Origin of the sequence: Pedococcus sp. NPDC057267, from assembly GCF_042668795.1 — a bacterium.
Classification (GTDB): domain Bacteria; phylum Actinomycetota; class Actinomycetes; order Actinomycetales; family Dermatophilaceae; genus Pedococcus.
Map to the genome: position 1 here is coordinate 1 of NZ_JBHUYG010000018.1, position 47,842 is coordinate 47,842.

General features: G+C 72.4%; 42 protein-coding genes. 20 read left to right on the top strand and 22 right to left on the bottom strand.

Going from position 1 to position 47,842, the window contains the following annotated elements:
• Positions 1-12 precede the first annotated feature (12 nt).
• The 9 genes from ACFUC1_RS06130 to ACFUC1_RS06170 form a co-directional block, all read right to left on the bottom strand.
• Positions 13-390 carry a DUF559 domain-containing protein gene (locus ACFUC1_RS06130; protein ID WP_379117696.1) on the bottom strand — a complete coding sequence of 126 codons (378 nt, stop codon included), beginning with the start codon at positions 388-390 and terminating at the stop codon, positions 13-15.
• A gap of 745 nt (positions 391-1,135) precedes the next feature.
• Complete coding sequence (locus tag ACFUC1_RS06135) at positions 1,136-1,549, bottom strand: cytidine deaminase (RefSeq protein WP_379117782.1); 414 nt, start codon at positions 1,547-1,549, stop codon at positions 1,136-1,138.
• Positions 1,550-1,674: 125 nt separating this feature from the next.
• Positions 1,675-2,943, bottom strand: a complete 1,269-nt coding sequence (locus ACFUC1_RS06140) for an ABC transporter permease (RefSeq protein WP_379117698.1) — start codon at positions 2,941-2,943, stop codon at positions 1,675-1,677.
• Positions 2,940-4,055, bottom strand: a complete 1,116-nt coding sequence (locus tag ACFUC1_RS06145) for an ABC transporter permease (RefSeq protein WP_379117700.1) — start codon at positions 4,053-4,055, stop codon at positions 2,940-2,942. The genes ACFUC1_RS06140 and ACFUC1_RS06145 overlap by 4 nt, the downstream gene beginning before the upstream one ends.
• Positions 4,052-5,563, bottom strand: coding sequence for an ABC transporter ATP-binding protein (locus ACFUC1_RS06150; protein WP_379117702.1), 1,512 nt, complete (start codon positions 5,561-5,563; stop codon positions 4,052-4,054). The genes ACFUC1_RS06145 and ACFUC1_RS06150 overlap by 4 nt, the downstream gene beginning before the upstream one ends.
• A gap of 214 nt (positions 5,564-5,777) precedes the next feature.
• Positions 5,778-6,842, bottom strand: coding sequence for a BMP family protein (locus ACFUC1_RS06155; RefSeq protein ID WP_379117704.1), 1,065 nt, complete (start codon positions 6,840-6,842; stop codon positions 5,778-5,780).
• Between the two features lie 135 nt (positions 6,843-6,977).
• Positions 6,978-8,195: an amidohydrolase gene (locus ACFUC1_RS06160; RefSeq protein ID WP_379117706.1), complete on the bottom strand. Its 1,218-nt coding sequence runs from the start codon at positions 8,193-8,195 to the stop codon at positions 6,978-6,980.
• A gap of 54 nt (positions 8,196-8,249) precedes the next feature.
• Positions 8,250-9,845: a methylmalonyl-CoA mutase gene (locus ACFUC1_RS06165; RefSeq protein ID WP_379117707.1), complete on the bottom strand. Its 1,596-nt coding sequence runs from the start codon at positions 9,843-9,845 to the stop codon at positions 8,250-8,252.
• A 112-nt stretch (positions 9,846-9,957) separates the two neighbouring features.
• Positions 9,958-10,443 (bottom strand): GbsR/MarR family transcriptional regulator, encoded by a 486-nt coding sequence (locus ACFUC1_RS06170; RefSeq protein ID WP_379117710.1) that lies wholly within the window; start codon positions 10,441-10,443, stop codon positions 9,958-9,960.
• Between the two features lie 54 nt (positions 10,444-10,497).
• Here ACFUC1_RS06170 and ACFUC1_RS06175 point away from each other — a divergent pair, with 54 nt between their 5' ends.
• Positions 10,498-11,424, top strand: a complete 927-nt coding sequence (locus tag ACFUC1_RS06175) for an ATP-binding cassette domain-containing protein (RefSeq protein ID WP_379117712.1) — start codon at positions 10,498-10,500, stop codon at positions 11,422-11,424.
• Positions 11,421-13,007: an ABC transporter permease gene (locus ACFUC1_RS06180; RefSeq protein ID WP_379117714.1), complete on the top strand. Its 1,587-nt coding sequence runs from the start codon at positions 11,421-11,423 to the stop codon at positions 13,005-13,007. The genes ACFUC1_RS06175 and ACFUC1_RS06180 overlap by 4 nt, the downstream gene beginning before the upstream one ends.
• Positions 13,008-13,100: 93 nt before the next feature.
• On the opposite strand, the gene ACFUC1_RS06185 is transcribed toward ACFUC1_RS06180, so the two are convergent.
• Positions 13,101-14,180, bottom strand: a complete 1,080-nt coding sequence (locus tag ACFUC1_RS06185) for a mannose-1-phosphate guanylyltransferase (protein WP_379117716.1) — start codon at positions 14,178-14,180, stop codon at positions 13,101-13,103.
• A 102-nt stretch (positions 14,181-14,282) separates the two neighbouring features.
• Between ACFUC1_RS06185 and ACFUC1_RS06190 the strand changes: the two genes are divergently transcribed.
• From ACFUC1_RS06190 to ACFUC1_RS06215, 6 genes are all read left to right on the top strand, one after another.
• The gene (locus ACFUC1_RS06190; RefSeq protein WP_379117718.1) at positions 14,283-15,434 is read left to right on the top strand and encodes a glycosyltransferase family 4 protein; all 1,152 of its coding nucleotides are present in this window, start codon (positions 14,283-14,285) and stop codon (positions 15,432-15,434) included.
• Positions 15,435-15,765: 331 nt separating this feature from the next.
• Positions 15,766-16,143, top strand: a complete 378-nt coding sequence (sdhC, locus tag ACFUC1_RS06195) for a succinate dehydrogenase, cytochrome b556 subunit (protein ID WP_379117720.1) — start codon at positions 15,766-15,768, stop codon at positions 16,141-16,143.
• Between the two features lie 11 nt (positions 16,144-16,154).
• Positions 16,155-16,616 (top strand): succinate dehydrogenase hydrophobic membrane anchor subunit, encoded by a 462-nt coding sequence (locus tag ACFUC1_RS06200; protein ID WP_379117722.1) that lies wholly within the window; start codon positions 16,155-16,157, stop codon positions 16,614-16,616.
• A 34-nt stretch (positions 16,617-16,650) separates the two neighbouring features.
• On the top strand, positions 16,651-18,429 hold the full coding sequence (sdhA, locus tag ACFUC1_RS06205) for a succinate dehydrogenase flavoprotein subunit (protein WP_379117724.1): 1,779 nt from the start codon (positions 16,651-16,653) through the stop codon (positions 18,427-18,429).
• The gene (locus ACFUC1_RS06210) at positions 18,429-19,193 is read left to right on the top strand and encodes a succinate dehydrogenase iron-sulfur subunit (RefSeq protein ID WP_379117726.1); all 765 of its coding nucleotides are present in this window, start codon (positions 18,429-18,431) and stop codon (positions 19,191-19,193) included. The genes sdhA and ACFUC1_RS06210 overlap by 1 nt, the downstream gene beginning before the upstream one ends.
• A gap of 33 nt (positions 19,194-19,226) precedes the next feature.
• On the top strand, positions 19,227-20,480 hold the full coding sequence (locus ACFUC1_RS06215; RefSeq protein ID WP_379117728.1) for a D-alanyl-D-alanine carboxypeptidase family protein: 1,254 nt from the start codon (positions 19,227-19,229) through the stop codon (positions 20,478-20,480).
• A gap of 102 nt (positions 20,481-20,582) precedes the next feature.
• Here the strand turns inward: ACFUC1_RS06215 and ACFUC1_RS06220 are convergent, their stop codons facing one another.
• The 7 genes from ACFUC1_RS06220 to ACFUC1_RS06250 form a co-directional block, all read right to left on the bottom strand.
• On the bottom strand, positions 20,583-21,668 hold the full coding sequence (locus ACFUC1_RS06220) for a YihY/virulence factor BrkB family protein (RefSeq protein WP_379117730.1): 1,086 nt from the start codon (positions 21,666-21,668) through the stop codon (positions 20,583-20,585).
• 3 nt (positions 21,669-21,671) lie between these two features.
• Positions 21,672-22,214 carry a 2'-5' RNA ligase family protein gene (locus tag ACFUC1_RS06225; protein WP_379117733.1) on the bottom strand — a complete coding sequence of 181 codons (543 nt, stop codon included), beginning with the start codon at positions 22,212-22,214 and terminating at the stop codon, positions 21,672-21,674.
• A gap of 10 nt (positions 22,215-22,224) precedes the next feature.
• On the bottom strand, positions 22,225-23,256 hold the full coding sequence (gene trpS, locus ACFUC1_RS06230; protein WP_379117735.1) for a tryptophan--tRNA ligase: 1,032 nt from the start codon (positions 23,254-23,256) through the stop codon (positions 22,225-22,227).
• A gap of 4 nt (positions 23,257-23,260) precedes the next feature.
• Positions 23,261-25,417: an alpha-galactosidase gene (locus ACFUC1_RS06235; RefSeq protein ID WP_379117738.1), complete on the bottom strand. Its 2,157-nt coding sequence runs from the start codon at positions 25,415-25,417 to the stop codon at positions 23,261-23,263.
• On the bottom strand, positions 25,414-26,328 hold the full coding sequence (locus ACFUC1_RS06240; protein ID WP_379117741.1) for a carbohydrate ABC transporter permease: 915 nt from the start codon (positions 26,326-26,328) through the stop codon (positions 25,414-25,416). The genes ACFUC1_RS06235 and ACFUC1_RS06240 overlap by 4 nt, the downstream gene beginning before the upstream one ends.
• An 8-nt stretch (positions 26,329-26,336) precedes the next feature.
• Positions 26,337-27,230 carry a carbohydrate ABC transporter permease gene (locus ACFUC1_RS06245; protein WP_379117744.1) on the bottom strand — a complete coding sequence of 298 codons (894 nt, stop codon included), beginning with the start codon at positions 27,228-27,230 and terminating at the stop codon, positions 26,337-26,339.
• Positions 27,231-27,298: 68 nt separating this feature from the next.
• On the bottom strand, positions 27,299-28,645 hold the full coding sequence (locus ACFUC1_RS06250) for an ABC transporter substrate-binding protein (RefSeq protein WP_379117746.1): 1,347 nt from the start codon (positions 28,643-28,645) through the stop codon (positions 27,299-27,301).
• A gap of 279 nt (positions 28,646-28,924) precedes the next feature.
• On the opposite strand from ACFUC1_RS06250, the gene ACFUC1_RS06255 reads away from it, so the two are divergent.
• The 4 genes from ACFUC1_RS06255 to galK are packed head-to-tail and all read left to right on the top strand — an operon-like array spanning position 28,925 to position 34,006.
• Positions 28,925-30,910 carry a beta-galactosidase gene (locus ACFUC1_RS06255; RefSeq protein ID WP_379117747.1) on the top strand — a complete coding sequence of 662 codons (1,986 nt, stop codon included), beginning with the start codon at positions 28,925-28,927 and terminating at the stop codon, positions 30,908-30,910.
• A gap of 2 nt (positions 30,911-30,912) precedes the next feature.
• The gene (locus ACFUC1_RS06260; RefSeq protein WP_379117749.1) at positions 30,913-31,719 is read left to right on the top strand and encodes a DeoR/GlpR family DNA-binding transcription regulator; all 807 of its coding nucleotides are present in this window, start codon (positions 30,913-30,915) and stop codon (positions 31,717-31,719) included.
• The gene (gene galT / locus ACFUC1_RS06265; RefSeq protein WP_379117751.1) at positions 31,716-32,846 is read left to right on the top strand and encodes a galactose-1-phosphate uridylyltransferase; all 1,131 of its coding nucleotides are present in this window, start codon (positions 31,716-31,718) and stop codon (positions 32,844-32,846) included. Before ACFUC1_RS06260 ends, galT begins: the two co-directional genes overlap by 4 nt.
• Positions 32,843-34,006, top strand: a complete 1,164-nt coding sequence (galK, locus tag ACFUC1_RS06270) for a galactokinase (RefSeq protein ID WP_379117753.1) — start codon at positions 32,843-32,845, stop codon at positions 34,004-34,006. Before galT ends, galK begins: the two co-directional genes overlap by 4 nt.
• Before the next feature lie 71 nt (positions 34,007-34,077).
• Here the strand turns inward: galK and ACFUC1_RS06275 are convergent, their stop codons facing one another.
• Positions 34,078-34,881, bottom strand: a complete 804-nt coding sequence (locus tag ACFUC1_RS06275; protein ID WP_379117755.1) for an exodeoxyribonuclease III — start codon at positions 34,879-34,881, stop codon at positions 34,078-34,080.
• 49 nt (positions 34,882-34,930) lie between these two features.
• On the opposite strand from ACFUC1_RS06275, the gene ACFUC1_RS06280 reads away from it, so the two are divergent.
• Positions 34,931-36,493, top strand: coding sequence for a S10 family peptidase (locus ACFUC1_RS06280; RefSeq protein WP_379117757.1), 1,563 nt, complete (start codon positions 34,931-34,933; stop codon positions 36,491-36,493).
• A gap of 37 nt (positions 36,494-36,530) precedes the next feature.
• On the opposite strand, the gene ACFUC1_RS06285 is transcribed toward ACFUC1_RS06280, so the two are convergent.
• A complete protein-coding gene (locus ACFUC1_RS06285; protein ID WP_379117759.1) occupies positions 36,531-38,012 on the bottom strand; it encodes a polysaccharide biosynthesis tyrosine autokinase in 1,482 nt (493 codons plus the stop codon).
• Between the two features lie 44 nt (positions 38,013-38,056).
• Between ACFUC1_RS06285 and ACFUC1_RS06290 the strand changes: the two genes are divergently transcribed.
• The 3 genes from ACFUC1_RS06290 to ACFUC1_RS06300 are packed head-to-tail and all read left to right on the top strand — an operon-like array spanning position 38,057 to position 39,466.
• A complete protein-coding gene (locus tag ACFUC1_RS06290) occupies positions 38,057-38,899 on the top strand; it encodes a hypothetical protein (RefSeq protein WP_379117761.1) in 843 nt (280 codons plus the stop codon).
• Positions 38,896-39,156, top strand: a complete 261-nt coding sequence (locus ACFUC1_RS06295; RefSeq protein WP_379117763.1) for a hypothetical protein — start codon at positions 38,896-38,898, stop codon at positions 39,154-39,156. Before ACFUC1_RS06290 ends, ACFUC1_RS06295 begins: the two co-directional genes overlap by 4 nt.
• The gene (locus tag ACFUC1_RS06300) at positions 39,149-39,466 is read left to right on the top strand and encodes a PqqD family protein (protein WP_379117765.1); all 318 of its coding nucleotides are present in this window, start codon (positions 39,149-39,151) and stop codon (positions 39,464-39,466) included. The genes ACFUC1_RS06295 and ACFUC1_RS06300 overlap by 8 nt, the downstream gene beginning before the upstream one ends.
• On the opposite strand, the gene ACFUC1_RS06305 is transcribed toward ACFUC1_RS06300, so the two are convergent.
• A complete protein-coding gene (locus ACFUC1_RS06305; protein ID WP_379117767.1) occupies positions 39,463-39,909 on the bottom strand; it encodes a hypothetical protein in 447 nt (148 codons plus the stop codon). The two genes, ACFUC1_RS06300 and ACFUC1_RS06305, sit on opposite strands and share 4 nt — an antisense overlap.
• Positions 39,910-40,176: 267 nt before the next feature.
• On the opposite strand from ACFUC1_RS06305, the gene aqpZ reads away from it, so the two are divergent.
• Positions 40,177-40,968 (top strand): aquaporin Z, encoded by a 792-nt coding sequence (aqpZ, locus tag ACFUC1_RS06310; RefSeq protein ID WP_379117769.1) that lies wholly within the window; start codon positions 40,177-40,179, stop codon positions 40,966-40,968.
• A gap of 122 nt (positions 40,969-41,090) precedes the next feature.
• Positions 41,091-43,301 carry an NADP-dependent isocitrate dehydrogenase gene (locus ACFUC1_RS06315; RefSeq protein ID WP_379117772.1) on the top strand — a complete coding sequence of 737 codons (2,211 nt, stop codon included), beginning with the start codon at positions 41,091-41,093 and terminating at the stop codon, positions 43,299-43,301.
• A 114-nt stretch (positions 43,302-43,415) separates the two neighbouring features.
• On the opposite strand, the gene ACFUC1_RS06320 is transcribed toward ACFUC1_RS06315, so the two are convergent.
• Positions 43,416-44,900, bottom strand: coding sequence for a cryptochrome/photolyase family protein (locus ACFUC1_RS06320; protein ID WP_379117774.1), 1,485 nt, complete (start codon positions 44,898-44,900; stop codon positions 43,416-43,418).
• A gap of 165 nt (positions 44,901-45,065) precedes the next feature.
• Between ACFUC1_RS06320 and ACFUC1_RS06325 the strand changes: the two genes are divergently transcribed.
• The gene (locus ACFUC1_RS06325) at positions 45,066-45,563 is read left to right on the top strand and encodes a DUF2867 domain-containing protein (protein ID WP_379117776.1); all 498 of its coding nucleotides are present in this window, start codon (positions 45,066-45,068) and stop codon (positions 45,561-45,563) included.
• A gap of 43 nt (positions 45,564-45,606) precedes the next feature.
• Here ACFUC1_RS06325 and ACFUC1_RS06330 read toward each other — a convergent pair whose 3' ends face one another.
• Entirely contained in the window at positions 45,607-46,680 is a 1,074-nt protein-coding gene (locus tag ACFUC1_RS06330; RefSeq protein ID WP_379117778.1) for a GNAT family N-acetyltransferase, read from the bottom strand.
• A gap of 147 nt (positions 46,681-46,827) precedes the next feature.
• Here ACFUC1_RS06330 and ACFUC1_RS06335 point away from each other — a divergent pair, with 147 nt between their 5' ends.
• Complete coding sequence (locus ACFUC1_RS06335; protein WP_379117780.1) at positions 46,828-47,817, top strand: malate dehydrogenase; 990 nt, start codon at positions 46,828-46,830, stop codon at positions 47,815-47,817.
• Positions 47,818-47,842: the final 25 nt, after the last annotated feature.

Consider the following 47,842-nt stretch of genomic DNA (forward strand, 5'->3'; position numbering starts at 1 on the left):
GCGCGGCACACCTCAGCTGCCGGGGGTGCTCCGCACAGGGAAGTGCAGGCGCCACTCGTCGGAGGTGACCCGGGCCGGGCGCCCCTGGGCGACCAGTGCCGCCACCACCCGGTCAAGGGTGCGCTCGGGCTCGCGGTGGACGCCCTTGGCCAGGACCACGACGACCCGCCAGCCCTCGACGTCCAGGTCCTCGCGGCGCTCGACGTCACGCTCCCACTGGCGCTGCGACTCCGCGTGCTGGCGGCCGTCGTACTCGACCGCCAGCTTCAGCTCCGGGTACGAGAGGTCGTACCGGCGCACCCACCGGCCCCAGTCGTCGTACTCGATGTGGTTGACCACCGGCTCCGGCAGACCGGCCAGCACGAGCAGCATCCGCAGGCGTGACTCCATCGGCGAGTCCACACCGGCACGGATGAGGCCGGCTGCGCGACGAGCCAGCGCCGCGTGCCGCCCACGCAGCCGGCCCGCCGCCGCCACGAGCGCGTCGGGAGTGGTGCGACGCCGCGCGACGAGCGAGTCCCGAGCACGACGAGGTCCACCAGCCCCAGCTCACCGGCCAGGTCGACGAACGTGTCCTCCGCGGTGGTGACCGGCACCCCGCCGATCCGGGCGAGCCGCCGCCTGCCGGAGCGCACCTGGGCCACGACTCCCGGGACCCGCAGCCGACCGCTGGGTACGCGCAGGTGGATGCGGGTCTCATGGGGGACGATCCCGCCCATCAGCTCTGCCGCGGTCAGGCACGCGGCGACGGAGCCCTCGGGTGCCAGCCGGAGGGCGGCCAGGGTGCGGACGCGGACGTCGAGCGCCACGCCCCTGTGCACGTACACGCTGCGGAAGACTCGCTGGACCTGAGGTCCGCGCAGCACCTTGTCACTCATCCCCGCCCGCAGCGCCTCGGCTCGCGTGAAGACCCGCGGAAGACCGTCCTCCATCGGACCAGCGTCGCGGAGCCGGACGGGTCCACCGCGGTTGTCCACAGGGCCCATCCGTGCCCGGTACGGCAGGAATCGCCCCAGGTCAGCGGCGGGACAGGCGACTGGCGCCGGTTACGGCACGAATCGCCCTCGGCGCCGCGCAGGTCAGGCGGGGCGGGTCAGACGGGGCGGGTCAGACGGGGCGCGTCGGGCGGGGTGGGTCAGGCGGGGCGGGTCTCCCGGGCGGCGGCCGCGGCGGTCAGGTTGTCGGGGCCGAACGCCTGGGGCAGCACCTCGCGCATCGGCAGCACGCCCTCGGGGGTGAGCAGCAGGCACTCGGGCCCGCCGTTCTCCCACAGCAGCTGGCGGCACCGGCCGCACGGCATGAGCGGCTGCCCGTCGCCCCCGACGCACGACACCGCGACAAGCCGGCCGCCGCCGCTGGCGTGCAGCGAGGAGACCATGCCGCACTCGGCGCAGAGCCCGACGCCGTATGCCGCGTTCTCGACGTTGCAGCCCACGACGACGCGGCCGTCGTCGACGATGCCCGCGACACCGACCGGGAAGCCGGAGTAGGGCGCGTAGGCCTTGCGCATGATCGCGACGGCCTGCTCGCGCAGGACCTCCCAGTCGATGTGCTCGGCGCCGTGGGGGCTGCCGTGGACGGGGGCCGGTGCGTGCTCGCCGTTCGCCGCCGCACCTGACCCGGGCGCACCGGAGCCGGGCACACCGGCATACCCCTGCTGCTCGGGCGCGGGCACTAGGCCCCCTCGCCCTTGCGGTAGATCTGGCCGTCGGCGGCCGGCATCCGCAGTCGCTGCGAGGCGAACGCGAGGACCAGCAGCGTCGTGACGTACGGCGTCGTGCCCGTCAGCTCGGCCGGGACCGCGTCGGCGGCGAAGTACCACCACGCGACGAGCACGCCGACGACGAGCGCCAGGATGCCCTGCACGAGCCGGCGGTTGCGCACGACCTGCCACACGCCGACGGCCACGAGGATGACGGCGAACAGCAGCAGGAACGCGTGCACGGTCGCGCCACCGCGCAGCTGGACCGCGTCGGTGTAGCCGAACAGGGCCGCGCCGCTGAGCAGGCCGCCGGGGCGCCAGTTGCCGAAGATCATCGCCGCGAGGCCGATGTAGCCGCGGCCACCGGTCTGGCCGTCACGGTAGATGTTCGCGGCGACGAGGGCGAGGAACCCGCCACCCAGCCCGGCGAGGCCACCGGAGACGAGGACGGCGAGGAACTTGTACCGGAGCACGTGCACGCCGAGGGACTCCGCGGCCACGGGCGACTCGCCGACGGACCGCAGCCGCAGCCCGAACGGCGTGCGCCACAGCACCCACCACGTCCCCACGAACAGCAGCACCGCGATGATCGTCAGGACCGACAGGTTGGTGCACAGCGCCCGCAGCACGGCGGCGAGGTCGCTGACGAAGAACCAGTTCTTGCGCTCGACCGTCCCGAGCCCGTCCGAGACCCCCGGCAGCGTGAACGCCGGCAGGTCCTTGATCGGCGGGGACTGGGTCGGGCCGCCGCCGGGCAGGCCGGTGAAGAACCGGGCCGCGAGGTACTTGGCGACGCCGAGTCCGACGATGTTGATCGCGACACCGGACACGATGTGGTCGACACCGAAGGTGACGGTGGCGACTGCGTGGATCAGGCCGCCGAGCACGCCCATGAGGATCGCGCCGACGACACCCATCCACGGACCCATGTGGTAGCCGAAGAACCCGGCACCCCACGTGCCCAGGATCATCATGCCCTCGAGCCCGATGTTGACGACGCCCGCGCGCTCGGACCACAGGCCGCCCAGGCCCGCGAGCCCGATCGGCACCGCGAGACCGATGGCGGCGGCCAGCGCACCCGACGACGCGATGTCGTCGGCTCCCGTCACCACCCGCAGGACGGCGATGACGGCGAGGACGCCCACCGCGATGACGGCATACTCGCGCAGGCCGTGACGACGCCGCTTGGGCGCGCCGCCGGTCACCGGCTTGGTGCCCACCTCGAGTCCTGCGGCGCTCATGCCGGGGCTCCTTCCGTCGCGGGGACCGTGCCCTGCGCGCCCAGCTCCCGGGCGACGCGCTGCTGCTCGAGGCGCTTGTCGGTGCGGCGGATCAGCTCGTAGGCGATGACGACCGCGAAGAGGATGACGCCCTGGATGATGAAGACGATCTCCTGGGCCACGCCCGCGGTGATCTGCAGCGCGTTGGACTGGATGTCGAGGAACGCCCACAGCACCGAAGCGAAGGCGATGCCCACGGCGTTGTTGCGGCCCAGCAGGGCGATCGCGATGCCGGCGAAGCCGAGGCCGGACTGGAACGTCGTGCCGTAGTTGTGGTCCTGCCCGAACAGCAGCGGCATGCCGATGAGCCCGGCGAGCGCGCCCGAGGCGATCATCGCCGTCATCACCATCCGCGGGACCTTGACGCCGCTCGCGACCGCGGCGGTCTCGGACCGGCCGGTGGCGCGCAGGTCGAAGCCGAACCGCGTCTTGCCGAGCACGAACCAGTACGCCAGCCCGACGAGGATCGCGAGCACGATCAGCGTGTACACGCGATTGGTCGCGCCGGGGATGAGCTTGAGGCCGAGCAGCTGCGAGGACTCGGGGATGTCCTTGGTGTTGACCGCGTTGCTGCCCGCGTGCCGGTCGGCGACCTTGAGGAGGAGCCAGCTCACGACGCCCGTGGCGATGGCGTTGAGCATGATCGTGGAGATCACCTCGGAGACGCCGCGCTTGACCTTGAGGTATGCCGCGATGCTGGCCCAGAGCCCGCCGGCCACCATCGCGACGACGATCGACACGATGACGTTCAGCCAGCCGGGCAGCCAGGCCTGGCCCGCGAAGACGGCGGCTGCGAAGACCGCGACGCGGTACTGGCCGTCGACGCCGATGTTGAACAGGTTCATCCGGAAGCCGACGGCGACGGCGATGGCCGAGAGGTAGTAGACGGTGGCGGCGTTGACGATCTGCACCGTCTGCCGCGGCTTCGGCACGTGCAGGATCGTCTTCCAGACGTCGCCGACCGGGTCGCGGAACAGCGCCAGGATGAGCGAGGTGATGACGAAGGCCACGACGAGCGCCAGCACCGGTGCCGCGAGGCCCAGCAGGATCCGGCGGGGGTTGAGCCGCTTCATGCGGTCTGCTCCTTCTCGCCGGCGCCGGTCATCGCGGCGCCGAGGTCCTCTGCGGTCACGTGGTCGGGGTCGAAGTCGCCGGACAGCCGGCCGCGCAGGATGACGCGGATCGTGTCGGAGAGCCCGATGAGCTCCTCGAGGTCGGCGGAGATGAGCAGCACCGCGAGACCCTCGCGTCGCGCCGCGCGGATGTGGTCCCAGATGCTCGCCTGGGCCCCGACGTCGACGCCCCGGGTCGGGTGGGCGGCGACGAGCACCCTCGGGTGGTGGCTCATCTCGCGGCCGATGATCAGCTTCTGCTGGTTGCCTCCCGACAGCGAGCCGGCGGTCACGAAGATCGACGGGGTGCGCACGTCGTACTCCTTGACGATGCGCTCGGTGTCGGCCTTGGCGGAGGCCGCGTCGATGAGGGCGCCCTTGACGTTGGGCTCCTCGGTCTGGTGGCCGAGGACGCGGTTCTCCCACAGCGGCGCCTCGAGCAGCAGGCCGTGGCGGTGGCGGTCCTCGGGGATGTAGCCGACGCCGGCCTCGCGGATCTCGCGCACGCCCCAGTCGGAGATGTCCGTGTCGCCGAGGAAGACCTTGCCGGAGGTGGGCTCGCGCATGCCCATGATGACCTCGACCAGCTCTGCCTGGCCGTTGCCCTCGACGCCGGCGATGCCGAGGACCTCGCCCGCGTGGATGGTCAGGGAGATGTCGTCCAGGACCGGGCGGCCGGTGCCGTCGCCGAGAACGAGGTCCTCGACCCGGAGCAGGACCCGGTCCGTGACCGTCGACTCCTCGGTCGTCGGTGACGGCAGCTCGGAGCCGACCATGAGCTCGGCGAGCTGGCGGGCGTTGACCGAGGACGGGTCGACGGTGTCGATGGTGGTGCCACGACGGATGACCGTGATCGAGTCGGCGACCCTCAGCACCTCGTCGAGCTTGTGCGAGATGAACAGGACGGTGAGGCCCTCGTCCTTGAGCTCGGCGAGCTGGTCGAACAGCTCGTCGACCTCCTGCGGGACGAGGACGGCCGTGGGCTCGTCGAGGATGAGGGTCTTGGCGCCGCGGTACAGGACCTTGATGATCTCGATGCGCTGGCGCGAGCCGACACCGAGGTCGGCCACGAGGGCGTCCGGGTCGACGTCGAGCTTGTAGGCCCGGGAGATCCGCTCGATCTCCTTGCGGGCGCCGTCGCCGATGCCGTGCAGCTTCTCGGCGCCGAGGACGACGTTCTCCAGGACGGTGAGGTTGTCGGCCAGCATGAAGTGCTGGAACACCATGCCGATGCCGGCGGCGATCGCGTCGGACGGCGAGTGCAGGTCGACGACCGTGCCGTCGACCTTGATAGTGCCCTCGTCGGGGCGCTGGACGCCGTAGAGGATCTTCATCAGCGTCGACTTGCCGGCACCGTTCTCGCCGACGATCGCGTGGACCGTGCCGCGCCGGACCGCGAAGGTGATGTCCTTGTTGGCGACGACGCCGGGGAACCGCTTCGTGATGCCCTCGAGCTCGACGGCGGGCACGCCCGCGGGAGACGTCTGTGCTGCGGTCCGCTGCAGGGGTGGGGAGGCGGTGATGGGTCACGCTCCTGGTCCGGGCCCGCGTCGTCGCGAGCAGGTGTGGCGCTGGGCGCCCGCCGGTTCGCGGCGGGCGGAGGGGCTGGGTTCGGGGAAGCACACGGCCCGGGTCAGACGCTACCGCGCCGCCCGGGCCGTGTAACCAACCCTCAGCCGGTGATCAGGGGGTCGTGGGGACCTTGATCTTGCCGGAGATGATGTCCTGCTTGTAGGCGTCGAGCTTGGCCTTGATGTCGGACAGGTGGTCGCCGGTCGTGGAGTAGTCCACGCCGCCGGCCTTGAGGTCGTAGACGTTGTTGCCCGTGAGCTCCTTGCCCTCCGAGGCCGACTTGATGAAGTCGTAGACGGCCACGTCGACCTTCTTGATCATCGAGGTCAGGATGATGTCGCGGACCGCGGCCGGCGCGGTGAGCGCCTGGTCGGAGTCGACACCGATCGCCCAGTGGTTCGGGCCGGCGGCCTTGGCCGCGGTGAAGACACCGCCGCCGGAGCCACCCGCGGCGTGGTACACGATGTCCGCGCCCTTCTGGAACATGCCCTCGGCCGCGGTCTTGCCCTTGGCCGGGTCACCGAAGCCGCTGAAGTCCGGCGGCTGCGAGAGGTACTGGGAGTCGATGACGATCTTCGGGTTGACCGCCTTGGCACCGGCGATGTAGCCCGCCTCGAACTTCTTGATCAGCGGGACGTTGACGCCGCCGACGAAGCCGATGTGGCCCGTCTTGGACTTCAGCGCGGCCGCCGCACCGACGAGGAACGAGCCCTCGTTCTCGGCGAAGGTGATCTGGTCGACGTTCGGGCCCTTGGAGTCGGCCGAGGCGTCGTCGACGATGGCGAAGTGGACGTCGGGGTTGTCCTTGGCGGCCTTGCCGACCGACGCGGCGTACGCGAAGCCGACGGCGACCACGTGCGTGTAGCCGGCGTCGACGAGCTGCTGCAGGCGCTCCTCGCGGGCGGCCTCGTTCTCGCCGTTGACGGCCGCGGCCTCCTTGGTGTCGACACCGAGCTCCGACTTGGCCTTGTCCAGGCCGGCGGCTGCGGCGTCGTTGAACGACTGGTCACCGCGACCACCCACGTCGTAGGCCATGCCGACCTTGAGCTTCTTGCCGCTCGAGCTCGAGCTGCTGGCACCCCCGCTGCTCGAGCTGGTACCGCCCGAGCCGTTGCCCGAGTCACCGCACGCGGCCAGCGCCAGTGCTGCCACTGACACGACCGCTGCAACCTTCATCGTGTGACGCAAGGCTGTCTCCTGTTCTTTGGTCTGCACGAGGCGCCATGGTGCGCCACTAGGGCGGCAGGATAGCCGCAAGAACTCCGTGCTCCGACCGCCTTTGGGCGTACAACTTGCAATTCGCGGAAACCGTTACCGATCCGCGACGGTGCGCTCGGCCGAGCTCTTCACGACCCCGGCCACCACCGCGCCGGCCAGCAGCCGGGCGCCGTGGGCCACGGACGTCTCGTCCACGACGAGGTCCCCCTGGTGCAGGTCGTAGGTGCGGCCGCCGGGCGTGCGGGTGCCCAGCCGGGCCATCGCACCGGGCACCCGGCGCAGGTACCAGGCGAAGTCCTCCCCGCCCAGCGACTGCGGGGTGCCGACCGCGCTCATGCCGCTTCCCTCGGTGGCCTGGCGCAGGACGTCGATCGCCGCGACGTCGTTGACGACGGGTGGCACGCCCTGGACGTGCTCGAGCACGGCCATCACGGCATACGGGGCGACCACGTGCTGGACCGCCTCGGACAGCAACGGGCCGATCGTGGTCCAGGCGGTGGCGTCGAGCATCCGCAGGGTGCCGGCGGCGGTGCCGCTCGGCGGGATGACGTTGGCCGCCTGACCTGCATGGACCTCGCCCCAGACGAGCGCGAAGGCGGTGCGCGGGTCGAGGCGCCGCGACAGCACGGCGGGCAGCTCGGTGACGACCTTCGCGAGCGCGAAGGTGAGGTCCTCGGTGAGGTGCGGCCTGGAGGTGTGGCCGCCCCGGCCGTTGAGGTGGACGGTCACGCGGTCGGCCGCGGCCGTGATCGGGCCCTCGCGCAGGCCGACGCTGCCGGCGTCGATCGTCGGGTCGCAGTGCACCGCGAACACGGCGTCGACCCCGTCGAGGGCGCCGGCCGCGATGAGGTCGACCGCGCCGCCCGGGATGACCTCCTCGGCCGGCTGGAACAGCAGCCGGACCCCGATCCCCCGCTCGCGCAGTCCGTCCTCGTGCTCCTTGAGGGCCAGGCCGGCGCCGAGCACGGCCGCGACGTGGACGTCGTGGCCGCAGGCGTGGCAGATGCCCTCGGTGGTGGAGGACCAGGTGAGCCCGGTGCGCTCGCTGACCGGCAGGGCGTCGAGGTCGGCCCGCAGCGCGACCCGGTACGCCGGCTGCTCGGCACCGAGGTCGGCGACCAGGCCGGAGACCGGCAGGGTCGTGACGGCGATGCCCGCCTCGCGCAGCCGCCGCTCGACGAGGGCGGTGGTGCGCAGCTCGCCCCGGGACAGCTCGGGGTGCGCGTGGATGTCGCGCTGGACCTCGAGCAGGTGGGGGGCGAGGGTCTCGACGCTGGCGCAGACCGCGTCCAGCAGGGCGTTCGTGGTCATCAGGGCGCACTGTACCCGCGCCCCGGAGGACGGGGACCGCAGGTCAGCAGTCGGTCAGAAGGTCTCGCGCGGGACGTACACGCCCCAGACGTCGCGCAGCGCGTGGCTGATCTCGCCCCCGGTGGCGCGCAGCCGCAGCGCCTCCTTCATCGGGTAGAGCACGTTGTCGGTGCCGCGCGCCGCCTCCCGCACGGCCTCGAGCGCGGCCTCGACGGCGGCGTTGTCACGGTCGGCGCGCAGGGCCGCGAGCCGCTCGCGCTGGTCGACCTCGATCTGCGGGTCGACCCGCAGCGGCTCGTACGGCTCCTCCTCCTCGAGGGTGAAGCGGTTGACGCCGACGACCGTGCGCTCGCGGTTGTCGATCTCGAGCGCGATCCGGTAGGCGGACCGCTCGATCTCGGACTTCTGGAAGCCCTGCTCGATCGCGGCCACCGCACCACCCCGGTCCTCGACGGCTTGCATGAGCTCCAGCGCCGCGGCCTCGACGTCGTCGGTCATCGACTCCACGACGTAGGAGCCCGCGAACGGGTCCACCGTCTTGGTCACGTCGGTCTCGTAGGCGATGACCTGCTGGGTGCGCAGCGCGAGCCGGGCGGCCTTCTGCGTCGGGAGCGCGATCGCCTCGTCGAAGGAGTTCGTGTGCAGCGACTGCGTGCCGCCGAGGACGGCGCCGAGGCCCTGGAGCGCGACGCGGACGAGGTTGACCTCCGGCTGCTGGGCGGTGAGCTGCACGCCGGCGGTCTGCGTGTGGAAGCGCAGCATCTGGCTCTTGGGGTTCTTCGCCCCGAACTCGTCGCGCATGACCCGGGCCCAGATCCGGCGGGCAGCGCGGAACTTGGCGACCTCCTCGAGCAGGGTCGTGCGGGCCACGAAGAAGAAGGACAGGCGCGGCGCGAAGTCGTCGACGTCGAGCCCGGCGGCGATCGCGGCCCGGACGTACTCCTTGGCGTTGGCGAGCGTGAACGCGATCTCCTGCGCGGGCGTCGCCCCCGCCTCGGCCATGTGGTAGCCGCTGATGGAGATCGTGTTCCAGCGCGGCAGCTCCTTGGCGCAGTAGGCGAAGATGTCGCTGATCAGCCGCAGCGACTCCTTCGGCGGGTAGATGTAGGTGCCGCGCGCGATGTACTCCTTGAGCACGTCGTTCTGGATCGTGCCGGCCAGCCGCGTCGGGTCGGCGCCCATCTCCTCCGCCACCAGCTGGTACATCAGCAGCAGGGTCGAGGCCGGCGCGTTGATCGTCATCGAGGTCGAGAGCTCGCCCAGCGGCAGCCCCCCGAAGAGGGTGCGCATGTCCTCGACCGAGTCGATCGCGACGCCCACCTTGCCGACCTCGCCGTGGGCGATGGCCTCGTCGGAGTCGTAGCCCATCTGGGTCGGCAGGTCGAAGGCGACGGACAGGCCGCCGGTGCCGTTGGCGACGAGCTCGTGGTACCGCTCGTTGGACTCCTTGGCGGTGCCGAACCCGGCATACTGCCGCATCGTCCACGGCCGCCCCGTGTACATGTTCGGGTAGACGCCACGGGTGTACGGGAACGCGCCCGGCTCACCCAGCTGGGCCGCCGCGTCGAAGCCGGACAGGTCCTGCGGGCCGTACACGGCCTTGATCGGCAGGTCGGACTCGGAACGTGCGTCGGGGACGTCGGCGGCCATGCCGCACACGATAGTGAGCCGGTATGCCGGGGGCGCGGCCTGCGTGGCCGACCTCACCGTGGCCTCGGTCACGCCGTTGCGACCAGTGGCCGGCCACCTCCCGGGGGCTGCGTCAGTAGCCGAGCTCGGCCCGGCGCTGGTCCCAGCGGGCGGAGAGCTGCTGCATCTCCTCGGTGACGAACTCGAGGAAGTGGACGCTCAGCGCCAGCCGGTCCCCCGCACCGGACCCACGGCCGCCGACCTCCTCCACGCCCTCGCGCAGCGCGGCGGTGAGCGGTTCGTAGATGCGGGGGGTGTTGAGCATGACGTCGTGCCAGGCGTCGTCGGCCACGACGTAGACGTCGCGCCGGGTGCCCGGCTCGCGCTCGCGGTGGATCATCCGCATCTGCTGCAGGTGCCGCACCGCCCCGGACACCGAGGCCGCGCTGACCGACAGGGCCTCGCCGATCTCGGCTGCGGTCATCCGCCCGTCCTCGTCGGCGAGCAGCGCGGCGAAGACGCGCGACGGCAGCCGCTGCATCCCGGCCTCGGTGAGGGCCGACCCGAACCGCTCGACGAACCGGGCGGCGTCGGGCTGTCGGGCTGCGCGGGTGCTCATGGAGTCAACTTTAGTTCATTCAGTATCTTCTGAAAACTGTGTACACTCGGCCGCATGGATGCAGTGCTCGAGGCCACCGGCCTGCGCAAGACGTTCGGCTCCACGGTCGCCCTCGACGGGCTCGACCTCACGGTGCGCCGCGGCGAGGTCCACGGGTTCCTCGGGCCCAACGGCGCGGGGAAGTCCACGACGATCCGGATCCTGCTCGGGCTGCTGCGCGCCGACGGCGGCTCCGTCACCCTCCTCGGGCGTGACCCGTGGCGGGACGCCACCGAGCTGCACCGCCAGCTGGCCTACGTCCCCGGCGACGTCGTGCTGTGGCCCAACCTCACCGGCGGCGAGGTCATCGACCTGCTCGGCCGGCTGCGCGGCGGCGTCGACCGTGCGCGCCGCGACGAGCTGCTGCAGCTCTTCGAGCTCGACCCGACGAAGAAGGGCCGCTCGTACTCCAAGGGCAACCGGCAGAAGGTCGCCCTCGTTGCCGCGCTGGCCAGCGACGTCCCCCTGCTCGTCCTCGACGAGCCGACCTCCGGTCTCGACCCCCTCATGGAGAAGGTGTTCGAGGCCCAGGTCGCCCGGGCCCGGACCGAGGGCCGGACCGTCCTGCTCTCGAGCCACATCCTGTCCGAGGTCGAGGCCACCGCCGACCGGGTGAGCATCGTGCGGGCGGGCCGCATCGTCGACTCCGGCACGCTCGCCGACCTGCGGCACCTGACCCGCACCAGCGTCACCGCGACCCTGGGCACCGTCCCCGACCTGGCGCAGGTCCGGGCGTGGCCGGGCGTGGACGGCGTGCGCCTCGACCGCGACCGGCTCGTGATGTCGGTCGAGTCCAGTGCGGTGGGCGACGTGGTCGGCCGCCTCGGCGGCTACCGCATCGAGGCCCTCACCTGCCAGCCGCCGACCCTCGAGGAGCTGTTCCTCTCGCAGTACCGCGACGACCTGTCCGCCGCCGCCCGGGGCGAGGAGGTCAGGGCGTGAACACCTTCGCCGGGACCTGGCCGCTGCTGCGCCTGGCGTGGCGGCGAGACCGCTGGGTGGTCACCGCCAGCGTGCTCGCGCTCGTGGTCACCGCCTACTCCTCGATGGCTGCCACGCTCGACCTCTACCCCACCGACGCCGAGGCGGCCGCCGGCGCCAAGGTCATGGCGGACAACCCGTCGATCACGGCGCTCTACGGCCCGCTGCCGTCGCTCACCGCGCCGGGGGTGGGCGTGCTCAAGACGATCATGCTCGGCAGCGTCTTCACGGCCTTCCTCGCGTTCGCGCTCGTGCGCCGGCACACCCGCACCGAGGAGGAGGAGGGGCGCTTCGAGCTGGTGGCCGGCGGCGTGGTCGGGCGTCGCGCGCCGCTGGCCGCGGCTGTCCTGCTGGCCACGGCGACCGTCGTCGCGACCGGCGGCCTGTCCGCCGTCAGCCTCGTGGCGACCGGTGTCGACCCGACCGGGTCGCTGGCCCTCGGCGTGGTCGAGGTGGTCGCCGGGCTCGTCATGGTCGGCATCACCGCGGTCGCCTGCCAGCTCACGACCACCGCGCGGGGTGCAGGCGGGCTGGCCCTGACGATTTTGCTGGCGGCCTTCGTGGTCCGGGCCGTGGCCGACACGTCCACCGACGGCCAGGGCCTGGCCTACGCCTCCTTCCTCGGCTGGGCCGAGCGGGTCAGCCCCTTCGGCGACAACCGCCTCTGGCTGGTGCTGCCGGCGCTGGCCGCGCTGGCCGCGCTGCTCGTCGTCGCCGACGTCCTGCTGCAGCGCCGCGACCTCGGGTCCGGGCTGTGGGCCGCCCGCCCGGGACCCGCGCGCGCCTCCACCTCCCTCGGCTCCCCCCTCGGCCTGGCCTGGCGGCTGCAGCGCGGTGCCCTGCTCGGCTGGACGATCGGGTACGTCGTCCTCGGCCTGGTCGTCGGCAGCATCGCCCGGTCCGTGGACCAGATCGCCAGCAGTCCCGGCATCGAGGAGATGCTCCGGAAGATGAGCGGCGGCCAGGGAACCCTGCTCGAGGTCTTCTTCGGCACGGAGCTCAGGTTCCTCGCCGTCGGGGCCGCGGCATACGGCATCACCACCGCCCTGCGCCTGCGCTCGGAGGAGAGCGGCGGCCGGGCCGAGGTCACGCTCGCCACCCACGTGGGCCGGTGGCGGTGGCTGTCCAGCCACGTCCTCGTCGCCGTGCTGGGGTCGCTGTGGCTGCTCCTCGTCATGGGGCTGTCCGCCGGCCTCTCCGGTGGCGCGGTCAGCGAGGTCGGCGTCGTCGAGGTGCTGCCGGCGGCGCTGGCGACCGCCCCGGCCGTGCTCGTGTGCGTGGCCCTGACGGTGCTGCTGTTCGGGACGGTGCCGCGGTGGACGGCGGCCGCGTGGGGGCTGCTCGCGGCGTTCGTCCTCATCGGCGAGCTCGGGCCGCTGGTGGACCTGCCCGGGTGGGCGATGGGCCTCTCGCCGTTCGACCACCTCGGCAGCCTGCCGGGTGGGGACGCGAACCCCGTGGGCCTCACCGGGCTCCTGCTCGTGGCGCTCGCCGCTGGGACCCTCGGGTATGCCGGGTTCCGCCGCCGCGACCTCGTCACCTGACCCGGCCGGCGGCCTCGCCCCCCCTTCCGGGTCTTGAAGCGATCGCAACGGTCCTGACCGCCGCGATCGCTCCGAGACCCGGGCAGTGGCGGGTCAGAGCAGGTCGGTGCGGCCCTGCGCCCGCAGCGCGTCGACCACGGCCTTGACCTCCTGCGCCCGGTCCCTGGCCACCACGAGGACGGCGTCCGGGGTGTCGACCACGACGACGTCGTCGAGGCCGACGAGCGCCACCACGCGGCCGGTCCCCGGGACGACCACACCGGTGGCGTCGGCCACCTGCACCGTGTCGGCCGGGCCGAGGACCTGCACCCCCGGCATACCGGCGGCGTCGGGGAGCAACCCGCCCAAGGAGGCGAAGTCGCCCACGTCGTCCCAGCCGAACCCCCCGGGCACCACGGCGACGCGGCCGGCGGCAGCAGCGGGCTCGGCGACCGCGTGGTCGATGGCGATCTTCTCCAGCCCGGGCCACGCGTCGTCGAGGCGCGACGGGTCGGCCGCGAGCGCCCGCAGCCCCGCGGCCAGCTCGGGGTGCCACTGCGCCAGCAGGTCGAGCAGGACGCGGGCCTTCACGACGAACATGCCGGCGTTCCAGCGGAAGCGGCCGGTGGCGAGGTACTCCTGCGCGCGCTCGCGGTCCGGCTTCTCCACGAACTGCACGACCGCGTGCACGGGGCCGTCCCCCAGCCGCTCCCCCAGCTCGATGTAACCGAAGCCGGTCGCCGGGTGCGTCGGCTCGATGCCGATCGTCACGACGAGGTCGTCGGCCGCCGCCTCGACGGCGGCCGTCACACACGCCCGGAACGCGTCCTCGTCGCGGATCACGTGGTCGGCCGCGAACGAGCCCAGCACCGCGTCGGGGTCACGGGCCTCGAGCAGCGCGGCCGCCCACCCGATCGCGGCCATCGAGTCGCGCGAGGCCGGCTCGGCGAGCAGCTGGTCGGCGGGCAGGTCGGGCAGCTGGTCGCGGACGGCGTCGACGTGCGCCCGGCCCGTCACCACCAGCACCCGCTCGCCGGTGAGCGGCGCGAGCCGGTCCCAGGTCGCCTGGAGCAGCGTGCGACCGCTGCCGGTGAGGTCGTGCAGGAACTTCGGGGCGGCGGCGCGCGACAGCGGCCACAGGCGGGTGCCCGCTCCCCCGGCCGGGATCACGGCCCAGAAGTGCTCGGTCGACATGGCCGGAACGCTAGCCGACCGCACCCTCCCGTCACCTGCCGCTCACCCGACACCCCCCTCGGTGTCGCCGTCAGCACACCCCGGCGGCGGACCGTGGGGGACGTGCGGGTCGCCATCGTCACCGAGTCCTTCCTCCCGACGTTCAACGGGGTCACGACCAGCGTCTGCCGGGTCACCGAGTGCCTCGTCGCCGCCGGTCACGACGTCCTCCTCGTGGCGCCACGACCCGCCCCCGAGTCGTATGCCGGGTGCCCGGTGCACGGCGTCGCCTCGGTTCCCGTGCGGGGCTTCCCGCTCGGCATGCCGTCGCGCGAGGTCGAGGACGTGCTGCGCGGGTTCGGCCCCGACGTCGTCCACGTCGCCTCGCCGTTCGTGCTCGGCGCGAGCGCGCTCGCGACCACGTCGCGCCTCGGGCTGCCGAGCGTGGCGGTCTACCAGACCGACCTGCCGTCCTACCTCGAGCGCCACGCCCCCGCTGCGGTGGGCGCGGGCGCGTCGCGGGCGGCCTGGCGCTGGCTGCGGCGCCTGCACGCCCAGGCCGACCTCACGCTCGCCCCCTCGAGCGCCGCGCTGGCGGACCTGGACAGCCACGGGGTCGGGCGGACGGCGCTGTGGGGCCGCGGGGTCGACACCCGCCAGTTCTCCCCGCACTGGCGCCTCGACGCCGGCACCCGCGCGCTGCGCGGCCGGCTGTCGCCGGACGGCGAGGTCGTCGTCGGGTACGTCGGCCGGCTCGCCCCCGAGAAGGAGCTGGACCGGCTGCTGCCGGTGGCGATGCTGCCCGGCGTCCGGCTCGTGCTCGTCGGGGACGGCCCCGACCGGCAGCGCATCGCCGCCGCCCTCACCCGCGCCGCCGGGTCGGCGGGCGTGGCGGAACCGGTGCTCCTCGGCCGGCGCGACGGGGACGACCTCGCCCGGGCGTATGCCGCGCTCGACGTCTTCGTCCACACCGGCACCCGGGAGACCTTCGGGCAGACCCTGCAGGAGGCAGCGGCGACGGGCCTGCCCGTCCTCGCGCCGGCCCGCGGCGGGCCGCTCGACCTCGTCGACCACAGCCGCACCGGGCTGCTCTACGACCCGGACGACCCCACAGCCCTCGTCGACGCGGTCCGGCACCTGGTCGGCGACCGCGCCAAGCGCGAGGCCCTGGGGCGGGCCGGGCTCGAGCGCGTGGCCGACCGCAGCTGGGACTCCGTCACCGCAGCCCTGGTCGGCCACTACGAGCACGTCACCGCGGGCCACCGGGTCGCCTGACCCCACGAGCCCGGGTCGCCCCTTTCCGCGATCCGCATTCCCGCCGGACACGGACGTCTGCGCACAGACCAGCGTGTGCCTGCGCAGAGAGCGGGTGCGAGCGCAGTGGGACGGAGGTCTGTGCACAGACGAGCGGAAGCCCTCCCTCCGGCCGCGCACGGTTGTGGGCTGGCGCGGCATACCCGCTGGTAACCACTCCTGTCTGGTTTCTCACAGGCGGGCGGCGCGCGGGCCCGCGGAGCGGCCAGATAACCTGACGGACGAACTACGGCAACCGCCGCCCTCGTCGGACGAGCGACGCCGTCTCCACTCTTCTCGAAAGGGACGCGCAGTGGCGCAGGCAACCACGGGGACTCTCTACCGCGGCCGCGAGGGCATGTGGTCGTGGGTGGCCCACCGCATCAGCGGCGTACTCCTCTTCCTCTTCCTCTTCGCACACGTGCTCGACACGGCGCTCGTCCGGGTCTCGCCGAGCGCCTACAACGAGGTGATGTCGGCCTACAAGAACCCCGTCGTCGGGCTGGGAGAGGCCGGCCTCGTGGCCGCGGTCATCTTCCACGCGCTCAACGGCCTGCGGATCATCGCCGTCGACTTCTGGGGCAAGGGCCCGAAGTACCAGCGGCAGATGTTCTGGGGCGTCGTCGTCGGCTTCGTCGTGCTGTTCGCGCCGTTCGCGGTCCGGCACCTCACCAACGTCTTCTCGCACTGAAGGGGCAGAGAATGAGCGCCACCAGCCAGACCACCCCTGTGCCGACCCAGCCGGTCCGCCAGTCCCCCTACCGCCGGGTGAGCCGCGGCCGCGGCAACTTCGAGCTGTGGTCGTGGGTCTTCATGCGCGGCAGCGGCATCCTGCTGCTCGTGCTCGTCTTCGGGCACCTCTTCGTCAACCTCATGCTGGGCGAGGGCATCCACGCGATCGACTTCGCGTTCGTCGCCGGCAAGTGGGCCAGCCCGTTCTGGCAGGTCTGGGACATGCTCATGCTGTGGCTGGCGATGCTGCACGGCTTCAACGGCGTCCGCACGATCATCAACGACTACACCGAGCGCGACAACACGCGCTGGGTCCTCAAGGGCCTGCTGGTGCTGGCGACCTTCTTCACGGTCGTCCTGGGCACGCTGGTGATCTTCACCTTCGACCCGTGCATCGACCCGCACTCCACCCTCTCCGTGTGCGCGCGCTGACCCCGCACCTCGCGCAGTAAGGACACAGACACCCATGCAGACGCACAAGTACGACGTCGTGATCGTCGGCGCCGGCGGAGCCGGTATGCGCGCCGCCCTCGAGTCGAGCAAGCGCACCCGCACCGCGGTCCTCACCAAGCTCTACCCCACCCGTTCCCACACCGGCGCGGCGCAGGGCGGCATGTGCGCCGCCCTCGCCAACGTCGAGGAGGACAACTGGGAGTGGCACACCTTCGACACCGTCAAGGGTGGCGACTACCTCGTCGACCAGGACGCCGCCGAGGTCATGTGCCGTGAGGCCATCGACGCGGTCATCGACCTCGAGAAGATGGGCCTGCCGTTCAACCGCACGCCCGAGGGCAAGATCGACCAGCGCCGCTTCGGCGGGCACACGCGCAACCACGGCGAGGCCGCCGTCCGCCGGTCCTGCTTCGCCGCCGACCGCACCGGCCACATGATCCTGCAGACGCTCTACCAGAACTGCGTCAAGCAGGGCGTGGAGTTCTACAACGAGTTCTACGTCCTCGACCTGCTGCTCAACACCGGCAGCGACGGCGTCGAGCGCGCCGCGGGCGTCGTCGCGTACGAGCTGGCCACCGGCGAGCTGCACATCTTCCAGGCCAAGTCGGTCGTCTTCGCCACCGGCGGCACCGGCAAGGTCTTCAAGACGACCTCCAACGCCCACACCCTCACCGGCGACGGCATGGGCGTGGCCTTCCGCCGCGGCATACCGCTGGAGGACATGGAGTTCTTCCAGTTCCACCCGACAGGCCTCGCCGGCCTGGGCATCCTGCTGTCGGAGGCGGCCCGTGGTGAGGGCGGCATCCTGCGCAACGCCGACGGCGAGCGCTTCATGGAGCGGTACGCCCCCACCATCAAGGACCTCGCCCCGCGCGACATCGTCGCCCGGTCCATGGCGAACGAGGTCCGCGAGGGCCGCGGCGCGGGGCCGAACAAGGACTACGTCCTGCTCGACCTGACGCACCTCGAGCCCGCGCACATCGACGCCAAGCTCCCGGACATCACCGAGTTCGCCCGCACCTACCTCGGGGTCGAGCCGTACACCGAGCCGGTCCCGGTCTACCCGACCGCGCACTACGCCATGGGCGGCATCCCGACCAACGTCGAGGCCGAGGTGCTGCGCAACAACACCGACGTCGTCCCGGGCCTCTACGCCGCGGGCGAGGTCGCGTGCGTGTCCGTCCACGGCTCGAACCGGCTGGGCACCAACAGCCTGCTCGACATCAACGTCTTCGGCCGCCGTGCCGGGATCGCCGCGGCGGAGTATGCCGTGGACGTGCCGTGGGTCGACCTCCCCGAGGCTCCCGAGGCGCTCGTCACCGGCATGGTGGAGGGCATCCGGTCGCGCGAGAGCGGCGAGCGCGTGGCCGACCTGCGGCGCGAGCTGCAGGAGACCATGGACCGCAACGTCCAGGTGTTCCGCACCGAGGCCTCGATGAAGGAGGCCCTCGGCGTCATCGACGAGCTCAAGGAGCGCTACGCCAACGTCGTGGTGCAGGACAAGGGCAAGCGGTACAACACCGACCTGCTCGAGGCCGTGGAGCTCGGCTTCCTCATCGAGCTCGCCGAGGTCATCACGCTCGGCGCCCTCGCCCGCAAGGAGTCCCGCGGCGGCCACTTCCGCGAGGACTACACCGCGCGCGACGACGTGAACTTCATGCGGCACACGATGGCCTACCGCCCGGCGGTCGACGGCGACCTCAGCGCGGGGCCGTCCTTCGCCGACGAGGTCCGCCTCGACTACAAGCCCGTGACCGTGACCCGCTACCAGCCGATGGAGCGCAAGTACTGATGACTGCCACTGCCGAGAAGCAGACCACCGAGGAGCAGAAGGCAGGGGCCGTCCCGACCTTCACCGTGACCCTCAAGGTCCAGCGGTACGACCCCGAGGTCGACAGCGCACCGCACTGGGAGACCTACCAGGTCACCTCGCACGCGACCGACCGCGTCCTCGACGCCCTGCACCAGATCAAGTGGGAGCAGGACGGCTCGCTGTCGTTCCGCCGCTCCTGCGCCCACGGCGTCTGCGGTTCGGACGCCATGCGGATCAACGGCAAGAACCGGCTCGCCTGCAAGACGCTCATCAAGGACGTCAACCCGGACAAGCCGATCACCGTCGAGCCGATCAAGGGCCTTCCGCTCGAGAAGGACCTCATCGTCGACATGGAGCCGTTCTTCGACGCCTACCGCGAGGTGATGCCGTTCCTCGTGACCTCGGGCAACGAGCCGACCCGCGAGCGGATCCAGAGCCAGGCCGACCGCGACCGCTTCGACGACACCACCAAGTGCATCCTGTGCGCCGCCTGCACGACGAGCTGCCCGGTGTTCTGGAACGACGGCCAGTACTTCGGCCCGGCCGCGATCGTCAACGCCCACCGGTTCATCTTCGACAGCCGCGACGAGGGCGGGGCCCAGCGCCTGGAGATCCTCAACGACAAGGAAGGCGTGTGGCGCTGCCGCACCACCTTCAACTGCACGGACGCCTGCCCCCGCGGGATCCAGGTCACCAAGGCCATCCAGGAGGTCAAGCGCGCCCTCCTGACCAGCAGGTTCTGACGAAACGGCCCCCTTTGGGGCACACTGTCGCCAGTGCTCAGCCGACGACACCTGACCGCCGCCACCGCCAGCGCCCTGCTGGCGGTCGGCGGCATCGTCGTTCCCTCGCTCACCGCGCCCGCTGTGGCCGCCCCCGGGCCCAAGCCCGCCGCCACGCCCGCGCTGCCCGTCCCGCGCGCGACCGTGCAGCCGCTGCAGTCGGTCGGCGGGCCGAGGCTCGCGGCCACCGGTCTCGTCACGGACCTGCCGCCCGGCGTGCCGGCGCCGCCGGAGCTGCGCGACGTCGCCTGGCTGCTGGCCGACCTCGACACCGGTGAGGTCCTGGCGGCCAAGGCGCCCCACGCCCGGCTGCTGCCTGCCAGCACCCTGAAGACGCTCACGGCCCTGACGCTGATCCCCCAGGTGCCGCCGGACGAGCTGGTCAAGGCCACGCCGGCCGACGCCGCTGCGGACGGCACCCGCGTGGGCATGGTCCCCGGGCAGACCTACACCGGCCGGCAGCTGTTCCAGGCGTTGCTGATGTCATCCGGCAACGACGCGGCATACGCCCTCGCGGAGGCCGCCGGCGGCCGGGAGAAGGTGCTGGCGGAGATGAACGCCAACGCCGCGCACCTGGGCGCACTCGACACCCTCGCCAAGGACCCGGCGGGGCTCGACGCACCCGGCCAGACCTCGAGCGCGTACGACCTGGCCCTCATCGCCCGCGCCGCCCTGCAGCTGCCCGACTTCCGGGCGTACGTCACGACGAAGCAGAGCGACTTCCCCGGGCTGGTCGACCCGCGGACGAAGAAGCGCAAGACGTACAAGATCAACAACCACAACGCCCTGCTCTACAACTACCCGGGCACGATCGGCGTCAAGAACGGCTACACGGTGGCGGCCCACCGCACCTACATCTCGGCCGTCACGCGGGGCGGGCACACCTACCTGCTCACCGAGATGTACGGCCTGGGCAACTCGTGGCGGCCGCAGGCGGCCATGTACGACTGGGCGTTCCGGTATGCCGCGCAGGCCCGGCCGGTGGGCCGGCTCGTCGACCCGGGCGAGGTCACCGGCCCGCTGGGGGCGCCGCCGACCGCGGTGGCCGGCGCTCCCGGCGACGCGGGCGAGTCCCCCGCTCAGCGGACCGCCGCCGCGGCAGCGGTCCCGTCGGCCCAGCTCGGGTCGGCGTCGTCCATGGCGCCCTGGCTGGGCTTCGGAGGGCTCGCAGCCCTGGTCGGGGCCGTCGCCGGCCTGCGCCTGCGGGCCAGGCGCGCCGTCCGCGGCCGCCACCGCGCCCTCTCCTGACGCAGGACGCCTCCCCACTCCCGGCCGCCGACGGTACGCGCGCTGGGGCGGACAGCCGGGCGTCGGGGCGAGGGGGTGTGCCGGGCGCGCGGGCCCCCGGGGTCAGTGGCGACGCAGGAGGGCGCGCAGGCCGCGGCGGGCCGTCCCGAGCGCGGTCGCCCCGACGGCGCCGAGCACGAGGCCGGCGGCGAGGGTGGTGCGGTCCGCGGCGACGGGTCCGAACGTCGGCAGCCCGGCGTCGGTGCGGGCCCGGACGGAGTCGATCGGCTCCGGCGCCGGGCCCTCGCGCAGCTTCTGCCGCTGGGCGGGGGACAACTGCCGGGCGCTGCCTGCGGTCTCGTCGAGGTCGTTGGCGGCCCAGGCCGCGGAGATGAGCAGCACCCGCGACATGAAGTTGAGCCACACGAGCAGACCGACGACGAGCGCGAACCCGAGGTACAGCTTGTTGTGCGTGGTGCTGGCCAGCAGGACCGACCCGAACTTCTTGAGCAGGGTGAGCGAGACGCCGCCGAAGACCGCGGCGTTGCGCAGCCCGTGCCACGGGACGTCGACCCCGGACAGCAGCCGCAGCATGACCACCACGATCGCGCCGTCGAGGGCCACGCCGACGAGCAGCGACACGAGGGTCAGCACCCACCCCTGGCCGCCGAGCCCGATGAGGCCGGCGAGCCACTTGGCGGCCGCCCCTGCGACGGCCCCGACGGCGGCCGACAGGACGATGCCCACGCCGAGCACGACCAGCACGCCGAGGTCCCGCAGCTTGGCCACGACCGGGTTGCCCACCGACCCCTCGACGCCGAACACGGCCCGGATGCCGTCCCGCAACGCGCTCAGCCACCCCGTACCGGCCAGCACCAGGCCGACGACCGAGATGATCCCGCTGACCGACAGCGTCGCCGACGTCGGCATCGAGACCTGGATGATGCCCTCGGGGTGGGCCCGGGACCGCACGAAGCCGGGCAGGAGGTCGTTGATGGCGTTCCTGCTCTCCTCGAGCAGCCCCGGCTGGCCGCGCAGGACGAAGCCGAAGATCGTGAAGGCGAGCAGCACCGCCGGGAAGACGGAGAAGAAGGCGAAGTAGCCCACGCCGCCTGCGAGCAGGTTGCCCCGCGCGTCGCCGTACCGCTTCCAGGCACGCCAGACGGGCGTGGTCTGGAACCAGGCCCACCACTGCTTGAGGGTCTGCACCGGTCAGGCTCCGATCGGTCGGGACGTGTCAGGGCACCCACCCAGCGGGAACGACGTCACCGGGCGCCACACGGAGTCGGCGCCGTGCTCGTAGAGGTGGAACTCGCTCACCTCGAAGGTGCACTCGAAGTCGGCGAGCTCCTGCAGGGCCCGGTCCAGGCTCTCGTCCGGGACGTGGTGCGCCACGGTCACGTGCGGGTGGTAGTAGAAGTCGAGCTTGCGCTTCAGCGGCCCCCGGCGGACGGCCTGCTCCAGCAGCTCGCACTCGCCGATGCCGGCCGAGACCTGGACGAAGACGACCGGCGAGACGGGCCGGAACGTGCCCGTGCCGCGCAGGACCATCGAGAACGGCTCGCGGCTCGCGGCAGCCTGGGCCAGGTGCTCCTCCACCGCCGCCATCTGCTCGGGCTCGACCTCGGTCGGCGGCAGCAGGGTCACGTGCGTCGGGATGGAGTCGGCGAGGGGGTCACCGAAGGAAGCCCGCTTCGCCTGCAGCATCTCCGCGTGCGGTGAGGGGATGGCGATCGACACACCGATGGTCGGCACCCGAGCGACCCTACCGAACTGCGGGCAGGAGGCCGACCCGGTCGCGGACCCGGGCCATGGTGCCCCGGGCCACCTCGCGCGCCCGGTCCGCGCCGTCGGCGAGGATCCGGTCGAGCTCGGCGGGGTCGTCGAGGAGCTCGCGCATGCGCTCCTGGAACGGCGTCAGTGCCGCGACCACGACGTCGGCGACCTCCTTCTTGAGGTCCCCGTAGCCCTTGCCCGCGAACGACTCCGCGACCTGCTCCACGGGCGTGCCCGAGAGCACGGAGTGGATGACGAGCAGGTTGGAGACCCCGGGCTTGCCCTCCGGGTCGTAGCGGACCTCGGCCTCGGTGTCGGTGACGGCCGAGCGGATGTTCTTGGCGATCCGGGCCGGGTCCTCCATGAGGTCGATGAGGCCCTTGGGCGACGAGCCGGTCTTGCTCATCTTCGCGGTCGGGTCCTGCAGGTCCTGGATCTTCGCCGATCCCTTGACGATGTACGGCTCGGGCACGACGAGGCCGCCGCCGAAGCGCGTGTTGAACCGCTCGGCGAGGTCGCGGGTGATCTCGAGGTGCTGGCGCTGGTCCTCGCCGACGGGCACGTAGGCCGCGTCGTACATGAGGATGTCGGCCGCCATGAGCATCGGGTAGGTGAACAGCCCGACGTTGGCGTTCTGGCCCTTGGCCGTCTTGTCCTTGAACTGCGTCATCCGGCTCGCCTCGCCGAAGGCGGTGAGGCAGTTCATCACCCAGCCGAGCTCGGCGTGCTCGGTGACGTGGCTCTGGCAGAACACCGCCGAGCGCTTGGGGTCGACCCCGCCGGCGATGAACTGGGCCGCGGTGACACGGGTGCGCCGGCGCAGGACCTCGGGGTCGGTCGGCACGGTCAGCGCGTGCAGGTCGGCGACGAAGTAGAACGCGTCGAAGTCGTCCTGCAGCTTCACCCAGTTGACCAGCGCCCCGAGGTAGTTGCCGAGGTGGAGCGAGTCGCTGGTGGGCTGCATGCCGGACAGGATCCGGGGCAGCGCCTGCTGGGTGGGCGTGGCGGACATGGGCGCCATTGTGTCAGGTGAGGTGCAGCAGGAATCCCTGGGCGGGTGCGAGCACCGGCATGGGCAGCCCGACCTGCGACAGCAGCGCGCCGTCGAGGTGGAGGTCGCCGGCGAGCGCCTGCTCCCACCACCCAGGGGCCACGTGCTGCACGAGCGCCGGCAGGCCGGCCTCGGGCCGCACCTGCACGGCATACGTGCGCTCGGGGTCGAGTCCCGGCAGCCGGACGAGGCCGGGCGTCGCCCGCCGCGCGCTGTCGGTGCGCAGCACCGTGTATGCCGCCTGTGCCCGGTCCGCGGCGAGCGTGCCGGTCACGAGCAGCGTGCCGTCGTCGACGGCGTCGCGGACGAGGTCACCGGTGTGCAGCAGGCCGCGCAGCTCGCGGTACAGGCCCGACCAGGCGCGCAGCGCGCCGAGCTCCTCGGGCGTGCAGGCACTGACGTCCCACTCCAGCCCCGCGTGGCCCTGCAGGGCGACGAGCATGCGGAACGGCAGGTCGAACGTGCGGTGGGTGGTGTGCGCGGTCGCCGGCCCGACGTGGGTGCCCATGGTCTCGGCCGGGACCAGGAGGGAGGTCCAGCGCTGGATCTGCACGCGCTCGAGCGGGTCGTTGCAGTCGCTGGTCCAGACGCGGTCCGTGCGGGACAGCACGCCGAGGTCGACCCGGGCGCCGCCGCTGGAGCAGGACTCGATCTCCAGGTCCGGGTGCGCCTCGCGCAACCGGTCGAGCAGCGCGTAGAAGGCGACCGTCTGCTCGTGCACGGCGGGTCGGTCGGTGGCGCGGCCGTCGCTGCGGACCGCCTCGTGCAGGTCGCGGTTGTGGTCCCACTTGATGAAGTCGATGCCGAGGTTGCCGACCAGGGCGCTGATGTGCCGCTCGACGTGCGCCGCCGCCTCGGGGTCGGCCAGGTCCAGCACCTGCTGGTGGCGGGACTCGCGGGGCCGGCCCGCGCGGGGGCCGAGCACCCAGTCGGGGTGGGCGCGCACGAGGTCGGAGTCCTCGTTGACCATCTCCGGCTCGAACCACAGGCCGAACTCCATGCCGAGGTCCTTGACGTGCCGCACGAGCGGCTCGAGCCCGGTCGGCCACGCCTCGTCCGAGACCACCCAGTCCCCGAGGCCCCGGTGGTCGTCGCGGCGGCCGCCGAACCAGCCGTCGTCGAGGACGAACCGCTCGACGCCGATCGAGGCGGCCGTGTCGGCCAGGCCCTTGAGCCGGTCGAGGTCGTGGTCGAAGTAGACGGCCTCCCACGTGTTGAGGACCAGCGGCCGCGGGCCGGTCGCCCGCGTGCGGGTGGCCCGCTGGCGACGGTGCAGCCGACGCGAGATCCCGTCGAGGCCGTCGGTCGCGTGGACGAAGAGGACGTCGGGCGCGGTGTAGGTCTCGCCGGGATCCAGGCGCACCTCGCCGGCCTCGAGCAGCTCACCGCCACCGAGGACGGAACCGTGCATCCCGGCGCCCTCGGGCAGCCGCTCCACGAGGTGCTCGTGGTTGCCGCTCCACGCGACGTGCGTCGCCCACACCTCGCCCTGGCCGAAGCCGAAGCCGGACGTCCCGGCCAGGAGCAGCAGGGTCGCGTCGTGGCCGGTGCGTCCACGCCGGGAGGCGCGCAGGTGCGTGCCCTCGTGGAGTGCGCTGCGCTGCGGCGAGCGCTCGCGACACCAGCGCCCGGTGAGGTCGAGCACCTCCGTGGCGCGGGACGGCAGGGGCAGCACCGCCCGCAGCGCCGTCAGGTCGAGCGGGGCGGCGCCGTCGTCCGCGGCCGGCCCGGTGTTCGTCACGGAGCGGCCGACGCGCAGCACCCCGTGGTCGTCGAGCTCGAGCACGACCTGGACCCGGACCCCTCCGTCCTCGGCGACCGTGCGGACGGTGCCTGCACCCTCGCGGGTCGTGGTGCCCCGCCACCGCGGCGCCGTCGCGCCGCCGGCGCGGTGCGCGGCATACGCCGGGGTGCCCAGCCAGCCGTCGCCGCCCGTGGGCAGCAGCGTGAGCGGCCACGGCTGGTCCAGCGCGTTCGGGGGCACGGGACCCTGCGCGAGCAGGGGCAGCGCCTCGACCGCGCCGTCCGGCAGGTCGGCGCCCCAGTGCAGGACGCGCGGGAGGCCCGGCCCCGAGGTGTCGAGCACCACGAGGGTGCCGGCGGATCGGAGGACCTCGAGGTCGGGACTCATCCCTTGGTGGCTCCCAGCGTCAGGCCGGCGACGAACTGCTTCTGCAGGACGAAGAAGATGATCAGGGTCGGCAGGGCGATCACGACCGAACCGGCCGCGACGAGGTTGAAGTCCGTGAAGAACTGGCCCCGCAGGTTGTTGATCGAGCTCGTCACGGGGAACTTGTCACCGGACTGGAGCAGCACGGTCGCCCAGAAGAACTCGTTGTAGATCCAGGTGACCTCCAGCGTCGCCAGCGCGGCCAGCGGAGGACGGCACAACGGGAGCGTCATCTGGAAGAACTGGCGCAGCACGCCGGCACCGTCGACGACCGCCGACTCGTACAGCTCGCGCGGCAGTGCCTTCATGTAGTTCGACAGGACGAAGGCGCAGAATCCCGTCTGGAAGGCGACGTTGACCGCGATCAGGCCCCAGTAGCTGTTGAGCAGGGTCCCGGACTCGCTGAACCAGAACGGGACCTCGATCGAACGGAACATGCGGTAGACCGGGATGAGCAGGGCCTGCGGCGGCAGGAGGTTGGCCGCCGTGAACACACCCAGCAGCGCCAGGTTGAACTTCCACGAGAACCGCGCGACGACGAAGGCCACGCAGCACGAGAGGAAGAGCGTGAGCAGCACAGCCGGGATGGTGATGTATGCCGAGTTGAGCATGGTGTGCGTGAAGTCGGCCTGCTGCCACGCGTCCTTGTAGTTCTGCAGGGTGAACCCGCCGAACGAGAAGTACCCGTGCTTGCTCGTGTAGGCGTAGTCGCGGAAGCTCCCCAGCAACGCGTAGGCCACGGGGAAGATCCACACCAGGGCGACGACGGCGAGGAAGACCTGGGTGGCGAGGCGGCCACGGCTGCCGCCCACCGGTTGCGGTCGGCCGCTCTTGCCCAGGAGGGCCTTGGTGGCCGCGTTTCCCGAATCCACGACGGCACTCATCGTTGCTCCTTGAAGGCGTACCGCAGGTAGATGGCGACGAACACGCTCGAGATGAGCAGCATCATCGTCGCCATGGCCGAGCCGAAGCCGATGCGGCTGGCCTCGCCAACGATGTTGCTCGTGACGAGCGTGGAGATGAGCTCCAGGCCGTTGCGTCCCTTGTTGATGACCCAGACGAGGTCGAAGGCGCGCAGCGACTCGATGACCGTGACGACGAGCACGATGGCGTTGATCGGCGCCATGACCGGGAACACCACCCGGAAGAAGGTGGTCCGCTCGTTGGCCCCGTCGACGCGGGCGGCCTCGCGCAGGCTCGGGTCGACGCCCTTCAGCCCGGCCAGGTACAGCAGCATGATGTAGCCGACGTGCCGCCAGCTCGCCGCGATGAGGGCGGCCCAGAGGTTGTAGCGCTGGTCGCCGTACCAGTCGATGGTGCTGCCGGTGACCTGGTTGATGAGGCCCTGGTCGCGGCTGTAGATCAGCTGCCAGATGAAGCCGACGAGGGCCAGCGACAGGACGACCGGCAGGTAGATGGCCGTCTGGTAGATCCGGGACCCGCGCAGCTCGCGGTCCAGCAGCACGGCCAGGAAGAGGCCGAACGGCGTGGCCACCAAGAACAGCCCACCCAGCCAGATCAGGTTGTGCTGCACCGCCGGCCAGAACGGCGGGTAGATGCTCACGACGTCCTGGTAGTTCTTCAGCCCGATCACCTTGGCCGAGGAGATCGGCCCGATGCCGTCCCAGTCGGTGAAGGACAGCAGGACCGAGCCGATGGCCGGCACCCATACCAGCCAGAGCACCAGCGCAGTCGGGACCGCGATCATCAACGCCACGACCACCCGGTCGACCGGGCTGAGGTGGTCGATGCCCTTGTACTTGCGTCTCGCCACGAGAACCTCCTCGGTGGGGGGCGAGCACGAGGGCCCGGGCGGGTCAGGCCCGCCCGGGCCCTGGTGGCTCAGGAGCCGAAGATGCTCTTCTTCTGGTTCTCGATGCTGTTGCAGAGCCCGTCGATGTCCTTCGGGTTCTTGATGAAGGTCTGGATCGCGGGGATCATCACGGTCGACGCGAAGTCGGGCCGGGTGTCGCGGTCCATGAACTGCGCGATGGACTTGGCCTGCTTGACGAACTCGACCGACTTCTTCTGCAGGGCGGTGTAGCTGCCCTGGTCGGCCTGGTCGGTCGTCGCGATGACCGAGGGGTCGGCCTTGACGGCGAGGTTCTGGGCATCCGCGGACCCGAGGTAGGCGAGGAGCTTCTTGGCGCCCGCCTCGTTCTTGGGCCGCTTGGCCATCATGTAGCCGTCGATCGGCGCCTCGATCGCGTCCGCACCGATGGTGGAGTCGACCTCGGGGAAGTTGAAGAAGTCGAGGTCGTCCTGCTCGGCGCCCTTGGTGAACTGCTGGGCGACGAATGCGCCGAGCACATAGGTCCCCGCCTTCTTCTGCTGGAGGGCCTGTGCGGCCTCCTGCCAGGTGCGGCCGAGGGAGTCCGGCTGGTGCAGGTCGAGCAGCCCGGCCCAGGTGTCGAAGACCTTCTTCACCTTGTCGCCGTTCCAGGCCTCCTTGCCGGCCATGAGGCTGACGTGGAAGTCGTAGCCGTTGATGCGCAGGTTGAGCTGGTCGAAGGTGCCCATCGCGGGCCAGCCGTCCTTGTCGCCGAACGCGATCGGGACGAGGCCGTCCTTCTTCATCTTGGCGCCGAGCGTCTTGAAGTCGTCCAGCGTCTTGGGGACCTCGTAGCCCTTCTCCTGGAAGACGCTCTTGCGGTAGAAGACGGCCCACGGGTAGTAGGTGGACGGCACGAAGTACTGCTTGCCGTCGTCCCCGGTGGACGCCTTCTTCAGCGCGTCGGACATGCCGGAGAGGTTCTTCCACACGTCCGAGATGTCACCGGCCAGGCCCTTGTCGGCGAAGAACCGCATGCGGTACCCGGAGAACCAGGTCCACACGTCGTCCGGCGAGCCCTGCAGGTAGTTGTTGATGTTCTCCTGGAACGTGTTGTGGTCGATCGTGTTGATCTTGACCGTGATCCCGGAGTTGGCCTTCTGGAACGCGTCGACCACGGACTGGACGGCGGCCTTCGGCACGGCGTCCGACTGGTTCGAGCCGAGGGTGACGGTGCCGGTGGCCTTGCCACCGCCGCCGCTGGAGCTCCCGCCGCCACACGCGGCGAGCAGGGAGGGTGCGGCCAGCAGCGTCCCGGCGCCCAGGGCACCGCGCAGCAGGGTCCGGCGGTCCACGCCACGGACGGACGGCGGGACAAGGCTGGCGAGGTACTCGGCCTCGGTGGCGGGGCGGGTCATTTCGGTCTCCTTTGACGCGACGACGATGTGCCGAGGGCTCCGGATCGATAGCCACACATTCGATCAGAAACCAACAGCTCCGGACTGAGAATGACCGTCCGCCATGTTTCTGTCAAGGGCTTGCGGCCGATTCGTCATCTTCCCGTTTTCCGCTCGTAACGTGCTCAATGTCAAGGACTTCCGGCCTGTAGACGCGGGCCGGAACCGAGGTGCGCGCCCGGGGTCCGTCCATGTTTGTTTCTGTTGACATTTGCCGACCGAGTCCCGACACTGACCGTCATGCGCTCATGGCCGAGTGACCGGGTCGCCTTCGGTGGCGACTACAACCCCGAGCAGTGGCCGCGTGAGGTCTGGGACGAGGACATGGCCCTGATGCGTGAGGCCGGTGTGAGCTTCGTGTCCCTCGGGATCTTCTCGTGGTCCTGGCTCGAGCCCGCCAAGGGCGAGTACGAGTTCGGCTGGCTCGACGAGGTCATGGACCTGCTGCACGCCAACGGCGTCGCGGTGGACCTCGCGACCGCCACCGCCACGCCCCCGCCGTGGCTCTCGGCAGCCCACCCCGACATCCTCCCGGTGGACGTCGACGGCCACACCCTGTGGCCGGGCAGCCGACAGGCGTGGTGCCCCAGCTCCACCGTCTACCGCGAGTACGCCCTGGCCCTGACCCGCCAGCTGGCCCAGCGGTACCACGACCACCCGGCCCTGGCGTTGTGGCACGTGTCGAACGAGTACGCCTGTCACAACATCCCCTGCTACTGCGACACGTGCGCCGCGGCGTTCCGGGTCTGGCTGCGCCGGCGGCACGAGACCCTCGACGCCCTCAACGACTCGTGGGGCACCGCGTTCTGGAGCCAGCGCTACACCGAGTGGGACCAGGTCCTGCCCCCGCGCCGGACGACCACGTTCCACAACCCGACCCACGTCCTGGACTACCGACGGTTCCAGTCCGACCAGCTGCTCGACTTCTTCCGCGCGGAGAAGGCCGTCCTGAGCGAGGTCTCCCCCGGCGTCCCGGTCACGACGAACTTCATGACGCTCGCGCACTTCGAGCACCTCGACTACTCCCAGTGGGCGCCCGAGCAGGACGTCGTCAGCACCGACCACTACGTCGTCGACGCCCTCGAGCACCCGCAGGCCGAGCTGTCCTTCTGCGGCGACCTGACCCGTGGCCTTGCCGGCGGCCGGCCGTGGCTGCTCATGGAGCACTCGACCAGCGCGGTCAACTGGCAGCCGGTCAACCCGGCCAAGGCGCCGGGCGAGATGACCCGCAACAGTGTCGTCCACGTGGCGCGCGGCGCGGACACGCTCGGCTTCTTCCAGTTCCGCCAGTCCCGGGCCGGCGCCGAGAAGTTCCACTCCGCCCTCGTGCCGCACGCCGGCCGCGACAGCGCGCGCTTCCGCGAGGTGGCCGAGCTCGGCGCCCTCGCGGCGCGCCTGGGCGAGGTCGTCGGCAGCACGGTCGAGGCACAGGTCGCGATCCTGTGGGACTACCAGTCGAACTGGGCGGCCACCGGTCCCGCGATGCCGTCGAGTGCCCTGCACCCGACCGCCGTTCCCCACGCGGTCCACCGCCTGCTGCGCGACCGGGGCGTGACGGCCGACGTCGTGCACCCCGGTGCCGACCTCTCGGCATACCGGGTCGTCGTCGTGCCCACCCTCTACTCGGTGACCGACGCCCACGCCCGGGCCGTGGCCGACGCCGCCGCCGCGGGTGCGCACGTCGTCGTGACCTTCTTCTCCGGCATCAGCGACGAGCACGACCACGTGCGGCTCGGCGGCTACCCCGGCGCCTTCCGCGAACTGCTCCAGGTCCGCGCCGAGGAGTTCTTCCCGCTGCGGGTCGGCGAGACCGTCGCCGTGGGCTCGGGCACCGGCACCCTGTGGAGCGAGGACCTCACGACCCACGGCGCCGAGACCGTCGAGACGTACGGGTCGGGCCCGCTCGCCGGCAAGCCCGCGGTCACGAGGGCGACCGTGGGCGAGGGCAGTGCGTGGTACCTCGGGACCCTGCCGGACGACGAGCTGCTCGGCAGCCTGCTCGACCGGGTGCTGGCCGACGCGGGAGTGGAACCGGCCGCGGCCGTCCCGCCGGGCGTCGAGGCCGTGCGGCGCAGCGGCGCGAACGGCTCGTGGCTGTTCCTCGTCAACCACACCGACAGCGAGCAGACCGTCCCGGCGTCCGGCACGAACCTGGTGCGCGAGGCGGCCGTCGGGCCGCAGGTGACGCTGCCGGCCGGTGGCGTCGCCGTGGTCCGAGAGTCCTAGCCGTGCTCGCCAGCCAGCGCCGCAGCCGGATCGCCGACCTCGTCGAGCAGACCGGGGCCGTCAGGGTGTCCGACCTCGTGGCCGAGCTCGGCGTCTCGGACATGACGATCCGGCGCGACATCGACCAGCTGGCGGACCAGGGTCTGCTCGAGCGCGTCCACGGCGGAGCGGTCGCGGTGAGCACGCCGACGAGCGAGGAGCCGGGCTTCCGCGCGAAGTCGACGCTGATGACGGCGCAGAAGCGGGCGATCGGCGAGGCGGCGGCGGCCCTGGTGGAGCCCGGCTCGTCGATCGGCATCTCCGCCGGGACCACGACCTACGAGCTCGCCCGGGCAGTCCGCGCCGTCCCCGACATCACGGTGGTCACCAACTCGGTGCCGGTGGCCCAGCTGCTGCACGAGTCGGGCACCCCCGGGCAGACCGTCGTCCTCACCGGCGGCATCCGCACACCGTCCGACGCCCTGGTCGGACCGGTCGCGGTCGCGGCCCTGCGCTCGCTGCACGTCGACCTGCTCTTCCTCGGCGCGCACGGGGTCGACGCCGCCGCCGGGCTCACGACCCCCAACCTCGTCGAGGCCGAGACCAACCGCGCCCTCGTCGCCTGCGCCCGCCGGACCTGCGTGCTCGTCGACCACTCGAAGTTCGGCGTCATCGGGCTCAGCACGTTCCTCGACCTCGACCAGGTCGACGTCCTCGTCACCGACGACGAGCTGTCGCAGCGCGCCCGGGCAACGGTGGCCGACCTCGTCGACACCCTCGTCGTGGCGCGCGACCACGGCCGCACCGAACGACGGGAGGGCAGCGCATGACCACCCACGGGGAGCGCGTCCGCGTGCGCCGCACCAGCCGCACCCTGGCGGACGGCCGCGAGATCATCTACTTCGACGACAGCCCGGACGCGCCCCCGCGTGAGGCGGTCGACGGACGCCCGCTCGGGGCCCGCGCGCACGCCGGCCAGGTCCGTCACGACGCCCTCGTGGGTGACTGGGTCGCGATCGCTGGCCACCGCTCGAACCGCACCTTCCTGCCGCCGAAGGACGAGTGCCCGCTCTGCCCCACCGGCACCGGCACCGTCCCGTCCGAGGTCCCGGAGAGCTCGTACGACGTCGTGGTCTTCGAGAACCGGTTCCCCTCCTACGCGCCCGTCTCCGACTTCGCGCCCGAGACCCGCTCCGACCTCGAGCGCTCGGGGCCGGCCCTCGGCCGCTGCGAGGTCGTCTGCTTCACCAGCGACCACGACTCGACCTTCGCCGAGCTGAGCCCGCAGCGCGCGCGCACGGTGATCGACGCCTGGGCCGACCGGACCGCGGAGCTCGGGGCCGTCCCCGAGGTGAAGCAGGTGTTCTGCTTCGAGAACCGCGGCCAGCAGATCGGCGTCACCCTCCACCACCCGCACGGCCAGATCTACGCCTATCCCTACGTGCCGCAGCGGTCGGCCGCGATCCTCGCCCGGGCACGCGAGCACCACGCCGCCACCGGGCGGCTGCTCGGGGCGGACCTGCTCGAGGCCGAGCGCCGCGACGGGCGGCGGGTCGTCCTCAGCGGGCGGCACTGGACGGCCTACGTCCCGTATGCCGCGCGGTGGCCGGTGGAGGTGCACCTCGCCCCGCACCGTGATGTCCCCGACCTCCCCGCCCTCGACGACGACGAGCGCGACGAGCTCGCGGTGCTCTACCTCGACCTGCTGCAGCGGCTCGACCGCTACTACGTCAAGAAGGACGGACGCGACGTGCGACTGCCGTACATCGCCGGGTGGCACCAGGCCCCGGCGAAGGAGGGCCGGGACGTCTCGCGCCTGCACCTGCAGGTCATGTCGGTGCTGCGCTCGCCCAGCAAGCTGAAGTACCTCGCCGGGTCGGAGTCGGGAGTCGGCGGCTGGGTCAACGACGTGTCCCCCGAGGACATCGCCGCCCGCCTGCGCGAGGTGGGTGCATGAGCACCGAGTCGTCCTCCGCGGTCTTCCGCGACGCCTTCGCCGCCGAGCCCGAGGGCGTCTGGTCGGCGCCCGGACGGGTCAACCTCATCGGTGAGCACACCGACTACAACGGCGGCCTGTGCCTGCCGATCGGGCTGCCGCAACGGACGTTCGCGGCCGTGCGCCGTCGCGACGACGGGCTGCTGCGCATGGTGTCGGCCCAGGGCGGGGACGTCGTCGAGGTCGATCTCGACGACGTCGGACCGGGTCGACCCGAAGGGTGGGCGGCGTACGTCGCCGGGGTCCCGTGGGCGCTGCGCCGGGCGGGGCACGCGGTGTCAGGCCTCGACGTGGCCGTCGACGGCCGGGTGCCCCTGGGCGCCGGCCTGTCGAGCTCGGCCGCACTCGAGTGCGCCGTGGCCGCGGCTGCCTCCGACCTCTTCGGGCTCGGCCTGCTCTCGGGCACGGCAGGGCGCACTGCCCTGGCCGCCGCGTGCGTCGACGCCGAGAACACCGTCGCGCAGGCACCCACCGGCGGCATGGACCAGTCCGCCGCGATGCTCGCCGAGCCCGGCCACGCCCTCCTGCTCGACTGCCGTGACCACCACACCGAGCAGGTGCCGTTCGACCTCGCCCGGGCCGGCCTGGCGCTGCTCGTCGTCGACACCCGGGCGGAGCACGCGCTGGTCGACGGCCAGTACGCCGAGCGGCGCGACAGCTGCGAGCAGGCCGCCCGCGAGCTCGGGGTCCCGACCCTGCGCGAGGTCGCGGTCGGGGACCTCGACGACGCGCTGGGCCAGCTCTCGTCTGACCTGCTGCGCCGCCGCACCCGTCACGTCGTCACCGAGATCGACCGCGTCGTCGAGGCGCGGGAGGCGCTGCGGCACGACGACTTCGAGCGGCTGGGAGCGCTGTTCCTGCAGAGCCACACCTCGATGCGCGACGACTTCGAGATCTCCGTCGACGAGCTCGACACGGTGGTGGAGACCGCGCTCGCAGCGGGGGCGCTCGGTGCGCGCATGACAGGCGGGGGGTTCGGCGGGTCGGCCATCGCCCTGGTGCGGGCCGACGCCGTGGACGAGACGATCGAGCGGGTGGAGGCGGCGTTCGCCGACAAGGGCTTCCGGGCCCCGCAGGCCTTCGCCGTGACGGCCTCGGGCGCTGCCGCGCGCGACTCCTAGACGGGCCTGCCCGGCCGGCCGTCCAGCCCGGCCGGGCAGTGCCACCTCGCACCTCGCACCTCGCGGCGCGGTCAGCCGAGGTCGTAGTCGACGACGACGGCGGCGTGGTCGGACCACCGCTGGTCGTATGCCGCGGCGCGGCCGGCCCGTGCGGCTGTCGCCCGCGCGGCGAGGGCACGGCTGGCCACCTGGTAGTCGATGCGCCACCCCGCGTCGTTGTCGAACGCCTTGCCGCGCCACGACCACCACGTGTACGGGCCCGGGCCCGGACCGTGGAGCCGGCGGTGGACGTCGACCCAGTCACCGTCCGCGAACCAGCGGTCGAGGTAGGCGCGCTCGTCGGCGAGGAAGCCGGACTTGGTGAGGTTGCCCTTCCAGTTCCTGAGGTCGTCCTCGCGGTGGGCGACGTTGAGGTCGCCGGTCACGACGGCCAGCGCCCCGGCGGCCGCCCACTGCGTGAGCCGCACGGTGACCGCGTCGAGGAACCGGTACTTCTCCTCCTGCCGGGGTGTGCCGGCCTCCCCCGTGTGCACGTACGTCGAGGCCAGGGTGACCGTCCCGGCCGGGGTGGCCACGTCGGCCTCGACCCAGCGCCCCGCCCCGTCGAAGTCGCGCGCGCCGACCGACGTCGCCACACGCAGCAGCGGGTCACGGCTGACGACGGCGACACCGGCGCGCCCCTTCGCCTCGGCCTCGGTGTGGGCGACGTGCCAGTCGCCGAACCCGCCGGCCTCCAGGGCCTGCGCGAGCTGCTCGTCCGAGGCCCGCACCTCCTGAAGGCAGAGCACGTCCGGCTGCTGCTCTGCCAGCCACTGCATGCCGCCGCGACGAGCGGCAGCGCGAACTCCGTTGACGTTGGCCGAGATCACACGCACCGGCCCATTCTCCGGGACCGGTCCGCCCTCCCCGCACTAGGGTGCAGCCATGGCCGACGACGCCCAGCACCCGCCCACCTCCACGCCCGCCGAGACCGCCAGGGCGGAGGGCTCCTCGACGACGACCACCACCGACACGACCACGGTGACGACGACACCTGCGCCGCCCAAGGACGACCTGGTCACCACGCGGCACACCCTCGCGGTGGGCCGGCGCCGCCTGCACTACACGTCCACCACCGGTCGGGTCGTGCTGCGGGAGGAGGTCTTCGAGGAGGACGTCTTCAAGGGGCTGCGGGCCAAGGCGGAGCTGAGCATCACGGCATACGTCGTGGACGCACCGGCAGGGACCAACCGGCCGGTGACGTTCGCCTTCAACGGCGGCCCCGGCTCGAGCTCCATGTGGCTGCACCTCGGCCTGCTGGGCCCGCGCCGCGTCGACTCCGGTGACGCGGGCGCCCTGACGCCGCCGCCGTACGGCCTGCTGGACAACCCGCAGTCGCTGCTGGCCGTCTCCGACCTCGTCTTCATCGACCCGGTGTCGACCGGCTTCTCCCGCGCCGTGCAGGGCGGGAAGGCCAAGGACTACCACGGCTTCACCGGTGACATCGAGAGCGTCGGCGAGCTGATCCGCATGTGGACCAGTCGCGAGAACCGTTGGCTGTCACCGAAGTTCGTCGCCGGAGAGTCCTACGGCACCGTGCGGGCGGCTGCGCTGGCCGAGCACCTGCAGAGCGCCCACGGGCTCTACCTCAACGGCATCATGCTGATCAGCTCGGTCCTCGACCTCGACACCGTGGAGTTCGACTACCGCAACGACCGGGCGTACGTCGACTACCTGCCGACGTATGCCGCGACGGCCCACCACCACGGCAAGCACGGCCGCAAGGCGCTGCGCACGGTGCTCGCCGAGGCCGAGGAGTATGCCGCGCGCGACTACCCGTGGGCCCTCGCCCGCGGGTCACGGCTCACCTCGGCCGAGCGCGCCGAGCACGTGCGCCGGATCGCGGCGCTCACCGGCCTGTCGGAGGAGTACGTCGACCGGGCCGACCTGCGCGTCGAGCACGTCCACTTCCTCACCGAGCTGCTGCGCGACCGGGGACTGGCCGTCGGCCGCCTCGACACCCGGTTCACCGGTCCCCTCCACCACGGCAACGCCGCGACGTGGGACGCCGACCCGTCGATGGACGCGATCCTCGGGTCGTACTCGGCGGCCCTCAACCACTACCTGCGCCAGGAGCTCGGCTACGGGCAGGACCTGGCCTACACGGCCAGCTCGTCGCGGGCGTACAAGGAGTGGTCGTTCAAGGAGTTCGAGGGCAAGCCGGTCGACGTGAGCGCCAAGCTGTCGCGGGCGATGCGGGCCAACCCCCACCTGCAGGTGCACGTGTCCTACGGGTACCACGACGCCGCGACGCCGTACTGGGCCGCCGAGGACGCCGTCGCGCACCTGGACCTGACGCCGCAGCTGCGGGCCAACATCGAGCACGCCTACTACGAGGCGGGCCACATGATGTACGTGCACGAGCCGAGCCGGCTGGCGCAGAGCGCCGACCTGGCCGCCTTCGTGACCCGGGCCAGCGCCCGCGAGGGATCCACCGGGCCCCGCTGACGCCACCGGGGGCACCCCCGGCCCGGTGCGCGGACTCCTAGGCCGACTTCGCGACGACCTGCTGCGCGACCGCGCCGGGGCCGGCCGTGGGGAGCACCAGCTGGTCCGGCTCGAGGGGCGCCAGCGCCACGGGCGCGACGGAACGGCCGCGGCCGTAGTAGTCGCCGTAGTGGCCGCTGTCCGTGGACCGTGGGGCGACCCGGTTGAGGACGACACCGAGGGTGCGTCCCTGCACGGCGTCGAGGTTGCCCAGGGCCGCGCCCAGCTGGCTGTCCAGCGTCTGCCCGGCGGCGACCACCACGAGGGCGCCGTCCGCCGAGGCCGTGAGGACCGCGGCGTCGGTGACGGGGAGGAGGGGCGGGGCGTCGACGATCACGGTGTAGCCCCGGTCGGCCAGGCCGCGCAGCAGCCGCCCCATCGCCTTGGACCCCAGCAGCTCGCTCGGGTTGGGCGGGGTGCCGCCGGCGGCCAGGACCGTGAGGTTCGGCAGCGAGGCGACGCCCTGGGCCACGTCGGCGAACCGGACCCGGCCGATGAGGACGTCGGTGAGGCCCGCGCCCTCGACGAGGCCGAACGACTCCGCCACCACCGGCCGGCGCAGGTCGCCGTCGATCAGCACGACCCGCCGGTCGGACAGCGACAGGGCGGCGGCCAGGTTGGCGGCGACGCTGGACTTGCCGTCGCCGGGCAGCGGGCTGGTCACCACGATGATCCGGGGTGGGTCGTCGACGTCCATGAACTGCAGGTTGGTGCGCAGCTTGAGGAACGCCTCCGCCGCGTGGGCGGGGTCGTCGCGCTCGGCGCCCACGACCAGCGGCACGAGGTCGCCGTCCCGGCGGACCATCGCCGGGCTCCGCGGGATGGTGGCGGCGACCGTCACGCCGAACATGCGCTGGACGTCCTCCGCCCGGCGCACCTTGCGGTCGAGCTGGCTGCGCAGCACGGCATACCCCAGGCCCAGCAGGAGCCCGGCGGCGAAACCCATCCCGACGTTGCGGGTGAGGTTGGGCGAGATCGGGGCGGTGGGCAGCGACGCGGACTCGACGGGCTCGAGCCGCAGGGCCTGCAGCGACGTGCCGGCCGGGTCCTCGACCTTGCGCACCTGGTCGCTGAGGGCGCGGACCCAGGCGTCGGCGAGGTGCTGGGCCGCCAGCGGCGACGTGGCACGCGCGCTGATCTTGATGAGGACCGTGTCGGTCGGCTGCGTGACGCTGACCTGGCCGATGAGGGCGGCGGGCGACGCCGTGAGGTGGAGGTCGTCGATGACCGCCTGCGCGGTCGCGCGGGAGGTCGCGAGGTCGACGTAGGACGCGGCGCGCGACTTGGCCAGGCTGTCGCCGACCGAGGCCTCACCGGTGGTCGTCGCGGACCCGGCGGAGACGAACCCGCTCGCGTCGGCCTGGTACACCTTCGGCGTGGCGAGGCTGAGGCCGGCCGCCGCGCCGATGCCCAGCAGGACCAGCAGCGCGACCCCGCGCCAGTAGGCCCGGACCACGCGCAGGTAGTCGGTCAGCTCCATGCGATCTCCCCCTTCGTGCGAAACCGTCCTCTACCCTGCGAGCTGTGACCGACGACCGGGGTGCGGCGCTGCGCACCGCCGTGTCGGCCATGGGCGTCGTGGTGGGCATCGAGGTGACCGGCGCCCGCGCCGGTGAGGTGCTGGCCCGGCTCCCGCGGCTCTGGGAGCACTGCCGCGCCGCCGGCGACGCGCTGCCCGAGGCGACGGTGCCGGTCCACTTCGACGGTCCGACCGTGCCCCCGGACGTCGAGGCGCACGGCCCCGTCCGCCACCGCACCGAGCCCGTCACCGCGGCCGACCTCGAGGACCTCCTGCAGCTGCTGACCCAGCGCGTCACCGTGGCGGCCATCGACGCGCTGGCCGGTCGCCACCTCATGCTCCACGCCGCCTGCCTCGCCGACCCGGCGAGCGGCCGCGCGGCCGTCTTCGTCGCGCCGGGCGGCACCGGCAAGACGACCCTGGTGCGGACCCTCGGCCGTGGCCGCTGGTACGTCACGGACGAGACCGCGGTCGTCCGGGCCGACGGGAGCATCGAGCCGTACCCGAAGCCGCTGTCCGTGCGTCGCGCCCCGGGCAGCCTCTTCAAGGACGAGACCGCCCCGAGCGCCGCCGGCCTGCAGGCACCGACGGGCCCGGTCCGGGCGGCCGCCCTGGCGGTCCTGCGCCGCGACGACGCGCACGTCGGCGCCCCGGCCGTGACGACGCTCGGCACGCTCGACGCGGTCGTGGAGCTCACGCACCACGCGTCGCACCTGCCGTCGCTCGAACGGCCCCTCCAGCGCGTCGCCGCGCTGGTCGAGTCCCTCGGTGGAGTGCATGTGGTGACCTATCGGGAGTCCGCGGATCTCGCGGAGCTGGTGGACGGCTGGCTGGCGGTGCCCCGGTGAGGGCTCGCCGGCTGCCGGTCGCGGACCGGGTGGACCGCGACGGGGAGTCCGTGGTGCTCGTGGGCCGCGAGGTGGTTCGCCTCTCGGCCCTGGCCACGACGCTGCTCGACGCCTGCCCGGACTGGACCGAGGAGGAGCGGCTCGTGGCGGTGCTGGTGGAGCGGTTCGGTGCGCCGCCCGGGGGCGACGACCCTGCTGTCCTGGTCGCCCGTGCCCTCGACACGCTCACCGGGCACGGGCTGGTGGAACGTGCCTGACGGCCTGTGGCGGCGCTGCGCCGAGGTCGCGGTCGTGGACCGCGGGTCCCGGGTCGTCGTGCTCCCGCTCGCAGACCCTGCGACCGGCCGCCCGATGGTGCTGGAGGGGCCGGCAGCTTCCGTCTGGCACGCCCTGGCGGAGCCGGGGACGAGCCGGGAGGTCGCGAGCCGGGTGGCCGAGGCGGTGGGTGTCCCCGCCGCCGAGGTGGAGGCCGATGTCGCCGGCTTCCTCCTGCGGCTGGCGGCCGTCCGTGTCGTCGAGCCCCCGCCCGACGACACGGACGCCACCCCCACCACCACGAGCCCCTAGACGATGGTGACGGTCACGGAGGCCGGCACGCCGTTCACCGTGTAGCTGACCGTGACGGGCATGCTCGAGTTCTGTGTCCGCAGGATGATGAACACGGCGTCCGTGTGGGTCGGGTCGACCGTTGCCGGCGGCGTGGGGATCGACGACGTCCAGGGGCCTCCCGCCGAGATCGCGGTGATCACGACCGCGTTGCTGCCCTGCACCCCCGCGAAGGACAGCGTGAACGTCACCTCACGGTTGCCGTTGACCGTGGTGCCCTTCTTGGCGGTGATGCCGCCGAAGAGGGCCGACCGCTGGTCCAGCGGCGTCTGCGACCCCTGGGCCGCCGGCGCGGCGACGGCCGCGAGGACGACGGGGACGGACCACGCCGCCCCCAGGTTGACGGTCCGTCTGCTGACCAGACCGTAGTCGGCGGCGCCCACCCTGCTGGGTCGCTCGTCCATGCTCCACCCCTTGTCCGGGGCCCCCGCAGGCCCCTCTCGTGTGGACCCATCGTGGCGGCTTAGTCAAAGAAATGCCTCGCTTTGGTAAAGAAAAGGTAAGGACGACTGTCCGGTTCGCCCGGGTTGGGTCTCATTCATCCGACGTATGCGGCGACCCGCCCCTCATCCGTTCGGCCGAGGGGCGCCGTGGGGGTGTGCGACGCGCGCCGGTGCGGGACAGTGGTCCCGACCGGGCCCACGGGGCCCGCCGTACCGGGAGGGACCCCCATGCGCATCCCCGCACTGCGCTCACGCCTGGCCGCCGAGGTCCTGGGCACGTTCTGGCTCGTCTTCGGTGGCTGCGGCAGCGCGGTCTTCGCGGCGAAGTTCCTGGCCCCGAACGTCGTCGCCGGCCAGAGCGTCCAGCTCGGCATCGGGTTCCTCGGCGTCGCCCTGGCCTTCGGGCTCACCGTGACGACGATGGCGTATGCCGTGGGCCACGTGTCCGGCGCGCACTTCAACCCCGCGGTCACGCTCGGCGTCGCGGTGGCCCGGCGGTTCCCCTGGCGGGACGTCCCGGCATACGTCGTGGCGCAGCTGGTCGGGGGCCTGCTGGCCGGGCTCGCCCTGTGGGGCATCGCCCGGGGGGTCCCCGGGTTCAGCGCGACCGGCCACCTGGCCGCCAACGGCTACGGCGACCACTCCCCCGGCGGCTACACGCTCGTGGCGGTGCTGTGCGCGGAGGCGATCCTCACGGCGTTCTTCCTCTACGTCATCCTCGGCGTGACCGACGAGCGGGCGCCGGTGGGGTTCGCGCCCCTCGCGATCGGGCTGGCGCTGACGCTCATCCACCTCATCTCGATCCCGATCAGCAACACCTCGGTCAACCCGGCCCGGTCGACCGCGGTCGCGTTCTTCAACGGGGACGGGGCGCCGGGCCAGCTGTGGGCGTTCTGGGTGGCGCCGCTGCTCGGGGCTGCCATCGCGGGCGCCACGTACCACCTCGTCACCGGCATCGACCGGCGCGACGAGGACATCACCGGAGTCGTCGACCCCGAGGACCTCACGCCCGTCGCCTGAGGCGCCGCGACCCCGGCTCCGGGTTCCCCGGGACCTGTCACTCCGGTAGGATTTGTCTTGACATCAAGATAATCGGCACGACCCAGCGAACGACCACACAGCGAGGAGCGTCCACGCGCACCATGGCCACGATCATCTACACCCTCACCGACGAGGCGCCGATGCTGGCGACCTACTCGTTCCTCCCCGTCATCGAGGCCTTCGCCGGCACCGCCGGGGTCGACGTCGAGACCCGTGACATCTCCCTCGCCGGGCGGATCATCGCCGCCTTCGACGACCAGCTGCCGCCGGAGCAGCGCATCGGGGACGCCCTGGCCGAGCTCGGCCAGCTCGCCACCACCCCCGAGGCGAACATCATCAAGCTCCCCAACATCTCCGCCTCGGTGCCGCAGCTCAAGGCCGCCATCGCCGAGCTGCAGGCGCAGGGCTACGACCTCCCGGCATACCCCGACGAGCCGCGGACGGACGCCGAGAAGGACGCCCGCGCGCGCTACGACAGCGTCAAGGGCAGCGCCGTGAACCCCGTTCTCCGCGAAGGCAACTCGGACCGCCGCGCTCCGGAGTCGGTCAAGAACTACGCCCGCAAGCACCCGCACTCGATGGGCGCCTGGTCGCCGGACTCCAGGACCAACGTCGCCACCATGGGCCGGGACGACTTCCGCTCCAACGAGCAGTCCGTCGTGATGCCCGCCGCCGACACGCTCACCATCCGGCTCGTCACCGACGGCGGCACCACGGTCCTCAAGGACGGGCTCAAGGTGCTCGAGGGCGAGGTCGTCGACGCGACGGTCATGCGCGCCGCCGCGCTCGACGCGTTCCTGCGCGACCAGGTGGCGCGGGCCAAGGCCGAGGGCGTGCTGTTCTCGGTGCACCTCAAGGCCACGATGATGAAGGTCTCTGACCCGATCGTCTTCGGGCACGTCGTGCGCGCCTTCTTCGCCGACGTGTATGCCGAGCACGGCGACGCGCTGCTCGCGGCCGGCCTCGACGGCAGCGCCGGCCTCGGCGCGGTCCTCGCCGGGCTCGACACGCTGCCGAACGGCGCCGAGATCAAGGCTGCCTTCGACCGCGCCCTGGCCGACGGCCCGGAGCTCGCGATGGTGAACTCCGACAAGGGGATCACGAACCTGCACGTCCCGAGCGACGTCATCGTCGACGCCTCGATGCCGGCGATGATCCGCACGTCGGGCCACATGTGGGGCCCGGACGGCCAGGAGCACGACACGCTCGCCGTCATCCCCGACTCGTCCTACGCGGGCGTCTACCAGGCCGTGATCGAGGACTGCCGCGCCCACGGCGCCTTCGACCCGACCACCATGGGCTCGGTGCCCAACGTGGGCCTCATGGCGCAGAAGGCCGAGGAGTACGGCAGCCACGACAAGACGTTCGAGATCGCCGAGGCGGGCCGCGTCGAGGTGGTCGACGCGGCCGGCGACGTGCTCATGGCGCACGACGTGCAGCCGGGCGACATCTGGCGCGCCTGCCAGACCAAGGACGCCCCGATCCGCGACTGGGTCAAGCTGGCCGTGACGCGCGCCCGCGCCTCGCAGACGCCGGCGGTGTTCTGGCTGGACGAGACCCGCGCGCACGACGCCAACCTCATCGCCAAGGTCAGGGCGTACCTGCCCGAGCACGACACCGAGGGCCTGGACATCTCGATCCTGTCCCCCGTCGAGGCTGCGACCCTGTCGGTGCAGCGGATCCGCAAGGGCGAGGACACCATCTCGGTGACCGGCAACGTCCTGCGCGACTACAACACCGACCTCTTCCCGATCCTCGAGCTCGGCACCTCGGCCAAGATGCTCTCGGTCGTCCCGCTCATGAACGGCGGTGGCCTCTTCGAGACCGGCGCCGGCGGCTCGGCCCCCAAGCACGTGCAGCAGCTCGTGGCCGAGGACTACCTGCGCTGGGACAGCCTCGGCGAGTTCCTCGCCCTGGCCGAGTCCTTCCGCCACGAGGCCACCACGACCGGCAACGCCCGGGCGCAGGTGCTCGCCGACACCCTCGACCGCGCGACCGGGACCCTGCTCGAGGAGAACAAGTCGCCGGCCCGCAAGGTCGGCCAGATCGACAACCGCGGCAGCCACTTCTACCTTGCGCTCTACTGGGCGCAGGAGCTGGCGAGGCAGACCGAGGACGCCGCGCTGGCCGAGGCGTTCGGCCCGGTCGCCGAGGCCCTGACCTCGAACGAGCAGAAGATCAACGACGAGCTGCTCGCCGTGCAGGGCCACCCGGCCGACATCGGCGGGTACTACCGGCCGGACCCGGCCAAGGCGTCCGCGGTGATGCGCCCGTCCGCGACGTTCAACGCGGTGCTCGCCGAGCTGCGCTGACCGAGCAGGTGGGCCCGGCCCGCCGCACCTCGTGACCTTCGGGGGTGCAGGAGTGACGAACCGTCACCCCTGCACCCCCGAAGCCGTGACGGGAGCCGTGTGCCGGGTCGCGGCTCAGGGGGCCGAGGCGCCGCGGCGGCGCTCCTGCTCCACGAGGTCGTCGAGGTCGGCCAGCCGGTGCCGCTGCTGCAGCGGCCTCGCCATCCGCAGGTTGCCCTCGAGCCGGTCGGCGGTCCGGTCGAGGAACGCCCAGTACCCGGCCGTGAACGGGCAGGCGTGCTCCCCGACGCGGACCTTCGGGTCGTACCGGCATCCACCGCAGTAGTCGGACATGCGGTTCACGTAGGCGCCGCCGGAGACGTACGGCTTGGTCGCCATCGCGCCGCCGTCGGCGTGCTGGCTCATGCCGACGACGTTGGCCGGCATGACCCAGTCGTACCCGTCGACGAACCGCGTCTGGAACCACTCGGTCAGGGCGTCGGGGTCGTAGCCACGTTGCGCCGCCCAGTTCCCGAGGACCATCAGCCGCGGGATGTGGTGGACCCAGCCGCGGTCGCGCACGCCCTCGAGGACGTCCCGCAGGCAGGAGGCCTCGACCGCGTCGGCGTCGAGCTCGTCGAACCAGGTCGGCAGGGACCGGCGGGCCGCGAGCGCGTTGCGCCGGCGGTAGGTCGGGCCGAAGTGCCAGTAGAGGTGCCACACGTACTCGCGCCACCCGACCACCTGTCGCACGAACCCCTCCACCGAGGCCAGCGGGGCGCTCCCGTCGTGGTGTGCCGCGACCGCCCGCTCAGCCACCTCGACCGGGTCGAGCAGCCCCAGGTTCATCGGCACCGACAGCAGGCTGTGCGCCATCGCCCAGTCGCCCCTGAGCATGGCGTCCTCGTGCGGCCCGAACGCGGGGAGCCGCTCGGTGATGAACCGCTCGAGGGCCGCCAGTGCCTCTCGCCGGGTCACTGCGAACAGGCGCGGCCCGTCCCGACCGACCGTCCGCAGCCCGTCCTCGCGCTCCCACCGGTCGAGGTCGTCGCGGACCTGCGCGTCGATCTCGTCCTCGCGGGGCTTGTAGGGCGCGGGCACGTCCAGCCGCTCGGCCCCCTTCGGCGGGGGCTCGCGGTTCTCCGCGTCGTAGGACCACGACCCGCCCACCGGGCCGTCACCGTCGAGCAGCAGCCCGAGCCGGCGCCTCTGGAACCGGTAGAAGTCGTCCATCCGCAGCTGGCGCCGGCCGTCGGCCCAGGCCCGGAACTCGGTGCGCGGCAACGAGAACCCGGGCGTCGGGTCGACGCCCTCGACCGTGCCGGTCTCCACCTGCCGGTGCACGAACCGCTCCGCCGACCGCGACGTCGGCTCGTAGACGCGCACGGGCTCCCCCACCTCGGCGAGCGCCTCGGCATACGTCGACGTGCGCAGGAGCACCGCGGAGTCGCCGAGCTCGGCCGCACGGTGGCGCAGGGCCGACAGGACGAGGTGCAGCTTCTGGCGGTGGTAGGTACGGCGCCCGAGCGCAGCACGGCTCTCGACGAGGAGCACCCCGTCGCGGCCGACGTCGAAGTGCGGACCGAGCTGGTCGGCGAACAGCCAGCGCCGCGTCATCATGCAGTCCCGCCCCTCGTCGTCCTCACCGGGCAAGTCTGGGCGACGGCGGCCGACCCGGCACGTCCGCACGCGGCCCCGCACCTCCGCGCTCTCTCTCACGCGAGCGCGACGAGCGGGTGCGCGCGACGCGAGCGCGGCCGCGCGCCAGGCCCTAGCGTGGGCGCGGTGGACCTCCCCGACCCGACCGGCCTGCTGAGCGGCACCCACACCGGCACGGCCGAGGTCCCGGTGGGACGGCTGTGGCGGGTCGTGACCTCGGTCGGCGGCGACACCGGGTGGTTCACCCCCGAGGTCGTGTGGGCAGCACGCTGCGGCGTCGACCGCCTCCTCGGCGGACCGGGGCGGCGCCGGGAGCGGCCCGACCGGCCGCCGAGGGCGGGCGACCTGCTCGACTTCTGGCGGGTCGAGGAGGTCGTGGCCACGGGCTCGCACCGTCGCCTCGTCCTGCGCCCGCTGACGAAGCTGCCGGGGACGATGCGGCTGACGCTCGAGGTCGACCGCGAGGCACCCGCGCGAAGCCGGCTCACCGTGCGGCACGTGTTCACGCCGTCCGGTCCGGCGGGGACCGTCTACGGCCTGACCACCGCCGCGGGCGACCAGGCGCTGTACGCGTGGATGCGCACCGCCATGTTGCGGGCCGCCGAGGCGCGCGACCCGGGCTGACACCCGCGTCTCGCGGTGGGTCCGCGTCCGGCTTGTGGCCAGCCTAGGGGGCGACGCCGTCCGTCACGGCGGGCGGCCGCGCACCGCCCAGGTCGAGCTTGTAGCCCTCGTGCGAGCCGACAAAGCCGAGCCGCTCGTAGAACCGGTGGGCGTCGGTGCGCGACTTGTTGGTCGTGAGCTGCACCATCCGGCACCCACGCCGCCTGCTCTCCTGCGCGACCCACTCCATGAGCTGGCCCCCGAGACCGCTGCCGCGCCGGTCGGCCGCGACGCGCACGCCCTCGACCTGCGCGCGCCAGGCGCCGCCGTGCGAGATGCCCGGGATGAAGGTCAGCTGCAGCGTCCCGACCACGTCGCCACCGTCGTCGAGGACGACCAGGAGCTGGTTGGGGTCGGCATCGATCGCCGCGAGCCCGCGCCGGTATGCCGTGAGGTCGCTCTCGTCCTCGCGGCTCACCCCGAGCCGGTCGTCGGCGAGCAGGTGGACGATGTCAGGCAGGTCGGCCTCGTACGCCCTGCGCACGAGGACCTCGCGGTCCCCGTCCCGGAGGGTGGCGAGGGTCTCGTCGCGGGCCGGCCGGCCGGCATACCCGTCCTGGGCGTCGTCGGAGCCGCGGTCGGCGTACACGTGGTCGATGGAGGCGTCGCCGGTGAGGAACCAGACCCGGCCGTCGTGCGCGAGCGCGCGGTCGAGCCTGACGCGCGAGCGCTCCATCATCGGGGGCAGGGAGTCCGGCGCGAACCAGCCCACCTCGAGCGACTCGTCGTCGTTGACGCGGGCCTCCCCGGAGACGTGCGTGGCGAGGAAGCACAGGTCGAGGTACTGCGCGCGGTCGCCGTTCGGGTACTCGATCGGCGGGAGGGTCCAGACACCGGTGAGGGTGTCGACGGTCGCGACGACGCCGGTCTCCTCCTCGATCTCGCGGCGCAGGCCCTCGGCGGGCTGCTCGCCCGGCTCGAGGATGCCGCTGACCAGCGCCCACTGCCCGTTGTCGGCACGACGGACCAGGAGCACCTCGCCGCGGTCGTTGCGGACGACGGCGCTGACACCGCTGAGCCACAGCAGGTCGGTGCCGACCCGTTCGCGCAGGGCCACGACGAACTCGGGGACGGGCATGGACCGACCCTAGCCACCCGGCATCCGCCGGACCCGGCCGGCCGCTCCCCGCGCGCGCAGGACGCGGCAACCACCCGGTCGGCGTGCGCGGCCGTCCTGCTAGCGTCGGCCGCAGACACCCCACCAGCGACGCGAAGGGTCCCCACCGTGAGCACTACCCCCGTCAAGGTCGCCGTCACCGGCGCGGCCGGCCAGATCGGCTACAGCCTCCTGTTCCGCATCGCGAGCGGCTCGCTCTTCGGCCCGGACACCCCGGTCGAGCTGCGCCTGCTCGAGATCACCCCCGCGCTCAAGGCGCTCGAGGGTGTCGTCATGGAGCTCGACGACTGCGCGTTCCCGACGCTGGCCAAGGTCGAGATCGGCGACGACGCGGAGAAGATCTTCGACGGCGTCAACCACGCCCTGCTCGTCGGTGCCCGCCCGCGCGGCCCGGGCATGGAGCGCGGTGACCTGCTCGAGGCGAACGGCGGCATCTTCGCCCCGCAGGGCAAGGCCCTCAACAAGGTCGCGGCCGACGACATCCACGTCACCGTCACCGGCAACCCGGCCAACACCAACGCGCTCATCGCCATGAGCAACGCCCCCGACATCCCCCGCGAGCGCTTCTCCGCGCTGACCCGCCTCGACCACAACCGCGCGATCTCCCAGCTCGCGGCCAAGCTGCAGGTGCCGGTCACCGAGATCCGCAAGATGACGATCTGGGGCAACCACTCCGCCACGCAGTACCCCGACCTGTTCCACGCCGAGGTCTCCGGCAAGAACGCCGCCGAGGCCGTGAACGACCAGGACTGGCTGGAGAACACCTTCATCCCGACCGTCGCCAAGCGCGGCGCGGCGATCATCGAGGCCCGGGGCGCGTCGTCCGCGGCGTCGGCCGCCTCCGCCACCGTCGACCACGCCCGCGACTGGGCGCTCGGCACCCCCGAGGGTGACTGGGTGTCGATGTCGGTCTGCTCCGACGGCTCCTACGGCGTCCCGGAGGGCCTGATCTCCTCCTTCCCCGTGACCGTCAAGGACGGCCGGTGGGAGATCGTCCAGGGTCTGGAGATCGACGACTTCTCCCGGGCGAAGATCGACGCCTCGACGGCCGAGCTGGCCGACGAGCGTGAGGCCGTGAAGGGTCTCGGCCTCATCTGACGCCCCCCGGACGGGCCGGGGACGC

Excerpts from the sequence above, each read along its gene's own strand:
- ACFUC1_RS06305 (WP_379117767.1), bottom strand. The coding sequence starts at position 39,909 with ATGGACGAGCGACCCAGCAGGGTGGGCGCCGCCGACTACGGTCTGGTC.
- aqpZ (WP_379117769.1), top strand. The coding sequence starts at position 40,177 with ATGCGCATCCCCGCACTGCGCTCACGCCTGGCCGCCGAGGTCCTGGGC.
- ACFUC1_RS06210 (WP_379117726.1), top strand. The coding sequence starts at position 18,429 with ATGACTGCCACTGCCGAGAAGCAGACCACCGAGGAGCAGAAGGCAGGG.
- ACFUC1_RS06330 (WP_379117778.1), bottom strand. The coding sequence starts at position 46,680 with ATGCCCGTCCCCGAGTTCGTCGTGGCCCTGCGCGAACGGGTCGGCACC.
- ACFUC1_RS06170 (WP_379117710.1), bottom strand. The coding sequence starts at position 10,443 with ATGAGCACCCGCGCAGCCCGACAGCCCGACGCCGCCCGGTTCGTCGAG.
- ACFUC1_RS06255 (WP_379117747.1), top strand. The coding sequence starts at position 28,925 with ATGCGCTCATGGCCGAGTGACCGGGTCGCCTTCGGTGGCGACTACAAC.
- ACFUC1_RS06285 (WP_379117759.1), bottom strand. The coding sequence starts at position 38,012 with ATGGAGCTGACCGACTACCTGCGCGTGGTCCGGGCCTACTGGCGCGGG.
- ACFUC1_RS06280 (WP_379117757.1), top strand. The coding sequence starts at position 34,931 with ATGGCCGACGACGCCCAGCACCCGCCCACCTCCACGCCCGCCGAGACC.
- ACFUC1_RS06185 (WP_379117716.1), bottom strand. The coding sequence starts at position 14,180 with ATGTCGACCGAGCACTTCTGGGCCGTGATCCCGGCCGGGGGAGCGGGC.
- ACFUC1_RS06160 (WP_379117706.1), bottom strand. The coding sequence starts at position 8,195 with ATGACCACGAACGCCCTGCTGGACGCGGTCTGCGCCAGCGTCGAGACC.
- ACFUC1_RS06200 (WP_379117722.1), top strand. The coding sequence starts at position 16,155 with ATGAGCGCCACCAGCCAGACCACCCCTGTGCCGACCCAGCCGGTCCGC.
- galK (WP_379117753.1), top strand. The coding sequence starts at position 32,843 with ATGAGCACCGAGTCGTCCTCCGCGGTCTTCCGCGACGCCTTCGCCGCC.
- ACFUC1_RS06315 (WP_379117772.1), top strand. The coding sequence starts at position 41,091 with ATGGCCACGATCATCTACACCCTCACCGACGAGGCGCCGATGCTGGCG.
- ACFUC1_RS06175 (WP_379117712.1), top strand. The coding sequence starts at position 10,498 with ATGGATGCAGTGCTCGAGGCCACCGGCCTGCGCAAGACGTTCGGCTCC.
- ACFUC1_RS06155 (WP_379117704.1), bottom strand. The coding sequence starts at position 6,842 with ATGAAGGTTGCAGCGGTCGTGTCAGTGGCAGCACTGGCGCTGGCCGCG.
- ACFUC1_RS06130 (WP_379117696.1), bottom strand. The coding sequence starts at position 390 with ATGGAGTCACGCCTGCGGATGCTGCTCGTGCTGGCCGGTCTGCCGGAG.
- trpS (WP_379117735.1), bottom strand. The coding sequence starts at position 23,256 with ATGGCGCCCATGTCCGCCACGCCCACCCAGCAGGCGCTGCCCCGGATC.
- galT (WP_379117751.1), top strand. The coding sequence starts at position 31,716 with ATGACCACCCACGGGGAGCGCGTCCGCGTGCGCCGCACCAGCCGCACC.
- sdhA (WP_379117724.1), top strand. The coding sequence starts at position 16,651 with ATGCAGACGCACAAGTACGACGTCGTGATCGTCGGCGCCGGCGGAGCC.
- ACFUC1_RS06320 (WP_379117774.1), bottom strand. The coding sequence starts at position 44,900 with ATGATGACGCGGCGCTGGCTGTTCGCCGACCAGCTCGGTCCGCACTTC.
- ACFUC1_RS06235 (WP_379117738.1), bottom strand. The coding sequence starts at position 25,417 with ATGAGTCCCGACCTCGAGGTCCTCCGATCCGCCGGCACCCTCGTGGTG.
- ACFUC1_RS06140 (WP_379117698.1), bottom strand. The coding sequence starts at position 2,943 with ATGAGCGCCGCAGGACTCGAGGTGGGCACCAAGCCGGTGACCGGCGGC.
- ACFUC1_RS06250 (WP_379117746.1), bottom strand. The coding sequence starts at position 28,645 with ATGACCCGCCCCGCCACCGAGGCCGAGTACCTCGCCAGCCTTGTCCCG.
- ACFUC1_RS06145 (WP_379117700.1), bottom strand. The coding sequence starts at position 4,055 with ATGAAGCGGCTCAACCCCCGCCGGATCCTGCTGGGCCTCGCGGCACCG.
- ACFUC1_RS06165 (WP_379117707.1), bottom strand. The coding sequence starts at position 9,845 with ATGGCCGCCGACGTCCCCGACGCACGTTCCGAGTCCGACCTGCCGATC.